General features: G+C 65.0%; 42 protein-coding genes (2 of these 42 running past the window's edge). 14 read left to right on the top strand and 28 right to left on the bottom strand.

Annotated elements, in window-relative coordinates; genetic code table 11:
* Both BZG29_RS14125 and mdcA read right to left on the bottom strand, forming a co-directional pair.
* Nucleotides 1–48: the 5' end (the start) of a triphosphoribosyl-dephospho-CoA synthase gene (locus BZG29_RS14125; protein ID WP_253192899.1), read on the bottom strand. 819 nt of this gene lie to the left of the window's left edge; only the first 48 of its 867 coding nucleotides appear in the window; it begins with the start codon at nt 46–48; its stop codon lies off the left edge, out of view.
* Between the two features lie 23 nt (nt 49–71).
* Entirely contained in the window at nt 72–1,748 is a 1,677-nt protein-coding gene (mdcA, locus tag BZG29_RS14120) for a malonate decarboxylase subunit alpha (protein WP_253192577.1), read from the bottom strand.
* 116 nt (nt 1,749–1,864) lie between these two features.
* On the opposite strand from mdcA, the gene BZG29_RS14115 reads away from it, so the two are divergent.
* Nucleotides 1,865–2,797, top strand: coding sequence for a LysR family transcriptional regulator (locus tag BZG29_RS14115; RefSeq protein ID WP_077403826.1), 933 nt, complete (start codon nt 1,865–1,867; stop codon nt 2,795–2,797).
* A 176-nt stretch (nt 2,798–2,973) separates the two neighbouring features.
* On the opposite strand, the gene BZG29_RS14110 is transcribed toward BZG29_RS14115, so the two are convergent.
* From BZG29_RS14110 to BZG29_RS14100, 3 genes are read right to left on the bottom strand one after another with little or no spacing between them, the layout of a single operon-like run.
* Nucleotides 2,974–4,803 (bottom strand): glycoside hydrolase family 15 protein, encoded by a 1,830-nt coding sequence (locus BZG29_RS14110; RefSeq protein ID WP_077403823.1) that lies wholly within the window; start codon nt 4,801–4,803, stop codon nt 2,974–2,976.
* 3 nt (nt 4,804–4,806) lie between these two features.
* Nucleotides 4,807–5,568 carry a trehalose-phosphatase gene (gene otsB, locus BZG29_RS14105; protein ID WP_077403820.1) on the bottom strand — a complete coding sequence of 254 codons (762 nt, stop codon included), beginning with the start codon at nt 5,566–5,568 and terminating at the stop codon, nt 4,807–4,809.
* A complete protein-coding gene (locus BZG29_RS14100) occupies nt 5,568–7,859 on the bottom strand; it encodes a trehalose-6-phosphate synthase (protein WP_077403817.1) in 2,292 nt (763 codons plus the stop codon). Before BZG29_RS14100 ends, otsB begins: the two co-directional genes overlap by 1 nt.
* 238 nt (nt 7,860–8,097) lie before the next feature.
* Between BZG29_RS14100 and BZG29_RS14095 the strand changes: the two genes are divergently transcribed.
* The 3 genes from BZG29_RS14095 to BZG29_RS14085 all read left to right on the top strand — a co-directional run bounded on the left by BZG29_RS14095 (nt 8,098) and on the right by BZG29_RS14085 (nt 11,873).
* Nucleotides 8,098–9,213, top strand: a complete 1,116-nt coding sequence (locus BZG29_RS14095) for a mechanosensitive ion channel domain-containing protein (protein ID WP_077403814.1) — start codon at nt 8,098–8,100, stop codon at nt 9,211–9,213.
* A gap of 51 nt (nt 9,214–9,264) precedes the next feature.
* A complete protein-coding gene (locus BZG29_RS14090) occupies nt 9,265–10,560 on the top strand; it encodes a cation:proton antiporter (RefSeq protein WP_077403811.1) in 1,296 nt (431 codons plus the stop codon).
* Nucleotides 10,561–10,682: 122 nt separating this feature from the next.
* Nucleotides 10,683–11,873, top strand: coding sequence for a serine hydrolase (locus tag BZG29_RS14085; RefSeq protein ID WP_077403808.1), 1,191 nt, complete (start codon nt 10,683–10,685; stop codon nt 11,871–11,873).
* Here the strand turns inward: BZG29_RS14085 and BZG29_RS14080 are convergent.
* Complete coding sequence (locus BZG29_RS14080) at nt 11,870–12,253, bottom strand: DUF1232 domain-containing protein (protein WP_046685558.1); 384 nt, start codon at nt 12,251–12,253, stop codon at nt 11,870–11,872. The genes BZG29_RS14085 and BZG29_RS14080 overlap by 4 nt on opposite strands.
* A gap of 92 nt (nt 12,254–12,345) precedes the next feature.
* Between BZG29_RS14080 and BZG29_RS14075 the strand changes: the two genes are divergently transcribed.
* The gene (locus BZG29_RS14075; protein WP_077403805.1) at nt 12,346–13,395 is read left to right on the top strand and encodes a DNA topoisomerase IB; all 1,050 of its coding nucleotides are present in this window, start codon (nt 12,346–12,348) and stop codon (nt 13,393–13,395) included.
* A 4-nt stretch (nt 13,396–13,399) separates the two neighbouring features.
* On the opposite strand, the gene BZG29_RS14070 is transcribed toward BZG29_RS14075, so the two are convergent.
* A complete protein-coding gene (locus BZG29_RS14070; protein ID WP_150130906.1) occupies nt 13,400–13,630 on the bottom strand; it encodes a hypothetical protein in 231 nt (76 codons plus the stop codon).
* A 264-nt stretch (nt 13,631–13,894) separates the two neighbouring features.
* Between BZG29_RS14070 and BZG29_RS14065 the strand changes: the two genes are divergently transcribed.
* Nucleotides 13,895–17,320 carry a hypothetical protein gene (locus BZG29_RS14065; RefSeq protein WP_077403799.1) on the top strand — a complete coding sequence of 1,142 codons (3,426 nt, stop codon included), beginning with the start codon at nt 13,895–13,897 and terminating at the stop codon, nt 17,318–17,320.
* Between the two features lie 26 nt (nt 17,321–17,346).
* Here the strand turns inward: BZG29_RS14065 and BZG29_RS14060 are convergent, their stop codons facing one another.
* From BZG29_RS14060 to BZG29_RS14030, 7 genes are all read right to left on the bottom strand, one after another.
* Nucleotides 17,347–18,159, bottom strand: a complete 813-nt coding sequence (locus BZG29_RS14060; RefSeq protein WP_077403796.1) for a ferritin-like domain-containing protein — start codon at nt 18,157–18,159, stop codon at nt 17,347–17,349.
* Between the two features lie 43 nt (nt 18,160–18,202).
* On the bottom strand, nt 18,203–19,138 hold the full coding sequence (gene dsdC, locus BZG29_RS14055; protein ID WP_077403793.1) for a DNA-binding transcriptional regulator DsdC: 936 nt from the start codon (nt 19,136–19,138) through the stop codon (nt 18,203–18,205).
* Nucleotides 19,138–20,469, bottom strand: a complete 1,332-nt coding sequence (locus BZG29_RS14050) for a D-serine ammonia-lyase (RefSeq protein ID WP_077403790.1) — start codon at nt 20,467–20,469, stop codon at nt 19,138–19,140. The genes dsdC and BZG29_RS14050 overlap by 1 nt, the downstream gene beginning before the upstream one ends.
* Before the next feature lie 121 nt (nt 20,470–20,590).
* Nucleotides 20,591–21,022, bottom strand: a complete 432-nt coding sequence (locus tag BZG29_RS14045) for a hypothetical protein (RefSeq protein WP_077403787.1) — start codon at nt 21,020–21,022, stop codon at nt 20,591–20,593.
* Between the two features lie 294 nt (nt 21,023–21,316).
* Entirely contained in the window at nt 21,317–23,404 is a 2,088-nt protein-coding gene (locus BZG29_RS14040) for a TonB-dependent receptor (protein WP_077403784.1), read from the bottom strand.
* Nucleotides 23,405–23,497: 93 nt separating this feature from the next.
* Entirely contained in the window at nt 23,498–23,893 is a 396-nt protein-coding gene (locus tag BZG29_RS14035) for a DUF2946 domain-containing protein (RefSeq protein WP_077403781.1), read from the bottom strand.
* A gap of 55 nt (nt 23,894–23,948) precedes the next feature.
* Entirely contained in the window at nt 23,949–26,072 is a 2,124-nt protein-coding gene (locus BZG29_RS14030) for a TonB-dependent siderophore receptor (protein ID WP_366928654.1), read from the bottom strand.
* A gap of 276 nt (nt 26,073–26,348) precedes the next feature.
* Between BZG29_RS14030 and BZG29_RS14025 the strand changes: the two genes are divergently transcribed.
* Nucleotides 26,349–29,801 carry a DUF748 domain-containing protein gene (locus BZG29_RS14025; RefSeq protein WP_253192576.1) on the top strand — a complete coding sequence of 1,151 codons (3,453 nt, stop codon included), beginning with the start codon at nt 26,349–26,351 and terminating at the stop codon, nt 29,799–29,801.
* A gap of 212 nt (nt 29,802–30,013) precedes the next feature.
* On the opposite strand, the gene BZG29_RS14020 is transcribed toward BZG29_RS14025, so the two are convergent.
* Together BZG29_RS14020 and BZG29_RS14015 are read right to left on the bottom strand one after the other, a co-directional pair.
* A complete protein-coding gene (locus BZG29_RS14020; RefSeq protein WP_150130905.1) occupies nt 30,014–30,625 on the bottom strand; it encodes a hypothetical protein in 612 nt (203 codons plus the stop codon).
* A gap of 110 nt (nt 30,626–30,735) precedes the next feature.
* Nucleotides 30,736–33,186, bottom strand: a complete 2,451-nt coding sequence (locus BZG29_RS14015; RefSeq protein WP_077403771.1) for a membrane-bound PQQ-dependent dehydrogenase, glucose/quinate/shikimate family — start codon at nt 33,184–33,186, stop codon at nt 30,736–30,738.
* A 313-nt stretch (nt 33,187–33,499) separates the two neighbouring features.
* Between BZG29_RS14015 and BZG29_RS28665 the strand changes: the two genes are divergently transcribed.
* From BZG29_RS28665 to BZG29_RS13985, 6 genes are all read left to right on the top strand, one after another.
* On the top strand, nt 33,500–35,179 hold the full coding sequence (locus BZG29_RS28665; protein ID WP_077403768.1) for a methyl-accepting chemotaxis protein: 1,680 nt from the start codon (nt 33,500–33,502) through the stop codon (nt 35,177–35,179).
* A gap of 49 nt (nt 35,180–35,228) precedes the next feature.
* On the top strand, nt 35,229–35,873 hold the full coding sequence (locus BZG29_RS14005) for a hypothetical protein (RefSeq protein WP_077403765.1): 645 nt from the start codon (nt 35,229–35,231) through the stop codon (nt 35,871–35,873).
* A 141-nt stretch (nt 35,874–36,014) separates the two neighbouring features.
* Nucleotides 36,015–36,641: a response regulator gene (locus BZG29_RS14000; RefSeq protein WP_077403761.1), complete on the top strand. Its 627-nt coding sequence runs from the start codon at nt 36,015–36,017 to the stop codon at nt 36,639–36,641.
* 34 nt (nt 36,642–36,675) lie between these two features.
* On the top strand, nt 36,676–37,038 hold the full coding sequence (locus BZG29_RS13995; RefSeq protein WP_171985012.1) for an Hpt domain-containing protein: 363 nt from the start codon (nt 36,676–36,678) through the stop codon (nt 37,036–37,038).
* Nucleotides 37,035–38,534 carry a response regulator gene (locus tag BZG29_RS13990; RefSeq protein WP_077403754.1) on the top strand — a complete coding sequence of 500 codons (1,500 nt, stop codon included), beginning with the start codon at nt 37,035–37,037 and terminating at the stop codon, nt 38,532–38,534. Before BZG29_RS13995 ends, BZG29_RS13990 begins: the two co-directional genes overlap by 4 nt.
* Before the next feature lie 97 nt (nt 38,535–38,631).
* Complete coding sequence (locus tag BZG29_RS13985; RefSeq protein WP_077403751.1) at nt 38,632–42,075, top strand: response regulator; 3,444 nt, start codon at nt 38,632–38,634, stop codon at nt 42,073–42,075.
* 162 nt (nt 42,076–42,237) lie between these two features.
* Here the strand turns inward: BZG29_RS13985 and BZG29_RS13980 are convergent, their stop codons facing one another.
* The 9 genes from BZG29_RS13980 to BZG29_RS13940 form a co-directional block, all read right to left on the bottom strand.
* The gene (locus tag BZG29_RS13980; protein ID WP_077403748.1) at nt 42,238–43,449 is read right to left on the bottom strand and encodes an NnrS family protein; all 1,212 of its coding nucleotides are present in this window, start codon (nt 43,447–43,449) and stop codon (nt 42,238–42,240) included.
* Nucleotides 43,450–43,560: 111 nt separating this feature from the next.
* Nucleotides 43,561–44,223: a response regulator gene (locus BZG29_RS13975; RefSeq protein WP_034781594.1), complete on the bottom strand. Its 663-nt coding sequence runs from the start codon at nt 44,221–44,223 to the stop codon at nt 43,561–43,563.
* 24 nt (nt 44,224–44,247) lie between these two features.
* Nucleotides 44,248–46,149, bottom strand: a complete 1,902-nt coding sequence (locus BZG29_RS13970; protein ID WP_077403745.1) for a type IV pili methyl-accepting chemotaxis transducer N-terminal domain-containing protein — start codon at nt 46,147–46,149, stop codon at nt 44,248–44,250.
* A 30-nt stretch (nt 46,150–46,179) separates the two neighbouring features.
* The gene (gene moaA / locus BZG29_RS13965) at nt 46,180–47,166 is read right to left on the bottom strand and encodes a GTP 3',8-cyclase MoaA (RefSeq protein WP_077403742.1); all 987 of its coding nucleotides are present in this window, start codon (nt 47,164–47,166) and stop codon (nt 46,180–46,182) included.
* Nucleotides 47,167–47,268: 102 nt separating this feature from the next.
* Nucleotides 47,269–48,015, bottom strand: a complete 747-nt coding sequence (locus tag BZG29_RS13960) for a peptidylprolyl isomerase (RefSeq protein ID WP_077403739.1) — start codon at nt 48,013–48,015, stop codon at nt 47,269–47,271.
* Between the two features lie 15 nt (nt 48,016–48,030).
* Nucleotides 48,031–48,717, bottom strand: coding sequence for a respiratory nitrate reductase subunit gamma (narI, locus tag BZG29_RS13955; protein ID WP_077403736.1), 687 nt, complete (start codon nt 48,715–48,717; stop codon nt 48,031–48,033).
* A 34-nt stretch (nt 48,718–48,751) separates the two neighbouring features.
* Nucleotides 48,752–49,420 carry a nitrate reductase molybdenum cofactor assembly chaperone gene (narJ, locus tag BZG29_RS13950; protein WP_077403734.1) on the bottom strand — a complete coding sequence of 223 codons (669 nt, stop codon included), beginning with the start codon at nt 49,418–49,420 and terminating at the stop codon, nt 48,752–48,754.
* A gap of 21 nt (nt 49,421–49,441) precedes the next feature.
* Complete coding sequence (gene narH / locus BZG29_RS13945) at nt 49,442–50,992, bottom strand: nitrate reductase subunit beta (RefSeq protein ID WP_077403731.1); 1,551 nt, start codon at nt 50,990–50,992, stop codon at nt 49,442–49,444.
* 1 nt (nt 50,993) lies between these two features.
* On the bottom strand, nt 50,994–54,692 hold the full coding sequence (locus BZG29_RS13940; protein WP_077403728.1) for a nitrate reductase subunit alpha: 3,699 nt from the start codon (nt 54,690–54,692) through the stop codon (nt 50,994–50,996).
* Between the two features lie 245 nt (nt 54,693–54,937).
* On the opposite strand from BZG29_RS13940, the gene BZG29_RS13935 reads away from it, so the two are divergent.
* Nucleotides 54,938–55,309 carry a hypothetical protein gene (locus BZG29_RS13935; RefSeq protein ID WP_034781616.1) on the top strand — a complete coding sequence of 124 codons (372 nt, stop codon included), beginning with the start codon at nt 54,938–54,940 and terminating at the stop codon, nt 55,307–55,309.
* On the opposite strand, the gene BZG29_RS13930 is transcribed toward BZG29_RS13935, so the two are convergent.
* The 3 genes from BZG29_RS13930 to BZG29_RS13920 all read right to left on the bottom strand — a co-directional run.
* Nucleotides 55,295–55,990: a carbonic anhydrase gene (locus BZG29_RS13930; RefSeq protein ID WP_077403725.1), complete on the bottom strand. Its 696-nt coding sequence runs from the start codon at nt 55,988–55,990 to the stop codon at nt 55,295–55,297. The genes BZG29_RS13935 and BZG29_RS13930 overlap by 15 nt on opposite strands.
* Before the next feature lie 61 nt (nt 55,991–56,051).
* Nucleotides 56,052–57,437, bottom strand: a complete 1,386-nt coding sequence (locus BZG29_RS13925; protein WP_077403722.1) for a NarK family nitrate/nitrite MFS transporter — start codon at nt 57,435–57,437, stop codon at nt 56,052–56,054.
* On the bottom strand, nt 57,434–57,671 hold the 3' end of the coding sequence (locus BZG29_RS13920; protein WP_077403719.1) for a nitrate/nitrite transporter. The gene runs 1,007 nt beyond the window's last position; the window shows 238 of its 1,245 coding nt (coding positions 1,008–1,245); its start codon lies off the right edge, out of view; the stop codon is at nt 57,434–57,436. Before BZG29_RS13920 ends, BZG29_RS13925 begins: the two co-directional genes overlap by 4 nt.

The raw sequence follows: 57,671 nt of genomic DNA, 5'->3' as shown, positions 1-57,671 counted from the left end.
CTGCCGCGCCAGCGCGGCGCAGCGCTGACGCACCGGCACTGTCGTCATCATCGTCGTCGTCATTGCGCTCATTACCAGCTCCTGAATTTGGCGGGGGGTTGATACAGGCCGTCCGACCATTCGACCAGGTCGGCGATGCTTTTCGCGGCCAGCAGCGAGCGGTTCGCCGCGCCGCGCTGCACGCCGATATCCTCGGGCAGCGCGATCAGGCCGTCGGCGCGCAATTTCGCCGTCGTCTTCGGGTCGTGGCGCAGGCCGATGGGCGTCACGCCCGCGACGGCCGCCAGCATGGCCTTGCGCTCCTCAAGCGAACGGGCCTTGTACAGGTAGGCGATACCCTCTTCCGTCAGCACGTGGGTGACGTCGTCGCCATAGATCATCACGGGCGCCAGCGGCATGCCGCTGGCCTGGCCCACGGCCACGGCGTCGAGCGATTCGACGATCGTCGGCTGGCCGCCGTCCTGGAACGTCTCGACCATCTGCACCACCAGCTTCTTGCCGCGCGCGAGAGGGTCGTCCGTCTCGATCAGGTCCAGCCAGGCCGGCGTCGGGTGGCGCCGCCCGTGCGGGTCGTGGCCCATGTTGGGCGCGCCGCCGAAGCCCGCCAGGCGGCCGTTGGTGACGGTCGACGAGTTGCCCAAGCCATCCATCTGCAGGGTGGCGCCGATGAACAGGTCGACCGCGTACTGGCCCGCCAGCTGGCACAGGGCGCGGTTCGAGCGCATCGAGCCGTCGCGGCCCGTGAAGAACACGTCGGGCCGCGCGGCCGCATAGCCTTCCATGCCCAGCTCCGCGCCGAAGCAGTGCACGCTCTCGACCCAGCCCGTCTCGATGGCGGGAATCAGGGTCGGATGCGGGTTGAGCACCCAGTTGCGGCAAATCTTGCCCTTCAAGCCCAGCTGCTCGCCGTAGGTGGGCAAAATCAGTTCGATGGCGGCCGTATTGAAGCCGATGCCGTGGTTGAGCGACTGCACCTGGTGTTTTTCATACACGCCGCGGATCGCCATCATGGCCATCAGCACGTGCACGGGCTTGATGACGCGCGGGTCGCGGGTAAACAAGGGTTCGATGAAGAACGGCTTATCGGACTGCACCACGAAATCGATCCACGAGCCGGGCACGTCGACCCGGGGCAAGTCGCTGACATCGTCGACGATCTGGTTCACCTGGGCGATGACGATGCCGTCGCGGAAGGCGGCCGATTCGACCAGGGTGGGCGTGTCCTCGGTGCTGGGGCCCGTGTACAGATTGCCCTGGCGGTCGGCCATGTAGCCGGCCACCATGACGACGTTGGGCGTCAGGTCGACGAACAGGCGCGCATACAGCTCGATATACGTGTGGATGGCGCCCACTTCCAGCAAGCCATCCTGCAGGAATTGCGCGATGCGCAGGCTTTGCGTGCCGGCGAAGGAAAAGTCGAGCTTGCGGGCGATGCCCCGTTCGAACAAGTCCAGGTGCTCGGGCAGGCTGACGCTGGGCATGATCAAGTGCAGATGGTGGATCTTGTCAGGGTTGACCTGGGTCAACATGCGGGCGAGGAAGTCGGCCTGCTTCTGGTTATTGCCTTCGAGGACGACGCGGTCGCCCGGCGCAAGCAGCGCTTCGAGCACGGCGACCATGTCGCCCTGTTGCAGCACGGGGCCGTTCGCGTATTGGCGCACGGCTTCCAGGCGGCGGCGTTTCTCGGTGCGCCGCGTGTCCCATTGTTTTTGCCGCTGCGCTGGCGCTGCTGTGGCGGTTGACATCATGCCTCCGGAATGAGCTATCGAATCCAGACGATAGAACGAAAGCGCCAGCGCGACAATCAATCTGCTAGCATGTTCATTACTCTGAAGTTAATGAACTGCCGTTAAAAAGGGTAGCCATGGCCATCAACGAAGAAATTACCTTGAAAAAGCTGGAGGTATTTCTCAGCTTCATGGAATTGAACAACCTGGCGCGGGTGGCCGATGCGCTGGGCCAGAGCACGGTCAGCGTGCACCGCGCCCTGCACTCGCTGGAAGACGGCTTGCGCTGCCCCCTGTTCAAGCGCGAGGGCCGCAGCCTGATTCCCCTGCACGCGGCCTACACCTTTGCCGAATCGGCGCGGCGCGCGCTGGCCGAATGCGAGGAAGGCGTGCGCAAGGTGCGCGAAATGTCGGGCATCAATCCCGTGCGCCTGAAGATCGGCTCGCTGTATTCATTGACCCTGCACTGCATCCCGCAACTGGTGATCGCCCTGAAGCTGCGCCGCCCGGGCCTGGACATCGACCTGACGCTGGGCTCGAATCGCGAACTGCTGCAAAGCCTGGCCGACGGCCGCCTGGACGCCATCATCGTCGGCGTGCAGGAAGACGAACAGCATGCGGGCCTGGTGGCCGTGCCCCTGTTCCAGGACGACATCTTCCTGGCCGCGCCGCTGGCCTCACCCTATGCGGGGGCCGCCTCGGTGGATTTGCAGCAGTTGCGCAACGACAAATTCGTCACGCTCAGCGAAGGTTTCGTCACCTCGCAAAGCTTCAACCACGCGTTTGAGCTGGCCGGCTTCGTGCCCGACACGGCGATGCGCGTGGGCGACATCTTCTCGCTGATCAACCTGGTGAGCGGCGGCATCGGCTACAGCCTGCTGCCCGGCAGAGTGCGCGCCTTCAGCTCGCGCATCGAACTGCTGCCCCTGGACGCGCGCTACGGCTCGCACCAGCAAATCACCCTGCTGATGCAGAGCAGCCGCGAGCGCGACCCGAATCTGCTGGCGCTGGCGGCGGAGTGCAGGTTGTATGGGCGTAGCGAACCTGCGTTACCCAAAACTTTGACTTAATATCTAAACAATGGCAAATCAAACCAAGGCCCGAGTCTCCAGCCCGGGTACCTCGGGCCCAGCGGGCCTGAAAAATGGCCAGGGCAAGGCGCGCGGGCGCAGACAGTACGAATGTACGGCAAGCCCAAGCAACGCAGCCATGGACATTTTCTCAGGCCCGCGATCCAGGCCCGCACTTAAATAGCACTATCCCAAGGCGCCGACAACCTGACCGCGCAGTTGATCAACCCCACCATCGAGTAAGTCTGCGGAAAATTCCCCCACATCTCTCCCGTCACGGGATGCGTGTCTTCCGACAGCAGGCCCAGGTGGTTGCGCGCCATTAACATCGTTTCGAAGATCTTGCGCGCTTCGTCCTTCCTGCCGATGCGCGCCAGGGCGTCGATGCGCCAGAAAGTGCAGATGTTGAAGGCCGTCTCGGGTTTCCCGAAGTCGTCGGGCGCTTCGTAGCGGCGCATGTAGGGGCCGTCGCACAGCGAAGCTTCCAGCGCATCGACGGTGGCGATGAAACGGGGGTCCATGGGGTCGATGAAGTTGACTTCCGCCATCAGCAGGACGGAGGCGTCAAGGTCGCGTCCGCCCAGGCTTTCGGCAAACGCCTGGCGCTCTTCGCTCCACGCTTCGCGCAGCAGCCGTTCGCGGATCAGCACGGCGCGGCTGTTCCAGTGGTCGGCCCGGTCGTCCAAGCCCAGCTTGTGCGCGACTTTCGCCAGGCGGTCGCAGGCGGCCCAGCTCATCAGCATGGACGAAGTGTGGACCCTGGCGCGCGTGCGCAGCTCCCACATGCCCGCGTCCGGCTCCGCGTGCAGCCGGAATGCCTGGTCGCCCACGGCTTCCAGCGCGGCAAACTCGGCCTTGCCGGCCCGGTGGAACAGGCGGTGGTCGAGGAAAGCCTGCGCCGCCCCTAATACAATGTTGCCGTAGACGTCGTGCTGGAAGTGTTCCTGCGCCTGGTTGCCCACGCGCACAGGGCCATTGCCCCGGTAGCCGGGCAAGTGATCGAGCATGGATTCGGGCAACTGCTCTTCCAGGCCGATGCCGTACAGGGGCTGGATGTGGCCGCCCTTCGAGCGGGCGACGATATTCGTCAGCCAGCGCAGATACTCTTCCATCGTGCCCACTTCCGACAGGCTGTTCAATGCCCGCACGACAAAGAAGGCGTCGCGCAGCCAGCAGTAACGGTAATCCCAGTTGCGGCTGCTGCCCGGCGCTTCCGGGATACTGGTGGTCATGGCGGCGATGATGGCGCCCGTGTCTTCATATAAAGACAGTTTTAATGTGATGGCGGCGCGGATGACCACGTCCTGCCATTCCAGCGGCACGGCCAGCCGGCGCGTGTAGGTGCGCCAATAGTTGATGGTTTCCTTTTCGAAGATGCGCGCCGTCTCGTCGATGCCGCCGGCCAAGGTTTCATCGGGGCCCAGCAGGAAGTTGGCCGTGCCGCCCAGCACGAAATACGTTTCGCTCAGTACATAGTTGAGCGAAACATCGGTGTTCAGGCGCAAGGTCTGTTCCGGCCCCACGTAGCGGATGTGGTGGCTGCCCTGCGTGATCTGCGGCGCCAGCCGGCCCCAGTCGTAGCGGGGGCGCAGCCGCACGCGGATGCGCACGGCGTGGTCGAGCGGCCGGACCCGGCGGATCAGCATCAGCGGGCGGAACATGCGGTCGCGGCTGAGGAAACGGGGCGCGAAATCCGTGATTTCCACGCCGCGCCCCTGCGTGTCGTACAGGCGCGTGCGCAGCACGGCCGTGTTCGGTTCATAGACTTGCTCGCTGCGCGCAAAGTTCTCGATGTCGATGGCCCACACGCTGCCGTTTTTCGTGTCGTCCAGCAAGCGGTTGAAGACGGGATCGCCATCGAAACGGGGCAGGCAAGACCAGACGACCTGCCCCGCCTGGTCGATCAGGGCGTTGAAGGCGCAATTGCCCACCACGCCGCAGTTGAGGGACGCTTGCGCGGGCGCGCCGCCGGGGGTGTCATCAGCTTGTTCATTGGATATGCTCATCGGCTACTCCTTGAAAGGGGATACGGACGCGGCCAGCAGCGCGGCGCGCAAGGCGCGCGGGCTGGCCAGGTGCAGGGTGGCGGCGCTGGGGCCGTTGCCCACTTTGATGCCCTGCCCGCCTGCTTGTTGAACAAAAGCAAAGCCTGCCTCATCGGTGGTGTCGTCGCCCGCGAACACGGGCCGGCGGCCGGCGAACGGGGTTTCGCGCAGGAAGGCGGCGATGGCGCCGCCCTTGTCCGTGGCGGACGGCTTGGCTTCCAGAACCATTTTGCCATGCAACAGCAATATCCCCGGACACGCTTGCACGGCCGCCGTCATTTCTTGCATGCACAATTGTTCGAGTTCCGGCGCCAGCCGGTAATGCAGGGCCACGGCGCCGCGCTTCTGCTCCACCAGCAAGCCGGGATGCATCGCCGCCAGCGCCAGCGCGCGCGCCAGCACGGGCGACACATCGGGCGTGGCCGCCACGTGCAACTTGCCATCGGCGCCGCGCCGCTCCACGCCATGCACGCCGGCCACCGGCAACACCAGGGGCGCCAGCATGGCGTCGATCTGGGCAATGGGACGGCCGGAAATCAGGGCCAGCGCGCCGCCATGGCGTTCGGCCAGCAGCGCCAGCGCCTCAATGACGCCCGCTTCCAGGCGCACGCCGTCGGGCGTGGGCGCCAGGTCGACCAGGGTGCCGTCGAAGTCGAGGAAAACGGCTGTGCTGGGCGTACCCAGCAATTGCAGCAAGGCCGCGCTATCGTCAGGGGTATCGGCCATCAGATCATCCCCTTGCGCCGCTTGATGCGGCTGTGGGCGTCGATCTTGGTCATGACCTTGTCGCGCTGGCGCAAACGGGCCGCGTCCAGCAGCATGCGCCCGGCCCAGCGGTAGACATTGAAATGTTTCACGCGGGCCCGCATGCTCTTCATGCGCTCGCGCTGTTCCACGGGCGGCATCACCAGGGCACGGTACAGGGCGTCGGCGCCCTGCTCGATGTGGTAAGGATTGATGATCAGCGCCTCATGCAGCTCGCGCGCGGCGCCGGTGAATTGACTTAAAACAAGTACGCCCAGCTCGTCGTCGCGCGCGGCGATGAATTCCTTGGCCACCAGGTTCATGCCGTCATGCAAGCTTGTCACCATGCACACTTCCGAGGCGCGGAAATAGCGCTGCAAGTCGTCCTGGCCATGGTGCTCGGCTTTCAGCAGGATGGGCACGTAGTCGCCGCTGCCGAAACGGCGGTTGATGCGCTCGACCATCTTGCGCACCCGGGCATCAAAACTTTGATATTCGTCAAGCGAAGCGCGGCTGGGGGCGGCGATCTGCACGAAAGTGAAATTTCCGACCATGCCGGGCTGCAATTCGAACATGCGCTCGACGGCCTGGAAGCGCTCGACGATGCCTTTCGTGTAATCGAGGCGGTCCACGCCGATGCCCAGCAAGTGGTCTTGTGCCACGCCCAACTCGCTGCGAATCTGCGCTCGGCAGCTGGCCACGTCGGGCTGCGCCGGGTCGTCCTCGGGCCAGGCGATGGAAATCGGGTAATCCTCGACCTGCGTCATCTCGCCGCCGTAGGAAATGGTCGATGCTTCCGGCTCGATGCGGGTTTCCAGGTAGCGGTCCACCGTTTCGAGGAAATTCTTGCGGTGGAATGGCGTGTGGAAGCCGAGGATGGTGCTGCCCAGCAAGCCGTCGAGGATTTCCTCGCGCCATGGGCAAATGCCGAACGACTCCGAATTCGGCCAGGGGATATGCCAGAAGGTAATAATCGTCGCCTTCGGCAAGGCTTCGCGCACCATGCGCGGCAGCAAGGCGAAGTGATAGTCCTGCACCAGCACGACGGGGTTGTCCGTCTTCGCCTCGGCGATCACGGCGTCGGCGAAGCGGCGGTTGACCTTGACATACTGCTCCCAGTCGGACGAGCGGAATACGGGGCGCACGTGGGCGATATGGCACAGCGGCCACATGCCTTCATTGGCGAAACCATAATAATATCCCTGCTCTTCCTCTTGCGTCAGCCACACGCGGCGCAAGGTATAGCTGGGGTTATCGGGCGGCACGGGCACGTGGTCGAGTTTATCCACCGTCTCGCGGTCGGCGGAACCTGCGCCATGCGCGATCCACGTGCCGGAGCACGCGCGCATCACGGCTTCCACGGCCGTCACCAGGCCGCTGGCGGGGCGCTGCACGACGATCCCGCTCTCTGTTTTGGTGTGGATATATGGTTCGCGGTTCGACACGACGAGCACCTGGTCGCCCTGCAAGTCCGCTTCCAGCAGCGCGCGCAGCTTGTCCGGCGTCCAGTCGGACGACCAGCCGTTATCGCCCTGGCGTTCCAGATGGTATTCCTGCAGCAATTCGCGCAAGTCGCCGATCAGCGGCTGCATTTCCGGCGGCGGCGCGGGCGCGGCGGCGGGCGCCGTGGCGGCGGCCACTGCGCCATTGCTTTTCGGCAGCAACTCGCCCCGCAAGATATCTTTCACGGCCGACAGCCAGCCGCGCCAGCTCAGGTGGGCCACGAACACGGTCATCAGGGAAATGAGCACGGCCAGCACGGCCAGGAAGGCAAAGATGAAGCGCTTGGTATCGGTATTGCGGCGCTCGACAAAGCTCATGTCCTGCACCAGCACCAGCCGTCCCAGTTGGGACGCATCCTGCATGACGGGCGTTTCGCTGAGGTGGACCTGGCCCTGCGGCAATTGCGCGAGGGATTTGTACAGGCCGCCCGTGGGAGGCGTGCTCCAGCAGCCGATGGAAGCCGGGTATTGCGCGGACTGGTACAGCAAGTGGCCCGCATTGTCGCAAAAGCCGATGGCGATCAGCCGTTCGTCGCGCGTGGCGCCCTGGAACAGTTCACCTATGCGCGTGGCATCCTGCGCGGGCAGGTATTCGGTGAGCGAGGGGCGGAGGGTTCCAGCGAGCAATTCGGCCCGGCTGTCGAGGTCGCGCACATACCAGCGCAGGGTGATATTGTCGAGCAGGGGTACAACGATATAGGCAAACAGCCCCAGCATGAGGGCCAGCGGCAGGATGAAGCGCAAGGACATTCGCAGTGATCGTACTATCATCGTTTTCCTTTGCAAAAACAAAAAGCATGGCAAGTATGACTATGTTTCCACTGCGGCGACGCCCGTTTGCTTTCCGTATTGAAACGTCAACGTGGCATGGCGCAGCGCAGCAATTTCTTCCAGTATCCACCTTGATGCAGGTCTTATCCGTACGGCAACGCACGCCCCCGTTACGCCATCTGCCCGTAAAATACCGCTTCCGACATCCATTTCATTTAAAAACAAGGAGTTTTCGCCTATGGATCTCAGCACGTTCCACTCGCTGATGGGAGGCCCGCTGCGCTCGGCGCTGACCGTGCTCGTTTCCGCCCTGCTCGTCACCGTGGTCGCCATCGGCGTGCACCGGGCCGGCATCGGCTTGCTGAAAAGATTGGCCCAGGGCCACGCGCTGGCCAGCAACGTGGCGCGCGTGGCCTTCCGCGCCAGCCAGCTGTGCCTGATCGTCTTCGGCCTGCGCATGGTGCTGGCCAGCGCGCCCGACGACACGCCGGGCCTGGTCGCCATATCGCATGTCACCAGCGTGGCGCTGATCATCGCGCTGACCTGGCTGGCCATGCAATGCATCGAGTCGCTGTCCATCACGATTTCCGAAATCAACCCCGTCGACGCGGCCGACAACCTGCGCGCGCGGCGCCGGATCACCCAGGCCCGCGTGCTCACGCGCAGCGCGCACGCGATCGTCGTCCTGCTGGGCGTGTCCTTCGTGCTGCTGACCTTGCCCGGCGCAAGACAGATCGGCGCCAGCCTGCTGGCCTCGGCCGGCGTGGCGGGCCTGGTGGCCGGTATCGCGGCACGTCCCGTGCTCGGCAATTTCATTGCAGGGCTGCAAATTGCGTTTTCTCAACCCATCCGCATCGATGACGTGCTGATCGTTAATGGCGAATGGGGCACGGTCGAGGAAATCAAGGGCACCTATGTGGTCGTGCGCGTGTGGGACGAGCGCCGCCTGATCGTGCCGCTGCAGTGGTTCATCGAAAATCCGTTCGAGAACTGGACGCATACCTCTTCGGACATCCTGGGCACGGTGTTCCTGTGGCTGGACTTCAGCGTCCCGATCGAGCCCCTGCGCGCGGAACTGACGCGCATCTGCGAAGGCGCCAAGCAATGGGATGGCCGCGTCTGCACCGTGCAGGCGACGGATTCGAACGAGCGGGCCGTGCGCGTGCGCTTTCTGATCAGCGCGGTGGATTCGGGCACGGCGTTCGAGCTGCGCTGCCTCGTGCGCGAGCAGATGCTGGCCTTTATCACCACCAATTATCCGCACAGCCTGCCCCGCTTGCGTTCCACGCACGACCCCATCGAACTGCACGCCATGCAGGCGCAGAACGATACGGTACAGTTGTACAAGGCGTAAAAATAGCCTGCGGCGCGCTGCCCTGGCCCGCGCGCCGCTACAATGGTTCACATGAGCACCACCGCCTGGTTCATCCTGATCGGCTGCCTGATGCTGGCGCGCGGCCTGGGCGCCGACGGCATCGCGCGCCTGCCCTTGACTTCGGCCATGGCGTACCTGGGCGTGGGCCTGCTGCTGGGGCCCATGTTCCTCGGCCTGTTTGCCTTCGACCTGGTGCAGCAGGCGCCCCTGCTGGAAACCCTGACGGAAATCGCCGTCCTCATTTCCCTGTTTTCCGCCGGCGTGAAGATGCCCGTGCCGTTCAGCCTGGCGCGCTGGCTGCCGTCGCTGCGCCTGGCCTGGCTGTCGATGGCCATCTCCGTGGCCCTGGTGGCCGCCTTCGCCTGCCTGGTGCTGGGCCTGCCCCTGGGCGCGGGCGTGCTGCTGGGCGCCATCCTCGCGCCCACCGACCCCGTGCTGGCCACCGACGTGCAGCTGCGCCATGCGGGCGACAGCGAGCAATTGCGTTTCATGCTCACCAGCGAGGCGGGCATGAACGACGGCAGCGGCTTTCCCTTCGTCATGCTGGGCCTGGGATTGCTGGGCTTGCATGAGCTGGGTCCCCATGGCGCCACCTGGCTGTGGCGCGATTTGGTCTGGGCCAGCGCGGGCGCCATCGCCCTGGGCGCGGCCGGCGGCGCACTGCTGGCCTGGCTGGGCTGGCAAGTGCGCGCCAAGGAGCCGAAACACGCCATGCTGGACGACCTGGCGGCCCTGGGCCTGATCGCCTTCGTCTACGGCGTGACTACCTGGCTGCACGCGTGGGGCTTCCTGGCCGTGTTCTTTGCCGGCGTGGCCTTGCGCCAGACGGAACTGCGGCTGGCCGGCGCGCCGAAAGACCGGCAAGGCTTGCTGCAAGCGGGGGAAACCCACGCCGCGTCCGCCGCCAGGCCGCACGACAGCGAGGTGACGCTGACCGTCAGCGGCGAATCGCTCGTCTTCAAGGAACACCTGGAACGCCTGTCCGAACTGACCTTGGTGCTGTTGCTTGGCGGCGCCGTCACGGCTGCCGCCTGGCGCTGGCAGGCGTGGAGCGTGGCGCTGTTCCTGCTGCTCGTGGCGCGTCCGGCCAGCGTGATGCTCGGTTTGCTCGCTTCGGGCACCAGCGTGCGCCTGCGCGGGCTGGCCGCCTGGTTCGGCGTGCGCGGCATCGGCTCGCTGTACTACCTCAGCTATGCCATCGCGCATGGCTTGCCGCAGGGCCTGGCGCGCGAACTGGCCGACATCACCCTGGTCGTCGTCATCCTGTCCATCGTCGCGCACGGCCTGACGGTCAAACCGCTGCTGGAACGCTACTGGCGCAAATAACTGGTGTAAATGAGCGCCGGCAATCCCCTTTTGTCATTGCTACAGAGCAATGATTTGTCAATCGCCCCTATGGCGGGCGGAAATATTGTTAAGATAATTAAAAATGGCTAAAGAAAGAATCAATGAAACGACGAAGCGTGCTGGGACTGGGTGTCTCACTGGCCCTGCTGCAAACGGGCTGCGCCACCGATCCGGCCAGGCTGGCGTGGGAAACGGAATTTGACGGCTTCATGCGCGACGGCCTGGCGCGCACGGAAACGCCGGGCATGAGCGTGGCCGTGGTGCGCGGCGAGCAAACCATTTTCGCGCGCGGCTATGGCTGGGCCGACATCCAGGCCGGCAAGAAGGCCGATGCCAACACGGTGTTCCATGTCGCGTCCGTCAGCAAGCTCGTCACGGCCGCGGCCGTCATGATGCTGCTGGAACAGGGCGCCTTCCAGCTCGACGACAAGGTGGCGGCCTACCTGGACTTCCCGCTCATGCATCCGAAGTTTCCCGACGTGCCCATCACCTTTCGGCACTTGCTCAGCCACACCTCGGGCATTTCCGACGCCGTGTACGAAAAGACGACAGCGTTTGCCGTGCAGGGCGACCCGCGCTTGCCCCTGCGCGACTTCGTCAAGGGCTATCTGTCGCGCGGCGGCGCCTGGTATGACGCGGACGTGTCGTTTGCCGCCCGGCCCGGCACGGAATGGCGCTACAGCAATGTCGGCATCGCCCTGCTCGGCTATCTGGTGGGCCGCGTGAACCCCGATGGCCTCGACGCCTTTACGCACGAGCACCTGTTCGAACCGCTGGGCATGGACAATACGGCGTGGAGCCTGGCCGGCTTGCCCCGGCGCGCCGTCGTCGCCCAGCCTTATGCGCACAAGGAGCCGGGCCTGCAAGTGCTGCCGCCCGTCGGCTACCCGGACTGGCCGGCCGGCCTGCTGCGCAGCTCGGCGCATGACTTCGCCCGTTTCCTGGCCATCTTCAGCAATGGCGGCCGGGTCGATGGCCACCGCTACCTGCAAGATGCCACCCTGCAATTGTTTTTTGCCCCGCAAGCGGCCCCCGTCGTGCCCGCCGATTCATCCGTGCGCCAGGCCCTCGTCTGGCTCTTGCGCGACGTCGACGGCCGGGCGCTGGCCACGCACAGCGGCGGCGACCCGGGCGCCGCGTCCGTCGTCTGCGTCGACCGCGCCAGCAAGACGGCCGTGCTGGCCTTCGCCAACGTCAGCGCGGACAAGGAGTTTCGTTCCTTCCAGAAAGAAGTCGTGCTGCGCCTGCTGGCCCATGGGGGCAGCGGCGCGCCGGCGGCCAAGAAAGCCTAGGCGCCGAACCAGCCGCGCAGTTTCTCGGCGGCGCGTTCCTTGACCTCGGCCGTGATGTAGGTGGCGACCGTGGCGACGGCCGCCGCCAGCACGGCCAGGTCATCCGCATAGCCGACGACGGGCGTGATGTCGGGAATCGCGTCGATCGGCGAAATGAAGTAGCCGAGCGCGCCATAAATGGCCGTCTTGGCCCACAGCGGGGTGTTCGGCTGCTGCGCCGCGTAGTACAGCCACAGGGCTTTCTCGATGACTTCGCGCCCCGCCGTCTTGGCGAACTTGACGACCTTGTCCCAGAAACTGTCATCCGTGTACTTCTTTTCATACTGCTTGTCGGCCTGGGGGGCGTGGTCTTCTTCCAGATTCTTTTTTCTGCCAAACATCTGCTGCTCCTGTCTGCCGCGCACGGCGTTACGAATGCGCACCTTAGCATAACGGCGCGCCCGGTGCGCGGCGTGCAAGGTAAGCTATCGTCATGGAAATATCCGCCACCACCACGGCCCGCGCGGCCGGCCTGCGCTATACGGGCGACCATCAAAGCGGCATCGCCCGCCTGGGCAAGCCCGGCAAGTTCCGCTACCGCGACGGGGACGGCCAGTTCCTGCGCGATGCCGCCGCCTTGACGCGCATCAAGGCACTGGCCATACCGCCCGCCTGGACGGACGTGTGGATCTGCCCGCACGCCAACGGCCACCTGCAGGCGACGGGCCGCGATGCACGGGGCCGCAAGCAGTACCGCTACCATGCGCGCTGGCGCCAGGTGCGCGACGAAGTGAAATACGAGCGCATGCTCAGCTTTGGCCGCGCCCTGCCCGCCATCCGCGCCGCCGTCGCGCGCGGCATGCAGCTGCCGGGCCTGCCCCGTGAAAAAGTACTGGCCACCATCGTGCACTTGCTGGAATTGACGATGATGCGCATCGGCAACGAAGAATATGCGCGCACCAATCGATCGTTCGGCCTGACGACCTTGCGCACGCGCCATGTGCAGCTCGACGGCAGCGCCGTGGCCTTCCACTTCAAGGGCAAGAGCGGCGTGCGCCACGATATCCGCCTGAGCGACCGGCGCCTGGCCAGGGTGCTTGCGCGCATGCGCGAGCTGCCCGGGCAGGAACTGTTTCAATATGTCGATGAGGATGGCGCGCGCCACGGCGTCGATTCGGGCGACGTCAACGATTATCTGCGCGAGGTGACGGGCGAAGACTACACGGCCAAGGATTTCCGCACCTGGTCCGGCACCCTGCTGGCCGCGCTGGCCCTGCAGGCATTCGAGCAGGTCGATTCCGAGGCGCAAGCGAAGAAAAACATCGTGCAGGCGATCGAGTCGGTGGCAAAAAAACTGGGCAACACGCCGACCATCTGCCGCAAGTGCTATGTGCACCCGGCCGTGCTGGAATCGTATCTGGATGGCAGTTTATGGGAAGGCATGCGCGCGCGGGCGCGGCAGCAATTACAGGAAAACTTGCCGGCGCTGGCGCCGGAAGAAGCGGCCGTGCTGGCCTTGCTGCAGCAGCGCCTGCAGGCTTGACCCATCAAGCCTGGCGGGCGGGCTGGGGCTGGCACCGGGCCGACAGTGTGAGGGCGTCGCTGCGGCACACGGGCAAGGCGCCGTGCCCCCCATCGCGCGCCACGGGCGCCGGGACGGCATCGTCCGTCCGCGCTTCGTCCATATTGATCAAGGTGGCCGCCAGGGTCGAGAAAGTAAACAGGCAAATCAGCAGGAACGGCTTGTTCACGTGGATGGACTGGACTGGCTTTTGCATCGCATACTCCGTCGGACTGGTTGGCTGTTGCAGCATGAACAGCATCATCGCGTGTTTCCGCAAGGCATACAATCAGACAGTTTCGACAAGATAAGTAGGACAGCGCTGACAGGCTCAGCCATAAAGACCGGTGTCGGCAGATTTGACACCGGCGCCGGCCTGTTTCAGCCAAACCCTTGTTTTTACAGCACAATTTGTACGGGAACGCTTCCTGCTTGACCTCTTGCCTGGGCACGCTTGGCGCCGGTCAACGGGGGAACAATCATGGGTGTTATCAAACAGGCGCTGCTGGCGCTGCTGCTGTGCGCGATGTCCGCCGCGCACAGCAGCAGCATCGGCTACACGGCAACCACGCTGGGCGGCACGCAGTGGCGCTACGACTATACGGTCAGCAATACCACCCTGAGCGTGCCCATCGGGGAATTCACCTTGTTCTTCAGCGTGGGCCAGTACGCCAGCCTGCGCAACGTCTCCACGGCGCCAGGCTGGGACATGCTGCTGGCGCAGCCCGATCCCGCCATCCCCGCCAGCGGCTACCTCGACGCGCTGGCGCTGGCCGGCGGCATCCATCCCGGCGCCACGGCCACGGGCTTTTCCGTCACCTTCGACTACCTGGGCGCGGGCAGGCCCCGCGCCCAGCCGTTTTCCATCCTCGACCCCGTTTCCTTCATCGAACTCGACTCCGGCAGCACGCAGCCGGCCGCCATCGCCCTGCCCTCCACACCATGGCTGCTGCTGGCCGGCGTGCTGGCCATGCTGTGCCTGCGGCGCCGGCAACTGGCCGCCGCCGCGCTGGTCCCATTGCTGGCTGCGGGCCTGTGCGCCTGCGGCGGTTCGGACGATCCGACGCAGCCGCCCACGCCGAAAGTCATGCTGGCGGCGGATGCGAAGACGCTGCCGGGGCCGGACACGGCCGTGCCCCTGGCGGCCAGCGCGGACGCCGGCCTGGCTGCCGGTCCCTTCACGGTCACGGCACTGCACAAGGTCGACGAGCAGCGCATCAACCGCCGCATCTACGAATACACGTTCCGCATCAGCATCCGCAACAATGGCAGCGAAGCGGCAAGCAACGTGCGCGCCATCCTGACCAGCGTGCCCGCCGGCGCCGGCATCGTGGACGACAGCGTGCTGGCCGGCGGCATGGACGCGGGCGCGACTGTCACTCCCGACGACACCATCACCCTGCGCATCGATCGCACGCGTCCGTTCGAGCTTGGCGGCCTGGCGTGGAACATCACGTCCGGCGCCAGCGTGGCGCTCGACCCCGCGCGCCCGGCGCAGGTGGTCAGCCTGCCGCTGGCCGAACTGGGCTTTCCAGCTGGCGCCGACAAGGTCGCGGTCAGCGGCGCCGTGACGGACGTGCTGCTGAAAGATGGCAGCCTGCGCTTTTCCACCCCGGGCGACACGGGCGAAGACCAGCACGCGCAGTTTTTTGTCACCAAGGGCAACATCGTCACCACCCTCGACCTGCTGATCCAGAGCGAGCTGCCGACCGCCCTGCAAGTGTATGTCGAGCCGCTCGAGAACGGCTCGCTGCCGCCCGCGCCGCCGAAGCTGGCCATCGGCGGCCTGGGGCCGAACAATACGCTGCAGCCTGGCGGCCTCTCCTTCCGCCTCGAGGGCGTGGCGCCGATGAACCTGCGCAACGACAGCAGCGGTTTCCTGGCGGCGCAAGGCGGCGCGACGGTGGCCATTCATCCCTACTGGGTCTTTCATCCGGACACGGGCAGCTTCAGCATCAGCGCCACGGCCATGCAGCAACTGCTGAACGTACTGCCGGCCGGCGCACTGCAGTTGCACCTGAATTTTGTCACGCAGGATGGCGAATTTGCCGCGTCGTACGCACTCACCGTCATCAAGGCCGCTACCGTGCTGCAGGGCCAGATGCGCACGCCGGCAGGCGGCAACGCCAGCGGCCTGGCCGGCAAGAAAATCTTGCTCACAGGCTATAACTTCCACCTGCGCCGCGTGGCCGTGATCGACGCGGCGGGCGCCTTCCATTTCGACGGCGTCATTCCCGACACCTACCAGCTGACCCTGAACGACCTGGACCATCCGAATGTCGTCGGCATCAGCACGGCCATCTTCCCCACCAGCACCATCGTCAACGTCGGCATCACCTACCCGTATGCCGCCGGCCCCGGCTTGCAGGCGCCGACGGCGCCATGGACCGCCGCAGCCGTGACGCAGGATGGCGCCGCACCGCCGGCGCGGCAAGCGGCGCAGACCATGGCCGCGCCGGCACCGGCCACGCCGCAGGATGAGGACGAGGACGGCACCCAGTCCTTCACCGCCACGGCCGGCCCGCAAAACCAGACCGTCGTGCGGCCCTTCAGCTACACGGTACCGAAAGGCACGCAGGACGTGGGCGTGAAAATCACCGTCAGGACGGCGGAATATCCCACCTACACGACCCAGCAAAGCCAGTACAACGATACCTGGGCCTACGTCGTGGTCGGCTTGCCGGGCGTCGACCTGGCAAACATGGGCGCCGTCAACCAGTCGCATTTCACGCAAGGCAGCACCGTCAGGACGGAATGCGTGGATGTCAGCCAGGAAACCAGGACGGGGCCGCTCGTCATCACGGGCGCCGTCAGCGCCACGAATATCGGCGACAGCCTGCTGGCCACGCTCACCACGGTCGAACTGAGCCTGGCCTGCAAGGGCTTGAAGATCACGCGGGCGCGCTTCTTCCCGATCAATGCGGAACTGCATCCCGTGCTGCAGCCGCGCAATCTCACGCACAACCTCCCCGGCCCCTACGTGTCCGTGCCGCAGAACACGCCCGACCGGCACACCATCTCACTGGAAGTGCGCTATTCCCCGGAAAGGGTCAACTTGACCGAGGTCAATATCGGCATGTCGGCCGATGGCGCCAACCCGGCCTTCAGCACGGTCAATCTGCTCGGCCAGGCCAACATCCGCGGCAAGGACAGGATCACCTTCCCGCGCCTGAGGCTGCCCGACTTCCCGGGGCCGAAAATCGACAGGAAAGCCGTGCTCACCGTCCGCCTGAAGGGACGCGTCGGCAATGCCAACGCCGCGTCCGACCCCGCGGAAGGGGGGCAAGTGGAACTCAAGGGAAGCACGGCGTTTATCCCGCTGTATCTTGCCAACAACGAGGCGGCGCTGGCGAAGCGGCGCTACGGGCCGCGCGATGACGGCGGCGACTCGTGGGCCACGCGCCTGAGCATCGCCTGGCTGGCGGAAAAACCCTACCGTTTCAACGATATCAGCGGCCAGCACGTGACACAGGAGGCGTCAGGCCGCTCCATCCTCGACCACGACGGCCACAGCGATGGCCAGCAGATCGACATGCGCTACGCGGATGGCGCGGGCGGCTACTCGGACGAGCTGGGCGGCCTGGGCAATGGCGCCGCCATTCTGCAGCTGATCAACGATGCGCAGGCGGAAGTGGCGGCCGGCTTGCCGAAAAAGCCGAAACTGGCCAGGCTGGGCGCGTGGATCACGGCCAACCGGGCCATGCTGACCCTGGAAGCGGGCGCCGCCAGCACGCGCGTCGTCTACATCGGCCACCGCTTCATCAAGCTGGCCCTGATCGACGGCTGTTTCGCCAGCCCGCCGCACGCGCGGATACCGGGCGTGCCGGTGTGGACCAAACCCCTCAAGGTGAGCATCGACCCGTCCCACTTGCACCACTGGCATCTGAGCATGACGGCCCATCCTTGAACAGCCGGGCGGCGCCCCGGACGTGTTCAGGCAGGCAGGTCGGACAGTTCCAGCTCCGAAAACCCGGCCCGGCGCCGCGCTTCCAGGTTGAACGGGCCGCGCAGCGTGGGCGCTTCGTAGCGCAGCGCCAGCTCGGCATAGGTGGCGCGCAGTTCCAGCCCCCGCTGACCGCACAGGTAACCGTACCAGCGGTTGCCGATTTCCACGTGCCCCACTTCATCGCGCAGGATGATGTCGAGAATGGCGGCGGCGGCCAGGTCTCCCGCCTGCGCCAGCTTGGCGCGCAGCGGCGGAATCGCGTCCAGCCCCCGCGCTTCCAGGGTGCGCGGCACCAGCGCCATGCGCGCCAGCACGTCGCCGCGCGTCTTGTCGACCATTTCCCACAGGCTGTCGTGGCCGGGAAAGTCGCCATACGTGTGGCCCAGCACCTGCAGATGCGCCTGCAGCATGGCGAAATGCGTGGCTTCCTCTTTCGCCACGCGCAGCCAGTCCGTGTAGTACTCGACGGGCAGGTCCGGGAAGCGCCACAGGGCGTCGAGCGCCAGGTTCATCGCATTGAATTCGATGTGCGCCAGCGCGTGGACCAGCATGGCGCGCCCTTCCGGCGTGATCATCGAGCGCCGTCCCACCAGGCGCGGCGGCACCAGTTCCGGACGCGCGGGCCGGCCCGGCACGGCACCGGTGGGCGCCAGCGGCGCCTTGACGTCCAGCGCCAGCTCGGCTGCGGCCATGGCCGCCACCATCGCCACCTTCGTCGCCGGGTCGGGTTCGAGCAGGCAAGCGAGCGCAAACGTGCGCAATTCCGCTGGCGCGGTGGAGGTCGATGAGGGCAGTGGCATGGCGGTTCTTCCGGACAGGTTCTTCAACAAGGGCCGCAGTGTATCAAATTGCCTGCCCCGCCAGCCAGTCGGACAGCGCCTGCACTCTGGCCGGCAGCGGTGTGCGCGCGGCGTGCACGAGGTAATACGCCTGCGGGCTGGCCAAGTTGAAACCGCCGAACGGCAGGACCAGCTGGCCGCTGGCCAGCCACGGCTGCACCAGCTGGCGCCGGCCCATGGCCACGCCTGCGTGGTGGATGGCCGCCTGCGCGCACAGGTCGGCGCGGTCGAAGCGCAGGCTGCGCGCGGGCAAGGTCACCTCCGGCGCCTGCCCGTCCAGCCACAGCCGCCACTCGGCATCGGGCGCGCAGGCGGGCCAGGCCAGGGTGTCGTGCAGCACCGTCGCGCCAGGCAAGTTGTGCGGCGCATCGAGCAAGCCGTGGTCGCGCGCATACTGCGGGCTGCAGACGGGCGCCAGCCATTCATCCATCAGCTTGCGCGATACGAGGCCGGGAAAGTGGCCGTCGCCATAGTGCAAGGCCAGATCGACCTGGCCGGCGCGAAAATCCACGCTTTCATTGCCCACACGCAAGTCAATCGACACGTCCGGATAGTGCGCAGCGAAGCCCGCCAGGCGCGGCACCAGCCAGCATTGCGCGACAGACGGGCGCGCATGCACGGTGACGCTGCCCGCCAGCGCATCGCCGCCGGCAAGGGCCGCCTGCAGGCTGTCCCAGCCGATTTGCAGGGCCGCGAAGATGCGCTCGCCGTCTTGCGTCAGTCTGACCTGGCGCGTCAGGCGCTCGAACAAGCGCAGACCCAGCCCCGCTTCCAGCCGCGCGATGCGGTGGCTGACGGCGCTGGGCGTGAGCGCCAGTTCCTGCGCCGCCAGCGCGAAACTGGCATGGCGCGCCGCCACGAGAAAGGTGTGCAGGTTGGCGAACTGGCTGGCCGTGAGCGTGGCCCCAAGCGTGGCCCTGCGCGGCGCGCCGGCCGGCATCAAGCGGCTCCGGCCGCCAGCAGGGCGCGGCCGCGCGCCACGTAGGCCGCCATCTCCTGCTCCGGCACCATGCTGCCGCCCGTGCCCCACACCAAATGCGTGGCGCCTTCCAGCGTTGCCTGGTACTGCGGTGCGGCCAGCACGTGCGGAATGCCGGCGAAACCGGCCACGGCGGACGGTTCCAGGCGCCAGCCTTGCGTTTGCTCAAGCGTCGCCAGCAAGCGGTACAGTTCTTCATCCGTGACGGTGGCGTAGCCGTCGATCAGCCGCTGCATGGCGCGTCCGACGAAACCGGACGGGCGCCCCACGGCCAGGCCATCGGCGGCCGTGACGTTGTCGATGCCGATTTCCTGCACGCTGATTCCCTCGTGCAAGCCCGTGTGCACGCCCAGCAGCATGCACGGCGAATGGGTCGGCTCGACGAAGACGCAGTGAACAGCATCGCCAAAGGCCAGCTTCAAGCCGAAGGCCACGCCGCCGGGGCCGCCGCCCACGCCGCACGGCAGGTACACGAACAGCGGGTGCTCCTCGTCCACCGCGACGCCGGCAGCGTCAAACTGCGCTTTCAGGCGCTGGCCCGCCACCGCGTAGCCGAGAAATAAATCGTGCGAGTTTTCATCGTCGACGAAGTGGCAGGTCGGGTCGTTCTCCGCCTGCCTGCGCCCCGCTTCCACGGCCACGCTGTAGTCGGTCGCGTATTCGACGACGGTGACGCCGTGGCTGCGCAATTTGTCCTTCTTCCACTGGCGCGCGTCGGCGGACATGTGCACGGTGGCGCGAAAGCCCAGGCGCGCGCTCATGATGCCGATCGACAAGCCCAGATTGCCCGTGGAGCCGACGGCGATCGCATACTGGCCAAAGAAGGCGCGCACGGCGTCGCTGGCCAGCAGGCTGTAATCGTCGCCCTCCTTCAGCAAGCCGGCGTCCAGCGCCAGCGTTTCCGCGTGCTTCAGCACTTCATAGATGCCGCCGCGCGCCTTGATGGAACCGGAAATGGGCAGATGGCTATCCTGCTTGAGCCATAGCTGACCGCTCGTCATGCCTGACGCCCAACCCAGCGCCGCCTGCATGGCGGGCAGCGGCACGACGGGCGACTCGATGACGCCGCCGCTGGCCGCCGTTTCCGGAAACGCCTTCGCCAGATACGGCGCAAAACGCGCCAGGCGCGCGCTGGCGTCGGCCACGTCGGCCGCCGTCAAGCCCACGTCGTGCAAGGCCTCGGCCGCCGGTGCAATGCGGGGATTGAACCAGCTCAAGGGCTGCAAGGCCATCAGTTCTGTAATCAGGGGAAATTTTTCGCACAGTGCGGCGATGGCGGAAGTGGGCAGCATGGCAAGCTCGTGTAGGGACAGGCCATGATTAGACCGCATCCGGGCGCGCCTGGCAAACGATGGTTGATCAGGCAATGGGTGACGGGAGATCACCTGTCATGCCGCAACAGAAAAAACAAGGCTATTTGCCAAGAGCAAGCGCCCTGGATTTTCTGCTGCTTAAGAACGATGCGATAAACACGGCTGGAAAACAGGCCAGCCAAAGATAGCATCCGGCGCCGAATCCCAGCACCGCATAAGAACCATTATCACTAGGAATTGCTTCAATGCCAAAGGTGGTCAGTGCCAGCGCAAAGCCAAAAAAGACAGCCAGCATCGCGGCACTGGGCTTCTCTTTCGAAAAGTACATGGCAAAAATAAGCAGCGGATTGGCAAACCAGGCAAAACTGCCGGCCAACGGCCCTAGCCAGCCGAGCAACAACACGCCCCCGCCCAGCAAGACTTCGTGGGAGTCCACGATTGCCGTTAAAAACAGGGATGCCACATATGCAACAACGCCAAGGGACAGCACGATGGCGGCGGCATCTTCGCCGAGTATTTTTTGATATTTCACAGGTTTCCGATGGCACGAACGGGTTTAGCAGGACGACGATGAATTAACCAGGAGAAATAGTCCCCTTACGGCTTTAGCGGCACGGCGCCCACTTCAGACCACACCCGCATGCCTCGCCATCGCCCGCCTGTGCGGCAAACGCCGAAAACAGGACGCCATGCAGCATAACAAATTACCAAGAAGAAACATGCACACATTGTCACAAGCACCTGGCCAGCGCCGATGCGGTGCATTCGGCAGGCGCCTTCCCCTCCCGCGTCGGCAACTGGAAGGCGCCACGTCTGACTGCCGGGCTTAGAACTTCAGCTGCAGCCCCACATCAATCGACCGGCCCTCGGCCGGCAAGGCTTGCAGCGCGCCGCCGTTCGCCTTCAGGCCGGACAAGTACACGCCGCCCAGCGGGTCCGCATAGGCGCGGTTGAACAGGTTGCTGACACCGGCGCTCAGGCTGGCCATCTTGTTCAATGCCACGCTGCTGCGCAGGTTGACGAGCGCATAGCCGCCCGTTTCCGGTTCGAAGCGCCGGGCATCGACCTTGTCCTTGCGGGCCACGATCTTCGTTTCGATGCGGCTGCTCCAGGCGCCCAGCTTGTGCTCGACGGCCAGCAAGGCGTTGAACGGCATCATGCGGTACAAATCGCCGCCATCGCTGCGCTTGCCCCGCGTGTAAGCGGCATTGCCCGTCGCCATGAAACGGCCCCAGCGCGCGCTGCTGGCCAGCGGCAACTGCCAGGCCACATTCGCGCCGTACAATTTGGCGTCGTGGTTGGCAAAGCGCAACAAGTTGCCGTTCGCGCCCATTTTCATATACTGGTGGAAAGACGCCAGCACGTCGACGTCGATGTAATTGTCGACCTTGCTGTAATACGGGTTGACGCGCAGGAACCAGCCCTCCTCGCCGCCGCCATGCCAGTCGGCCGTGAACGCCGCCGTGTAAGCCGTCTCGGGTTTCAGGTCGATACTGCCCACATAGCCGTTGCCGTCGCCAAACCAGTTGGTCATGGTCATGGCCATCGAGCCGCGGCCCCACGAGTAACGCTCGTACAGGTTGGGCGAGCGCACCTTGCGCGCCAGCGCGAATTCATAGCTGCTGGCGGCGTCCGGCGCAAACGTCGCTTGCGCCGTGGCATCGATATTCGTGTCGCGCTGGCTGCGGCTGCGCGCATTGAAGGCTTTGGCGGCCATCAGGTCCGGCATGTTCATCATGTTGGTGCCGTACGATTGCACGTCGCCCGTGTCCATGCGCACGGATTCGCCGCGCAAGCCCAGCACGCTGGTCCAGCGCGCATCGTGGCGCGTTTCCAGCTCGCCAAACAGCACGGTGCGGTCGCGCTTGCCGTCGTTGATGTTCAGGTAGGTGCGCGGCCCCATCATCATGGAACCGGGCACGGCCGGCCAGTAGTCGTCGAGGCGGAAGCCGTGCCATTCCTGGCCCAGGCGCAACTCGCCCGCCGCCGTCGGCAGGCTGGCCATCAAGGCATAACCGGTGTTGCGCCCGTGCGTAATCATCGGCATCGAACCCTTGCGCTCGCTGCTGAAGAAGCCCATCTCATGGTCCGTCTGCTGCCAGTAGGCGCGCGCATCGAACATGCCCCAGGCAAACGTGCCCTGGTAAGCCAGGTTGGCGAACTGGCCGTGGTTGTCCGTCATGTCCATGTACTGATTGGGAAAACCCTGGTACGGGATGTGCTGCACGCCGGCGCGCAGGGTCAGCTGCTGGCCATCGCCTTTCGCCGCCAGCACGATGGACTGGTTGATGCTTTCATACATGCTGGCCAGCACGGAGTTGCCATGCCCATCTTCATAGCTGTGGCCGCGCGTGTAAGCGCCGCTGTAGCCGACGCTCAAGGTGTCGCTGGCGGCCGACGCATGCACGCTGGTCGCCACGCTGTTGTTGACGCTGCGTCCCGACACGGCAAAGCTGCCTTGCGTGAGCAAGCCCGCGCCGGGCTGGGCGAACACGGGCGCGTTCGATTGCACCTCGATGGTGCCGCCGATGCTGTCGCCGCCTGCGCTGACGGGTGTCACGCCGGCGATCAGGCGGATGCGCTGCACTTGTTGCGGATCAATGTAGGACAGCGGCGCATTCATATGATTGGCGCAGGCCGACGTCAATTCCATGCCGTCGATGCGAATCTTGAGGCGGTCATCGGCAAAACCGTTGACCACTGGCAAGCCGGACACGCCGCCTCCGGCCGCCACGCTGTAGCCGGGGGTGCTCGACAGCATTAATGCCGTGTCGGCAGCAGGACGGTAGCCGTCGACTATGGCCGTGACGATGACTTTCATTTCGGGCAAGACGGTGGTGCCGGCTTCAGTACGCGTTTGCGCCACGGCAGGCATGGCGAGGGCGAGGGAAATCAATAACGGTAAATGTTTCATGGTGCTGCTTTCAGTTTCTGTATGGGTAAGACGAACAGGCGCAAGCGCAGCACAGTGCCGCGCGGCGCAAGGCAGTTCAGGGAAAGGGACAGATCAGAAAGCGGCGGGCGGGCCACGGGGCTGGACGGGCGTCCAGGCGAACAGCGGCGTGGCGGATTGGTAGAACAGCTCGGGCAGCAAGCCCGTGATGAGCTCGCCTGACGCGAGCACGAGCGAGGTAGGCGGTATCGACAAGGTGTCGGCATGCATGCTGCAGCACGGGCAATCGCCCATGCGCATGCCGCCCTTGGAAGTATCGGGCGCGTCCGTGGAAAACGTTGCCGGCAGCATGTTCATGCCGCCCGCCACCGAGCAGATTTCCAGGCTGGGCACGGCCAGGCCGCTGGCGACCGTCAGCGCGCGCGACACCGTAGGGGCGAGCGTGGCCAGGAAGATGGCGATACACGCGATCCACAGGACGATGCTGGCCTTGCCTTTGCTGATGAACATGGCAACATTGTATCAGGGCAAGCCCCCTGCGCACAGGGTGCAGGTCAAGCCTGGCTTACAAATCCACCTTCAAGCTCAGCTTGATAGCGCGCGGGGCGCCCGATGCCAGACGCGTGCCGGCGCCAGCCCAGTAGCGCTTGTCCGCCGCGTTTTCCACGTTCAGCTGCCACACGACGGCTTTGTTCATGACCGTGCTCGCATAGCGGGCGCCCGCGCTGAACAGGCTCACGCCGCCGAGGAAAGCCTGGTTCAGGTCGTTGACGGGACGGGCGCTGTAATAATACGCGCCGCCGTTGACGGACAGGCCAGGCACCGCATCAAACGCGTAGGCGAGAAAGGCGCTGGCCGTGCGTTTCGACGCGTTTTCCGGCGCCTTGCCGTTGTAGTCGGCGTTGATGTGCGCAAAGCGCGGGTCGAGCAGCTGGGCCGACGTCTGCCACGACAGCTGGCGCGTCAGCTTGCCTTGCGTCGAGATTTCCAGGCCGCGATAGCGCTGTTCGCCATCCGACGTGAAGACATTGCTGCTATTCGTGTAATAGCCGGGGCGCGTGATGTCGAACAGCGCGGCCGACAGCAAGGTGCCGCCCGGCGTCAGCCAGCGCGCGCCCAGTTCCTTTTGTTTGCTCACGCCCGGCGCCATCTTGACGCCCTGGTTGACGGTGCCCGTCGGGCCCGTCTCGCCCTCTTCCAGCCCCCGCGCCGTCGAGGCGTAGAACGACAGTTCGGGCGTGGCCTTGTAGATCAATGAGGCCATCGGCGTCGTTTTGCTGACGTCGTAGTGGCTGGCGCCCTGGTCGCTTTGATAACTGCTGCGGCGCACGCCGATGACGCTTTGCCATTGCGGGCTGAAGACCATGCGGTCGAGCGCGTACAAGCCCGTGTCGCGCGTGTCGAGCGCGGCCGTCGTGGGCGCCGTCGGCTTGGGACCGAACACGACATTCGTCACGGGCACGGGCTGGTACAGGTTTTGCGCCGCGATCGTGTAGTTGCTCTGGTAGATAGGATCCTGGGATTTGTCCGTGCGCGAGGCGCCCAGGGTCAGTTCGTGGGCAATCAAACCCGTATTGAAATTGCCGGCGAGTTCCGCGCGCAGCAGATCCGACGCCGTCACGCTGTGCTGGATATTGCCCGTGATGCGGCCCGCGCCCGTGGCCAGGGCCGCCGCGTTATTCAGGCGAAAGATCGCCAGGCGGCGGTCGCGCGCCGTTTCCGAGTGGCCCGCTTCCACCGTCAAGGCCCAGCCGTCCGTAATGGCGTAGTCGGCGCGCAATTGCGCGTTTTTCGTCTGCGCCTCGAAATTCGACCAGTCGGGGCCGATCAGCTGGCGCGGGTCGACGGCGCGCGGCAGGCTGATCATGCCTTTGACGGCGGCCGGCAAGGCCACGCCCGCCTGTTCCGTCACCTTGCGGCGGTCGTATTCCAGGTCCGCCTTCAACAGCAGTTTATTTGTCACCCGCCAGTCCAGCGCGGTGGAGAGAAAGCTGCGGTTGCCATTGCCGACATGATCGAGGTAGGAACCCAGGGTGCCGCCGGCCGCGTTGATGCGCACGCCGAATTCCTGCTGCGCGCCGAAACGGCGGCCCACGTCGACATGCGCCACGGCACTGCCCCGGTCATCGAGACTCAAGCCCATGCTCGTGACGGGCTGGCTGCCGGCCCGCTTGGTGACGAAGTTGACGACGCCGGCCGGCGACGTAAAACCGTAGTACAGGGCCGAGGCGCCCTTCAGCACTTCCACCCTTTCCTTGTTTTCCATGGGCACTTGCGAGAAGTTCATGATGGGCATGGAACCGTTGAGGCGGTAATTCGTGCGGTTTTCCACGGCGATGCCGCGGATGACCAACTGATCCCACGTTTCGCCGCCGTTTTGCTGGCGCGTCACGCCCGCCGTATTGCGCACGGCGTCGTACAGGCCGGACACGGCTTGCTGTTCCAGCAATGCGCGCGTGATCACGTTGACGGTCGACGGCACATCCATGATGTTGGCGCCGCGAAAACTGCCCGCCTCCGTGGTCACGGGCACCAGGCCTTGCGCGCGGGCACCCGTCACCTGCACCGCCTGCATGACTTTCTCATCGCCAGCCGTCAAGTCATCCTGGCCGCTGGCGCCATTGGCGGCGCAGGCCGTGTGGGAAGCGAAAGCCAGCGACAAGGCGGCAGCCACTGGAAGTAGTTGCAAGGAAGGGAAAGCTGCGCGCATATAAACGGGTCTTTCGACAAAGAAAAGTGATAGAAGGAAACTTCAAGTTACCGCGCATAATATCCGTAACGAGAATCATTCGCAATAAATAAGTGACAATTCGTGAGAATCTGAGAATTTCATAAGATAAACAGTCCGCCAGGCCGCCTGTTATCACTTGAACACGTTTGGATTTTGCAGACGAGGCCGCAAAGAGGCATACTGACAGTCACGGCGCGCAGGACGCGCCGCCCAACAAGATCAAAAGGTAAGTTCGTGAATACAATCGACAACAAAAGCGTGCAGACGAAAACATTTCGCTGGAAACGCTGGCAGCGCTGGGCCGTCGGCACCGGCTGCGCCCTGGCCGCCTACAGCGCGGCCGGCTTCTGGCTGGTGCCCTACGTCATCAAACACCAACTGCCCAAATTTGCAGAGAAAGAACTCGCGCGCCAGGCCAGCATCGCCGACGTGCGCTTCAACCCGTTTACCCTGCGCCTGGAAGCGGATCAGATCGCTTTCAAGGAAGCGGCCAGCGCAAACAATGCGCCGCTGCTGTCCATCGGCGCCCTGGCCGTGCAACTGGAGTGGAAATCCATCGTGCGCCGCGCCTGGAGCCTGGCGGAAATCCGCATCACGGCGCCGCAAGCCCAGCTGACGATCACGCCGGACGGCAAATTCAACCTGGCCGAAGTGCTGGCCACCTGGCAACGCAACCATCCGGAAAAAAGCGAAGGCGGCATGCCGCGCCTCGTCATCGCCCACTTTGCGCTGGAACAAGGCAAAGTGGATTGGCACGACCAGAAGGCGGGCTATGCGGACAACTTCACGCCCATCAACTTTACGCTCGACAATATTTCCACCCTGCCCGACGCCAACGGCAGCTACAGCCTCAGCGCCGACGCGGCGCGCGGCGGCAAGCTGCACTGGCGCGGCACGGCCTCGCTCAGCCCGATCCGGGGGGAAGGTGAACTGATACTGAACGACGCTTCCCTGCCCGGCCTGGCCGCCTATCTGAAAGCCTATACGCGCGCCACGGTCGCGAGCGGCAAGCTGTCGGCGCGCCTGCCCTACGCCTTTTCCTATGCCGACGGCACGCTGCAAGCGACGGTCAAAGGCGCGGGCCTGGCCTTGCGCGACCTGGCGCTGGTGCAAGACGGCAAGGGCGCGCCATTTACATCGCTGGACACCCTGGGCATCGCCGGCGTGAACGCCGACCTGGCGCGCCAGAACGTCACGGTGGATAAAATCAACTTGTACGGCGGCAAGGTGGCCGTGCGCCGCGACAGCAAGGGCGAGATCGACGTGGCGAACCTGATGCTGCCGGGCAATCCCGCACCCGCAGCATCGGCCGCCGCACCAGCCAAGCCTGGCAAGTGGAAGGTAGATCTAAAACAGCTGGCGCTGGCCAACGTGGACGTGTCCGCCATCGATGAAACCGTCACGCCCGCCCTGCAATTGAGCGCAAGACAGTTGCAGCTGCAACTGCAGCTGGGCTTGCAACAGGGGCCAGCGGGCATGGCCACCGTGATCGACGGCGCCAATTTCAGCCTGGCCGATCTGGCCATGCAACGCGGCGCGCAAACGCCGTTCAAGCTGGCCCAGCTGGGCTTTACGGAAGGCAAGATCGACCTGGCGGCGCATGCCGTGCACCTGGGTGCCGTGACGGCCAGCGGCGCGCAGATCGACCTGGCGCGCAACCGCCAGGGAGACTTTGCGATTGCGCAAAAGCTGCCCGTGTTTGCCTCCAGCAAGGCCGACGCAGGCAAGGAAACCGCTTCCGCGCCGTGGTCCACCAAGGTAGACAAGGTAGAGCTGAGCAGGTTCGGCGCCCGTTTCGATGATGCAAGCACCGGCATCAAGGGCACGCTGCAGGACGCGCGCCTGTCCCTGCACAACGTCAGCAACGATATGCAGCAGGCGCTGCCGTTCGAACTGGGCGTGGGCCTGCGCGAAGGCGGCTTGCTCACTGCCAACGGCAAGTTCGTGCCGGGCACGGGCGCCGTCGATGCCCAATTGAACTTGAAACAGCTGACCCTGGCCCCCGTGCAACCCTTGCTGGCGCAACATCTGAAACTGAAGCTGGCGGGCGGCTCGCTCTCCGGCAGCGGCCGCCTGACGACGGGCGGCGGCGCGCCGAAAGCGCCGAAAGTACGCTATGTGGGCGGCGTGGATATCGCCGGCCTCGTGCTCAATGAAACGGATGGCAAGCGCTTTGCCTCATGGAAAAGCGTGCGCGCCGACAAGCTGACGGCCAGCGTCGGCCCCGATTTCGTCGACATCCCCGAATTGCGCGTGGTCGAACCGAACGCCCAGCTAATCATCGAAAACGACCGCAGCCTGAACGCCCAGCGCTTGCTGGTGAAAGCGCCGGAACCGGCCGCGCCCGCGCCGTCGGCCACCGCCACGCCGGCCGCCGACGCCGCCTTCCCCGTGCGCGTGCGCCGCGTGCGCCTGCAGAATGCCAAGCTGGACTTTGCCGACCTGAGCTTGCGGCCCCAGTTCGCCGCCAAGATTTATGAACTCAACGGCGTCGTCACGGGCCTGTCGACGAAACGCGATGCGCGCAGCCAGATCGAACTCGACGGCCGCATCGACGAATTCGGCCTGGCCCGCGTGCGTGGCCAATTGAACCCCTTCGCCCCGACCGACAACACGGACTTGAACGTGGTGTTCAAGAACGTCGACATGGTGTCCGCTTCGCCGTACACGATGAAGTTCGCCGGCTATAAAGTGGCTGAAGGCAAGATTTCGCTGGACTTGCAATACAAGGTGCGCAACCGCCAGCTCGACGGCACCAACCAGATCGTGCTCGACAAGCTGACCCTGGGCGAGCGCATCGACAGCCCGGACGCCCTGAAACTGCCTTTGGAACTGGCGCTGGCCATCCTCAAGGATAGCGACGGGCGCATCGACCTGGGCTTGCCTGTCTCGGGCGACATGAACGACCCGCAATTCAGCTATGGCGCCCTGATCTGGAAAGCCGTGGGCAATGTGCTGACGAAAATCGTCACGGCGCCGTTCCGCGCGCTGGGCAACTTGCTGGGCATCAGCGCCGACAAGCTCGAAGCCATCGATTTTGACGCGGGCAGCGCCGTGCTGCTGCCGCCGGAGCGGGAAAAGCTCAAGCAGGTGGCGCAAATCCTCGCCAAGCGCGAACAGCTGAAGCTGGCCGTGCCGGGCCAGTACAGCGACACGGATGCGGCCGCCCTGCGCGCCCAGGCCGTGCGCCGCGCCGTCGCCGCCAAGGCCGGCATCAAGCTGGAAGCGGGCGAGGAACCGGGACCGTTGAACCTGGGCGAACGCAAGATACGGGGCGCCCTGCGCGACCTGTACGGCGAACGCTTCGGCAAGGCCGAGCTGGACAAGCAAAAGAAAGCGGCGGAGTCGGCCGTACCAGCCGCAGCGGCGGCAGCCTCCGCCAGCGCCTCCGCTCCGGCGACGGCCAAAATCCCCGTCCTGCAACGCCTGGGCAAGCTGATCGAGGGCGAGCCGCAAGTGGCCGACACGGGCGCTTTCTATACCGGCTTGCGCGAGCAGCTGGAAGCCAAGCAGCCGCTGCCTGCCGACGCCTTGAATAAACTGGGCGCCCAGCGCAGCGCGGCGATTCTGGCCGCTTTGCAGCAGGACGGCACGCCGGCGGCCAGGATCAGCGCGGGTGCGCCGGAAAAAACGGAGGCTGCGCCGGGCAAGCTGGTGGGGCTGAAACTGGGATTGGCCGCGAAATAAAATCTGGGGTCAGACCCGTCGGGTCTGACCCCGGCTCTTTGCCTGTGGGTTCCATTCATCCCATAGCGTTCACGGTACAAGCCTTTAAAGTTCCGGGGTCGGACCCTCAGGGTCCGACCCCGGCATTTTCGCGGTATGGGTTAAGTGCCCAATGCTTTTGCTCGCTTATTCTTGCTCGCTTACCTTAACGGCATTACCTCCTATCCAGTGTTTTATTGAAAGCCACGCCAAACCCAGCGAAAAGCAACATACAAACCTCGCAACATTAGCAAGACAAGTATCACACCTATGGTCGGTGGTAAAAATGTAAGGGCCAGTGCCGTCCAACTAGGCTCGGAAAGCTTAAACTCACGAATACATTGCTTGACCCGTAATTTCTCAAGCTCGACAGCAATCTGCTTTTTCTCTAAATTCTTTTTTTCATCTGCCGCTGCAGCTTCTTTCGCCCTTGCCTCGATGCGTTTGAGAAGACACTGATGGATTTCATCAGTAGATCTCTCTTGACCGCCATAACCAGCCAAGATAGGCGGATTGCAAACGATATTATCACTAGCTGTCTGGGTTGCCATCTCGCGTTCCCACATCAGAATGTCCGCTAACTGACTGCGCCCGGGCATGACTTCAGGTTCTTCCTCCTGTGGACGTAAAGTTATATGAATAGGGCAGAACGAATTAGCCTCATCAATTGCAAAATCTTTACGATCAAAATAATAACTTACCGCATATGTGAACTCATATATGGCGTTCCAGCGAACCAATGCAAATATTATCCAAAAAAATGCGCATATCACCCACAAACGATACCAGCCTCGTTTAACCGTCATACTGTCAACTTGCTCGGCACTACTATAGTTACAATCATCGCGTACCCAAAAAATCGTATTCTATTTGGCTGCGGCGTCACCGAGCAATGCCGCAGCACCACATGTATTAACTACTTCCCTTTCCCCGCCTCCTTCACCGCCTCATCCGGCAAGGCAAACGCCACCAGGCTATCGCCCATCTTCGTGCCCAGCGAACCGTGGCCGCCGGCCATCACCACCACATATTGCTTGCCCGTCTTGTCGGAGACATAACTCATCGGTGTGGCCTGGCCGCCGGCCGGCAGGCGGGCTTTCCATACGGTCTTGCCGTTGCGCACGTCGTAGCCGCGGATGTAGTAGTCGAGCGTGCTGCTCAAAAACGCCACGCCGCCGCCCGTGGTACTGATGCCGCCCAGGCTGGGTACGCCCAGCGGCAAGGCGATGGGCACGGGAGCGCTGTCGCGCGTGGTGCCGTTCTTGTGCATCCACACTTTTTTCATGGTGCGCAAGTCGACGGCGGCGATATAGCCCCACGGTGGCGCCTGGCAAGGGAAGCCCAGCGGCGACAGGAAGGGCTTGATTTCCACGGCAAACGGCACGCCAGTCTGCGGCTGCAAGCCCATTTCCGTGCCCGTGCCGCCCGGCGCATTGGCTTGCGCGCGCGGCACCAGGCGTTCCAGGAAGCCCATGTAGTCGGGGTTGACCAGCAGCAACTGGCGCACGGGATCGACGGCCGCCCCGCCCCACTCGAAGATGCCGAGCGGACCGGGCGAAATGATGGCGCCCTTGATCTTGCCTTCGGCCACCGTTTGCGGCGTGAACGGCCCTTCATAGCGGTGCTGGCGGAAAATGATGCGGCACGCCAGCTGGTCGAACGGCGTCGTGCCCCACATATCCGTTTCGCTGATGTTTTTCTCGGGCAAGAAAGTGAGGGCCGAGAACGGCTGCGTGGGCGACAAGCGATCGCCGGGGGCGGCGTTGGCCGTCGGCACGGGTTTTTCCGGCGCCGGCACGACCAGGCTGCCGTCGCGCCGGTCGATCACGTAGATGTCGCCCCGCTTGGTGGTCGCCACCACGGACGGGACCTTGCCTTTCGGCGTGTCGATGTCGACCAGCGTGGGCTGGCCGCCGATATCCATGTCCCAGATGTCGTGGTGCACGGTCTGGTACACCCAGCGCACCTTGCCCGTCGCCAGGTCCAGCGCGACGATGGCACTATTGAATTTCTCGCCATGGGGGTTGCGGTTGCCGCCCCACGTATCGGGCGTTTCGTTGCCCATCGGAATATAGACCATGCCCAGCTTTTCATCCACGCTGGACACGCCCCAGGAATTCGGCGAATTGTTCGTGTAGGTTTTCCCCTCGGCAATCGGCGCCGTGTCGTCGGGGTTCGAGGCATCCCAGTTCCACATCAGCTTGCCGGTGACGGGGTCGTAGCCGCGGATCACGCCAGACGGCTCTTCCGTGGAAAAATTGTCGGTCACGCTGGCGGCCATCACCACCACGTTTTGCGCCACGGCCGGCGGCGACGTCGGCATCAAAAAGCCCCGTTTCTTCATGCCCATGCCGTGGTACAGGCCGATGACGCCATTTTCGCCAAAGCTCTTGCACGCTTCGCCCGTATCGGCATTGACGGCGATCAAGGTGGCGTCCATGGTGGGCGCGAAGATACGGCGCGGGCATTCCATGCCGGCCGCTTCCGGCGCCGGACTGTCCTTGGCGCGGCCCGCGTTGACGTCCCAGTAAGCGACGCCGCGGCAGATCATGTGCTGGTAGCTCGACGCGTCGCGGTTGATCTTCGGATCGTGGCGCCATATCTCCTTGCCCGTGTCCGGGTCCAGCGCGATGACGATGTTATGCGGCGTGCACAGGTACAGCATGCCGTTGACCTTCAGCGGCGTGACTTCGTTGGCGATCTCGCCCGGGTCGTTCGGCCCCTTGAAGTCGCCCGTGTTGTAGACCCACGCCTGTTTCAGCTGCGCCGCGTTGGCCGGCGTGATCTGCGCGGCCGGCGCATAGCGGTCGCCATAGCCGGAGCGGCCATACGCGGCCCAGTCGTTGGGCGCCACGCCGGGCGCGAAATCGCCTTGCGGCGTGGCCGCCATGTTCTCGGCCGGCACTTCGCCGTGCAAGGTGTAATAGTCCTGGAACAGCGAGAACACGCCCACGGCGGCCGTCACCACCACGGCCGCCGTCAGGGCGCTCTTGCCGGCGTCGCGCGGTTTCGTCCCGGCCGTCAAGGGCGGATCGAGGCGGCGGTCGATGAACGGCAGCAGCAGCCAGACGGCGGCGGCGAACCAGATATCGAGGCGCGGCAGCAATTGCCACCAGTCGAACTTCACTTCGATCACGGACCAGATCAGGGTGCCGAACAGCAGCAGCGCCAGGAAAGGCTGGGCGCTGCGCCGCCCCTTCCACACGAGGGCGCCCGCGATGAGCATGCCGATGCCGGCCACGACGTAATACCAGGAACCGCCGAGGCTGACGAGCCAGGCGCCGCCGCCAACGAGCGCCAGGCCCAGCAAGATGAAGATGACTGCGGTGATGACAAGCAAGGGTCCAGGCCGGGCAGAGGCAGTCATGATGCTCCTTTACAAGAGTCAGTCGGCGGCACGCGCCTGCGCACCGTATTTGATGGCAATCAAGGACATTGCATTTTTTCACTAAATGGCAAAGCGTGCCACACGCCAGAACGCCCGCTGCCTGCCGTGTGGCTTTTTATACACGGCATGCCAGTTTACTCAGCTTCCGCGATGCGATTTTGATGAAAAACATCAATTAAAATAAATAAACAACAAATTTCTCGAATAAAACAAATTTATGTCGTAAAATAAAAAAACCAACCCGAACAAGCATTCTTCATGAATTTCAACTTTCCTTGGAGCGGCGCCCATCATGACCATCGCTAAACGGCTGTATGCCCTGATCCTCTCCGTCGTCCTGGGGCTGGCCGCCCTGGCGGGCTTTGGCATCTACCAGATGGACCGCGTGTACACGGCGGCCAGCTATGCCACCGTCAACACCGTTCCCAGCCTGCTGACCCTGAACCAGGCGTTCGTGCCGTTCGCGCAGATGCGCACGGCCGTCTGGCAGCACATGGCCAGCAAGGACGCCGCCAGGCGCGACAAGCTGGAAGCGGGCATCAACGAGGCGCGCGCGGCGGTCGGCAAGGCGCTCGACCAGTATGAAAAGGAAAACATTTCGGACGAGCAAGACAAGGCGCTGCTGGCCGCGGACCGTGCCATGCTGCTGCGCTACGACGCCGTGCGCGACAAGGTGCTGGCGCTGTCGAAGGCGGGCGAACCCGACGCCGCACGCGACTTGCTGATGGAAAGCCAGCCCCTGATCAAGGAACTGGTCGACGCCCTCGCCGCCCATCACCGCTACAACGAAACCCTGGCCGCCAAGGGGGCTGCCGACGGCGCCGCGGCCGCGGTCAGCGCGCGCTGGATTTCCAGCGGCCTGGCCCTGGCCGTGACGGCCCTGGTGGCCGGCATGGGCCTGCTGCTGGCGCGGCGCATCGCCGCCTCGCTGGCCGATGCCATCGGCGTGGCCCGCACCATCGCAAGCGGCGACCTCAGCGTGCAGGTCCCCGCCGCCTCGCACGACGAGGTGGGCCAGCTGATGACAGCCCTGGCGGAGATGAGCGACAGCCTGGTGCGCATCGTGGCCGAAGTGCGTGCCGGCACGGACACCATCAGCACGGCGTCAAGCGAGATTGCGGCGGGCAACCTGGACCTGTCGGCGCGCACGGAGCAGCAGGCCGGCTCGCTGGAAGAAACCGCCTCGGCCATGGAAGAACTGACGGCCACCGTGCGGCAGAATGCGGACAACGCCCGCCAGGCCCGGCAAATGGCCGTCGCCGCCTCGGACCAGGCGCAGCGGGGCGGGCAAGTGATGGGCGACGTGATACGCACGATGCAAGCGATCGACAGCTCGTCCGCCAAGATCGCCGACATCATCGGCGTCATCGACGGCATCGCCTTCCAGACCAATATCCTGGCCCTGAATGCGGCAGTGGAAGCGGCGCGCGCCGGCGAACAGGGACGCGGCTTCGCCGTCGTGGCGACCGAAGTGCGCAACCTGGCGCACCGTTCGGCGGCCGCTGCCAAGGAAATCAAGACACTCATCGGCGACTCCGTGCAACAGGTGCAACAAGGCGGCAAGCTGGTCCAGCAGGCCGGCGCGACCATGACGGAAGTGGTCGACACGGTACGCGGCGTCACCGACATCGTCAGCGAAATCTCGGCCGCCAGCGTGGAGCAAAGCACGGGCATCGAGGAAATCAACCGCGCCATCACGCAGATGGATGAAGTCACGCAGCAGAATGCGGCCCTGGTCGAAGAAGCGGCGGCGGCATCGCAATCGCTGCAGGAGCAGGCGGCCAACCTGGCCGGCGTGGTGGGCACCTTCAAACTGGCGCAAGGGCAAGCCGCCGCCGCGCCCCGCGCGCCTGCCGCCCGGCGGCCGGCACAGCACAAGGCCACGCTCAGGCTGGTCGCCACGCGCCCAGCAGGCCAGGCCAGGAACACGGCGCCGGCCGCCGCCGATGCCGGCGACTGGGAAGTATTCTAGGTCCGCCCTCACGCAGGATCACGCGCATAGTCAGCACTGGAGCACCGCCATGAACGCCTTCCTCTCCATCCATCCCTTCCTGCGCTGCGAAGACCTGTCGCTGATGCGCCCGGCGCTGGCGCTGGCAGGCCTGCTGTTGCTGCTGGCCGCCCTGCTCTGGCGCCGCACCCGCTGGCGCCAGGCCGGCCGCGCGCCAGCCGCCGGCGGCAGCACGCCGTCCGACCTGCATCAACTGCTGCAGATGCGCAAAGCGGCCCCGCCGGCCCGGGGGACTGACAGCGCACCGCCGCCGCAAGCGCCCAGGGCGCCGGGCGCGCCGCCATTCGAACTGGCCCGCCTGGACGCCATGTTCGGCTACGACCGGCGCCTGCAGGGCGAGATTCTGGCCCTGTTCGTGGCCGAGACGCGCGACCGCCTCGCCGGCATCGCCCATGCGCTGCGCTGCGAGCGGGCCGCGCCGGCACGCGTGCTGGCGCAGGAAATTCTCGACGGCAGCCAGGCCATGGGCCTGCTCCCCTTGCAGGCGCTGGCGCGCCAGGCCGTGCATGCGGGCTTTTCCAACGATATCGGCGCGCTGCGCCGCCTGCATGCGGAACTGCTGATGGCGCTCGACGCGCTGTCGCAAGCCGTCACGGCGCTGCAAACGGGCGCGGTGCTGGCCGAGGAGCGCAGCGGCGCAGGCAGCCGGCCATGAGTGCGCGCATCGACCTGGCGCGCCAGCCCGGCCCTGAACCAGCCAGGTTTTTAGTGAATTTATCTAATTCGTTGAAATTGATTTTTTGAGCGCGATTGCGTATCATCCTCTTCAACTTCATCCGTAACCATACAGCCCATCATGCACACTGCAGACGTTTGCACTACCCAAAAGGCCGCCGAAATCCTCGGCATCTCGGTCACATCGGTGCAGCAACTGGTCGAGGCCGGCGTGATCGAAGCCTGGAAAACCAAGGGCGGCCACCGGCGCATTCCCCTCGCGGCCGTCGAAGCCTACAAGGGCAATCCCGGCCAGCCGGGCCAGGACCAGCGCGCCGCACGCGCCAACCGCCCCGCCCCGTCGGGCCGCCCGCCGTCCATCCTCGTCATCGAAGACAACCCGATCGAACGCGCGCTGTATGAAAAGCAGATCGGTTCCTGGGGCTTGCAGGCGGACTTGCGCTTTTGCGAAAACGGCTACCAGGCGCTGATGGAAATCGCCCGCGACCAGCCCGACATCCTGCTGGCCGACATCATCATGGAAGGCATCGACGGCTACGAGGTGATCCGCACCATCCTGGCCGACCCGCTGCTGGCGGACATGCACATCGCCATGCTGTCGAGCCTGACGCCGGAGGAACTGGAAGAACGGGGCGGCGTGCCGCCCGGCGTGGTATTTTTTGCCAAGCCCGTCAATTACGACGAGCTGCGCGGCTATCTGCGCGCCTGCTGCGCCGGCCATGCGCGGCGCAACAGCCTGGCCGCCTAGCCGGCCACCGCCTTTCCCCCGCCACGGAGCCGCCATGCCAGCCTATCGCCACATCGATCCTGCCGTGCTGTTCCAGGCCACCGGCCGCGACCTGGAGATGTTCCGCGCGCTGTCGCAGACTTACCTCGATACGGCGCCGGCCATGTTTGCCCGCGTCGAGCAGGCCGTGCGCGGCGGTGCGGCGCAAGCCATCGTGCACAGCTGCCATACCTTGCGCGGCACCGTCGCCCTGCTGGGCGCCAGCGCCCTGGTGGCGCGCCTGGCGGAACTCGAGCAGCTGGTGCGCCGCCAGGGCGTGGCGGCAGCGGGCTGGCTCGATGAGACGGCGGCGCTGGTCGGCGCAGTGGAGCAGGAGGTACGCCGCAGCATGCTCGACTACACGGGCGCGCAGGCATGAACGCGCGCCAGGCCGCCCTGCGCCTGGTGCACCGCTATCGGCCGCGCACCACGGCGGCCGTCGTGGGCCTGGTGCTGGTGGGCCTGCTGGCGCTGCGCATCGTCGTCTCCGGCGTGCTGCTGCACCGCGAAGCCGTCGATGACTGGAAACAGGACCTGTCCAACCTGTCGCTGCTGCTGGCGGAAAACACGGCGCAGAGCATGACGGCGGCCAGGCTGGTGCTCGACGGCGTCAGCGGCGAAATCGATGCCGCCGCCCCCGCGGACGCGCAAGCGCTGGCCGCCGCCGTCGGCACCCGGGCCACGCACCAGATGCTGCTGCACAAGATCGGCGGCGTGCCGCAAGTGGACGTGGTGTCCATCGTCGGCGGCGATGCCAGCGTGCTGGCCTTCAGCCGCGCCTTTCCCGCGCCGCCCATCCGCCTCGACGAGCGCGATTACTTCGAGTATCACCGGCGCCACCCGGACGGCGGCATGCATGTCAGCGCGCCCGTGCAAAACAAGGGCAATGGCGCCTGGACCTTCTATATCAGCCGGCGCATCAGCGGCACGGACGGCCGCTTCCTGGGCGTAGTGCTGGTGGGCCTGTCGTGCGACTTCTTCAGCAAATTCTTCCAGAACACCAGCATCGGCGAACACACGGCCTTTTCCCTGTACCGCAGCGACTACACGCTGCTGGCCCGCTGGCCGGCCGTACCCGCCATGATGGGCAAGCGCAACCTGACGGGCAGCACCTACCGTCTGCTGGAACAGGGCAAGAGCGATGGCGTGCTGCAGGTGGACTCGCCGCGCGCGGCCGACCAGGGGCGCGCGGTCGACCGCCTGGCCGCCATACGGCTGGTGCGCGACTATCCGCTGGCCATCAACGTGACCGTGACGGACGACGTCTACCTGGCGGGCTGGCGGCGCATGCTGCTCACCATGGGCGGCGCGGCCGTCGTCAGCCTGCTCGTGCTGGCCGCGGCCGTCGCGCTGATCCTGGCCCTGCTGCGGCGCCAGGAGCGCGACGCGGCCACGCTGCTGGCGCTGCAGGAGTGCGCGGCAACGGCGCATGCCGCCGAGCCGCCGCAGCCGCAGATAGCGCCGCCATCCGCCGATGCGCCTGCATCCGCATCGGCGCAGGGCGCGCGCATCCTGCTGGTCGAAGATACGGCGCTGAACCGCCAGCTGGTGTGCCTGCAGCTGGGCACCTGCGGCTACGCCATCGACACGGCGGAGAACGGCGCGCTGGGCCTGCAGGCGCTGGCCGAACAGCAGTACGACCTGGTCCTGATGGATTGCATGATGCCCGTCATGGACGGCTACCAGGCGTGCCAGGCCCTGCGCGCCCGCGAAGCGGCCGGCGGCGCGCCGCGCCTGCCCGTCATCGCCCTGACGGCCGGCGTCACGGACGACGACCGGCAGCGCTGCGCGGCGGCCGGCATGGACGATTACCTGTCCAAGCCCTTCACGGCCGCCCAGCTGCGCGCCATGGTGGAACACTGGCTGGCGCACTAGCCTCCGCCTGCCGCCTGGCGGCAAATTGGCCACACTATCAGATGCATAGTTGTGCGCAAAAGTTGTTCTCCGTGCATATCGGGTATAGCATCGCCACATGACCTACCACACAGACGCGGCGGCAGTGCACAGACGATTGATCGAATGGCTGTTTTTGCTCCTCGGGCTGCTGATCGTTGCTGCCGCCCTCGCCTACGCGCACCTGGCCGAAGCGTCGCGGCACGATGCGGCCGAGCGCGAAAGGCTCAGCGTGCTGACGGCGCTGCTGGCAAAAAATATCGAGGTCGACCTGGCGTCGACCAACCTGGTGCTCGCCGGCGTGATCCGCGACTATCTTGCCGCCGGCACCGCGCCCGACGCCGGGCAAGCGCTGCCCCGGCGCCTGGCCGCGCTGGTCGACGCCATGCCGGGCGTGCGCACCATGCTGGTCATCGATGCCGGCGGCAAGCCGGTCGCCACCAACATCCCGGAACTGGCCGGCCAGGATTTTTCGCGCCGCGGCTACTTCCAGACGGCGCGCGACGCCCCCGATGCGCGCATGCTGTACATCTCGGCGCCTTTCCTGTCCTTCAAGCGTGACCTTGTCATCACGGCGGCGCGCATGGTGCAGGACCGGCAAGGCCGCTTTGCCGGCGTCGTCGTGGCCACCTTCGACCCCGACTATTTCACGGCCAAGTTCCGCACCGCCATGTATGCGGCCGACGTCTGGGCCGTGGTCGTGCATGGCGACGGCCGGCAATTCCTGAACTATCCGCCCAGGAGCGCCAATGGCGGCAATCTGGACGTGCCCGGCAGCTTCCTGCGGCGCTTTCGCGACAGCGGCTATCAGGCGGGTGTACTGAGCGGTGTCGAGATCGCCGGCGTCGGCGGGTCCGCCGCCCCCCGCGTCATGGCCATGGCGACCATCGCCCCCGCCGCGCTGCACATGGACCGCGCCCTGATCATTGGCCTGAGCCGCGAAGAAGCGGCCATCGCCGCCCCTCTGCGGCGCCAGGCGCTGGGCTACCTGCTGGGCTTTGCCATGCTGGCGCTGGCTGCGGCCAGCCTGCTGTTCTGGAGCCAGCGGCGGCGCCGGCAGCAGGCGGCCTGGCAAGTGGAACAGGAAAGGGAGCGCCAGGCCATGCAGGCCGTGTCCGACAGCGAAACGCGCTTTCGCACCCTGATCGAAGATGCGCCCGTGGCCATCGCCATCCTGCGCCATGGACGCTTCGTGTATTCCAATCCGCGCTACCGCCACCTGCATGGCTATGCGCCCGAGGATGACCTGAGCGGCCTGGCCTGGCGCACCATGCTCACGGCCGACTCGCAAGTGGCGCTGGCAAGCAACGAGGCGCTGATCGAGGCCGATTCGGCCAGCGAACAGGTGTTTGAAGCCGTCGGCCTGGACAAGCAGGGCCGGCCCGTGCCCATCCTCAAGACCAGCACGCGCGTGATGCTCAAGGATGGGCCGGCCACCTTGATCTTTGCCCAGGATATTTCCGCGCAAAAGCAGGCCGAGGCGGCCATGCAGCTGGCGCGCGACGGGGCCGAAGCGGCCAACCGCAGCAAGGCGGAATTCCTCGCCAACATGAGCCATGAAATCCGCTCGCCGCTGAACGCCATCCTCGGCATGGCCTGGCTGCTGGAAAGGGGCCGCCTGGATGAAGACGGACTGTTGATGACGCGCAAGATCCGTGCCGCCGGCCAGTCCCTGCTGGGCATCATCAACGACGTGCTGGACGTGTCGAAAATCGAGGCGGGCCACATGACCATCGAGCAGGCGCCGTTCCGCTTGGCCGAGGTGATCGAAAAGATTGCCGCCAGCATGGGCGTTGCCGCGCACGACAAGCCGATTGAGGTGCGGATAGGGCCGTTGCCCGACGATATCGACCACATGCTGGGCGACGCGCTGCGGCTGGAGCAAGTGCTGGTCAACCTGGGCAGCAATGCCATCAAGTTCACGCCGCAGGGCACGGTCGAGCTGCTGACCACGCTGGACAGCCGCGACGGCGACGCCGCGGTGCTGCGCTTTTGCGTGCGCGACACGGGCATCGGCATCGCCCCCGAGGTGCAGGAAGCGATTTTTTCCGCCTTCGCCCAGGCCGACAGCTCCACCACGCGCCGCTTCGGCGGCACGGGACTGGGTCTGACCATCTGCCGCCAGCTGGTCCGCCTGATGGGCGGCACCCTGCAGCTGAAAAGCGGCCTGGGCCAGGGCAGCGAATTCAGTTTCACGGTGCCGGTGCAACTGATGCCCGCCAAGGCTCCGCCCTCGCCCGACATGCAGGGCCTGCATGTCTTGCTGGCCGATAGCAACGCCGGCACGCGCGAGGCGGTGGGCGCCGTGGCGCGCGGCCTGGGCTGGAGCGTGCATGCCGTGTCCGGCGGCCAGGCGGCACTCGATTATGCGCTGGCCTGCGCCGAGGGCGAGCGGCCCGGCGTCGTGGTGCTGGCCGCGCACCTGCCGGACCTGGACGGCGAAGCCACGGCGCGCGCGCTGCGCGAATACTTGCCGCCGCAGGACTGCCCCGTCGTCATCCTGGCCGCCAGCGGCGTGCCGGCGACAGCGCCGGCACGGCGGCACACCGACCCGGCCAATGCCGCCGATGCCATCCTTAACGAACCGGTGACCGCCTCCAGCCTGTATAACGCGACGATGGATGCGCGCCAGCAGCGCGCCACGGCCGCCGGCCTGGACGTCAGTCTTGTTCCGCTGGAAGAGCGCCTGCTGGCCGGCGTGCGCGTGCTGGTGGTCGACGATAGCGAGATCAACCGCGACGTGGTCAGGCATATCCTATGCGACCAGGGCGCCGTGCCCTCGTTCGCCTGCGACGGCCAGCAGGCGCTGGACTGGCTGCTGGCCCACCCCGCCGACGTCGACATCGTGCTGATGGATGTGCAGATGCCCGTCATGGATGGCTTGCAGGCGACGCGCGCGCTGCGCCAGTTGCCGCAGTTCCAGGACTTGCCCGTGGTGGCGCTGACGGCCGGCGCCTTCCAGACGCAGCGCACGGCGGCACTGGAAGCGGGCGTGAACTATTTCATCAGCAAACCGTTCGACGTGCCGCAGACCATCGCCCTGGTCGCGCGCGCGCATCGGCGTCATGCGCAAGGGCTGCCCGCCCTGCCGCCGGTCATGGCCGAAATGGCGATGACCGTGCCGCCGGACGGCGCGGCGCCCGCGATCGACCTGGCGCAAGGGATGGCGCAGTGGCTCGATGAATCGCCCTACCGCCAGCACCTGTTGCGCTTTGGCAACACTTACAGCAACACGGTCGGCGCCATGCGGGCGCTGCTGGCGGCCAATGCGCGCGGCGATGCGGCCGCGCTGGCACACACGCTGGCCGGCGTGGCGGGCAGCCTGGCCCTGCCAGCCACCCTGCATGCGGCCCGGCATGCCGAACAGCTGCTGCACGCCGGCGACGATGCGGCCGCCGCGCTCGACACACTGGAGCTGGCGCTGGCGCACGCCATCGAGGCCGTCGCCGCCTTCACGGCACGGACGCCGCCGTCCGACCAGGCGGCCGTACCAGAAACGCAACATGGCCGGGCATGCCAATGATAAACTTGCCAATATGAAAATTTGGGAGACGCCATGATCTGGTGCAGGGATTTACTGCTGAGAGCCTTGATGCTGGGCCTGCTGCTATTCGTCGTGGGCGAATCGCTGTCCTACTGGACGCCGGAAATCAGGAAACTGCTGGCCTGGCGCCCTTCCTGACGGTTAGCCTTCGCGGCCATCCGCCCTGGCGCGCCACAGGTACGGCGCATACACGCACGCATACAGGCCAAAGGCCAGCGACCAGCAGGCGCCCGCTGCCAGCAGCAGCGGCATGGCCAGCGTGGCGGGACCGACGGCGGCCAGCAGGCGCGCCAGCGCGCCCAGCTGGATCAGCCAGTACATCGCCGCTTCCGCCCTGCCGCCTTTCAACGGCCGCCCCGTGTGGCCCAGGGTGGTGCGCGTCATCATGCCGATGATCAGGCCCGCCATCGAGCCCACCGTCAGCGCATGAAACGCGGCGCTGGCCGGCAGCAGGCCCAGGCTGGCGGCCGCCAGCAGCGCGAAGCCGATGCCTATCCACGCATACGACAGGTGCAGTATCCACAGCAGCGGCACGCGCAGGGTGCGCTGCGGCTGCCAGGCCAGCAGGTTGGCCAGCGAAACGCCGGCAGCGCAGAAAGCCAGCGGCGCCGTCAGCCAGGCTGGCGCGCCGGCCAGCCACGCGATGGCCGCCACCGCCATGCAGGCCACGGCGATCAAGGCCCGCTGCGGACTGGCCAACGGCGTGCTGCCAGGCGCGCCATTGCGGGTAAACATGGGGATCACGCGCGCGCCGATCACCGATTCAATCAGCACGATGATGAAGATGGCCGCCTGCACGGGCACGAACAGCGACAGCGGCAGAGCGCCCAGCACGGCCGCGTGGAACAGGCCATTGGCCAGCGCCAGCAAGGCCAGCAGACCGACGAGGAACAGGTTGCGCGTATTGCCAGAGCGGCGCAGCACCTGGTACAGGGGCCAGGCGGCCAGCGGCAGGAACAACCAGTCGACCAGGGCCGCCACGAGGCTGGGGCCGCACAGCATGGCCACGCGCCCCGCCAGCCACAGCGCCGCCAGCGCCATCAGCGGCGCGCCGTGCGGCGTGGGCAAGCCCGTCCAGTTGCGCCCCGCCGTGTACAGGAAGCCCACGACGACGGCAAGCGCGAAGCCGAACACCATTTCATGCATATGCCAGCCCAGCCCCACGCGCAAGCCGCCCGCAAACACGCCGAAGTAGCTGGCCAGCCACAGCGGAATGCTGATGGCCGCAAACACGGCCGCCAACAGGTAAAACGGGCGAAAACCCAGTTGCCAGACGGCGTGGCCGGCATGCCAGGGCGCCGCGCCGGGGGCGGCGGGAGAAGGAGATGGTTCGCTGATCGGGGTGATGGCCATGATGGGCTCGCATTTAAAGATATATTCAATATACTACTTTAAAAGCGCAGCTACCGCCATCGGCAAAAGGATTAGGCGGCTAGCCCGCAAGGACTAGCCGCCGGCGCAGGGCTACTTGCCCTGGCGGTGCTCGACCGCGTACACGGCCGCCTGCACGCGGCTGGTGAGGTTAAGTTTTTTCAGCACGTTCTGCACGTGGATCTTGACCGTGCTTTCGGCCAGGTCCAGCGTGCGGGCGATGCCCTTGTTGCTCTCGCCGCGCGACAGGCAGTCGATGATTTCCTTTTCGCGCGGCGTGAGCTTGTCGAGTTCCGACACGGGTTCCTCGCGCCGCGTGCCCGCCTGCAGCTGCGCCACCAGCTTGCCCGTCATGGCTTCGGCGATGACGACTTCGCCGGCGGCCGCGCGGCGAATGGCGCGCACCAGGTAATCGGCGTCGATATTCTTGATCAAATAGCCGCAGGCGCCCGCGCGCAGGGCCGTCGCCAGGTCCTCCGCATCTTCGGACACGGTCAGCATGACGATGGCCGTGTCGGGACAGTCGTGCTGCATCAGCTGCAGCGCTTCCACGCCGGACATGCCGGCCATGTTCAGGTCCAGCAGCACCACGTCGGGCTGCAGCTGGATGGCGCGCTTGATGCCTTCCACGCCATCGGCCGCCTCGCCCACGACGGAAAAGTCCGTATGCCGCTGCAGCAGCGAGCGTATGCCGCTGCGGAACAGCGCGTGGTCGTCCACCAGCATGACGGTGATCGGTTTATCGGGAGTCTCCATTTTTTTGTACTTTCAGGTGGTTACTTAGGCGGCGCGGCGCTGCTCGCGCGACAGATGCAGTTCGACCGTGGTGCCGCCGCCAAGGCAGGCGTGCACGTCGAACGTGGCCTCGATGCGCTGCGCGCGCTCGCGCATGATATGGATGCCGACATGGCTGTCGCCTTTTTCCAGCACGACGGCAGCGTCGAAGCCGACGCCGTTGTCGCTGATCGTCAAGGTAAAATCCTGGTGATCGGCGAGGCGCACTTCGACGTGGCTGGCCTGGGCGTGCTTGCGGATGTTCGACAGCGCTTCCTGCACGATGAATAATAACTGCAATTGCTGCTCGCGGGGGAATGGCGCGCCGTCGACGTCGGCCAGCAGATCGGCCTCGATGCCCGTCTGGCGGCGGAATTTATCCACCGCCGCGCGCAGGGAGCCGATCAAATCGTCTTCCATCAGGCGGCTGCGGAAATTGGCCAGCAGTTCGCGCACGTCTTCATAGCTTTCCTTCACGCCCGCATGCAGGGCCGGCACGATGCCCGCCACCTCGTCGAAACGCGCGTTGCGCACGGAGTCGTCGAGCATCTGCACTTGCAGGTTGAGGAAATTGAGACTTTGCGCGATGCTGTCGTGCAGGCCCTGCGCCACCAGGTTGCGCTCTTCGGAAATGGCCATTTCGCGTTCGCGCGCGGCCAGGCGCAGGTTTTCCAGCGCGATGCCCAGCAACTGGCCCAGGGTTTCCAGCAAGGCCAGCTCGCGCGCGGAAAACACGCGCGCATGGCGGAAATGCAGGTTGAAGAAGCCCAGGTGCTGTTCATGCGCGTGGATGTGGAAGACGGAAACGGTGGCAAAGCCCTCGCGGTGGCAGCGCAGCTCGTGCGCCTTGTCGATGCGGCGCATGTCGTGCACCTTCGCCACCTTCATCTCGACGGCCGTGCCGCACAGGCAGTCGCCCACCTTCAGGCAATGCTCGGACGCCACCAGTTCCTCGGACAGGCCCGTATGCACCACCATGTGCAGGTTGCCCCGCTCGGCGTCGAGCACGCGCACGGTGGAGCCGTCGGCTTCGAAATAGTCGACGATGCGCTGCATGAAGCCGCCGCAAATGTCTTCCAGGGGCTGCGGGCGCTGCAAAAAGGCGGCGCTTTCGTACAGCAGCGCCAGTTCGCGGTTGCGGTATTCGAGGGTGGCCGTCTTGCTGCGCACGCCCTCTTCCAGGTTGCCGTACAGCGCCTGCAGGCGGTCGGCCATCTGGTTGAAACCGCTGGCCAGCTGGCCGAATTCGTCATTACTTTCCACGGCCAGGCGCACGCTGAAATCGCGTTCCTTCATGCGCTGCATGCCCAGGCGCAGGCGCGTCACCGGTTCGATGATCAGCATGAACATCAGGTAAATCATGCTGACCGTGCCGATGACGGCCATGCCGACGAGGATCAGCTGCGAGGCGCGCAGCCAGAAGGTGCGCTGTTCGCTATCGTGCTCGATCAGGCGCACCAATTGATCGACCTGGCCGACGAAGGTGTCGGCATCATGCTCGAACTGGCGCGCGCGCGCGCTGGAATCGGCGGCCAGGGCGGCCGGGCGCAAGGCGCCGCGCCAGGCGGTGCCGATGCGTTCGAATTCGGATTTAATGGCGCTGCTGGGAGGCAGGAACAAGGGGCGCTGCGGGTCGCCGTGGCCAATCTTGGCCAGGGTCTCGTCGATCAGCAGCACTTGCTGGCGCGCCTGCTCGCCCGCGTCGCTGGCAAGCAAAAGGGTCAGGCGGTAAGTCTGCATGCGCAGACGGCCCGTTTCATTGATGGCGGCCGAGCTGCCTTCGAGCTGCCACGACAGGAACAGGGTGCAGCCGATAGCGCTCAGGGCCAGCACCAGCATGAGCAGCAGCGCGCCGACGATCTTGGTCGACAGCTTCTGCCACGAGGAAAACATCGCCTTGAATTTCATACCGCCCTTGAATGTAAATACAAAACTGCCTCAGCCGCCCGTCTGCGCCATGAAGCGCACTATCTTGTCCGGCTGCGTATTGAAATCATGCTGCTGCGGCTTGAGTTCGATGGCGGCGCGGATCGCCGCCTCGATCTGCGCATCCGTGGCCCCGCCGCGCAGCATGGGACCAAAGGCGAATTTCTCTTCCTGCCCCAGGCACAGGTACAGGGTACCATCGACGGACAGGCGCACGCGGTTGCAGGTGGCGCAAAAATGCTGCGACATGGGCGTAATGAAGCCGATGCTCGAGCGTCCATCTTGCGTCGCCAGATAGCGCGCCGGCCCGCCACCGAGCTCCATCGCCTGCGGCACCAGGCCAAAACGGCCCGCCAGGCGCTCGCGCACGGGGCCCAGCGGCATGTAACTGGCATTGCGGCCCGTGCTGCCCATCGGCATGGCTTCTATCAGCCGCAGGATGAACTGCTGCTCGATGCAGAAGGCCGCCATGGCCTCGATCTGGCCGTCGTTGATGCCGCGCATGGCCACCATATTGATCTTGATCGGGTCGAAACCGGCCGCCTTGCCCGCCATCAGGCCATCGAGAATCGGCTGCAGGCTGTCGCGTCCCGTGATCTGCTGCATGCAGGCGCGGTCGAGCGAATCGAGGCTGACGTTGATGCGGTCCACGCCCGCCGCGCGCAAGGCCACGGCGTGCTTGCCCAATTGGGTGGCGTTGGTCGACAGCGACAGGTCGTCCAGACCGGGCAACGCGGACAGCTTCTGCGCCAGCTCGGGCAGGTTGCGCCGCAACAGGGGCTCGCCGCCCGTCAGACGCACGCGGCGCGTGCCGAGGCGCACGAAAATACCCAGCAGGCGCTCGATCTCGTCGAACGTCAGCCAATCCTTCGGCTCTTCGAAACCGCGAAAGCCCTTGGGCATGCAATAACTGCAGCGCAAATCGCAGCGGTCGGTAACGGACAGCCGCACATAATCGATCGAACGGCCAAAACGGTCCTGCAACTTGACGCTACCCATGACGCTACTCCTGTTTCTTCCTTGATTGTAAAGGCTGGGGCACGATCTGGCTGTGCCCCAGAAGGCCTAGCGGCCTACGCCTTTTTAGCTACGCATTTCTACTTACTGAACCAGCGGACTGGCCGTGCCTTCGAGCTCGATGCCGGCGATGTCGGCGCGCCCCACCAGCAAATGCAAATACTGGTGCACGGCGCGCTGCCACGCGGCCCGCGACAGGCGGTCGGCGATCTGCGCCTGCACCGCCTCATAGGCGATGGCCTGGCCTTCGACCCGGCGCAGCACCTGCACGATGTGGTAGCCGAAGCGCGTTTCCAGCAAATGGCCGGCCAGCGTGCCCTCTTCCAGGCGGAACAGCAGCGCGTCGAACTCCGGCACGCTCTGGCCCGGCGACAGCTGGCCCAGGTTGCCGCCCAGGGCGCCCGAGGGGCAGTTCGAATACTGCGCAGCCAGTTCGGCGAAGCGTTCCGGCGCCAGTTTCAGGGCGTCGAGCACGGCTTGCGCCGTCGTGCGCAGCAGCTCCAGTGGCGCCTCGGGCGTCACCTGGAACAGGATGTGGCGCGCCTCGACCAGCGCCCCGCTGCAAAACAGCTGCGGGCGCTGCGCATAAAAGGTGCGGCAAGCCGCATCATCGGCGGGCGGCACGCGCACTTCCTGCGCGAACAGCGCTTCGATGCGGTCGTCATCGTTGCCGCCATGCACGCCGAGGCGCTTCGCTTCGTCCAGCAGCAGCCGGCGCAGCACCAGTTCATGCACGGCCTGTTTCAGCGGATTGCCGGCGCCGTCGTGATGCGGCAGCTCCTGCGCGATGTCGGCATCGTCGATATCGATGCCATTGACGGAGATTCCCATAATATTGCTCCTTTCTTAACGGCGGCGAACCAACTGGTAAGCGCGACCAAGATATGCGACGGCGCCAAAGCCGCTCCACACGTGCACCAGGCGGGTGAACGGGAAGATGACGAACAGCGACATGCCCATGAACAGGTGCAGCTTGAACACCAGCGGCGCGTCGACGATGAAGCTGGCCGCGTCGCCGCGGAAGGTCACGATGTGCTGCGCCCAGTTCATCAGCAAGACCATCATGTGGCCATCCATGTGCGACGCCGACACAAAAATCGACGACAGTCCCAGCAGCAAGGTCAGCAGGATCCACAGCATCACCAGCTTGTCGCCGGCCGTGGTGACGGCGCGCAACCGCTCATTGGAAAAGCGACGCACCAGCAGGATCAGGATGCCGGCCAGGCACAGGCCGCCCATCACACCGCCGGCCGCCATGGCCACGCCCTGCTTCAGGCTATGCGACACGCCCAGCGTATCCCATACCCAGACAGGGGTCAGCAAGCCGGCCGCATGGCCGAACAGCAGGCCGATGATGCCGATGTGGAACAGGATATTGCCCAGGCGCAGGCTGCCGCGGTGCAGCAGCTGGCTGGAATCGGACTTCCACGTGTATTGCTCGCGGTCGAAACGGATCAGGCTACCCAGGAAAAAGATGGCCAGCGCGATGTATGGATAAATGCCATACACAAATTGATGCAAGTAATTACTCATGATGTACTCTCCTCATGCGGGCGCAGTGGACCATTTAGGCTGCGCGCCGCGGCTGCGGGTGAAAATGCACGGGATGGACGCCGCCTGGGACTTGGCCCAGACCTTGGCCCGGGCCTTGGCGCAGCAAGGGCTCGACGCCGTCCGCACCGGGACCGAAGGTTTCCAGCGCTTCATCCATGTCGCGCACCGGCGGTTCGGCCAGCATTTCTGCCGCCACGGGGCTCAGGCGTTCGAGCAAGGTGAAAACGGGCGCGTACGGGCTGCCATTGGCCGTCAGCTTGCGGCCGATGTGCGCCAGCACGTGGACGGCGTCGCCCAGCAGCGGCGCCGAGACTGCCTCGTCGAGCTGCGCCAAAAACTCCAGGAACAAGGGCACGAAGTCGGGCAAGTCGTCGCCCACCATTTGCAGGCCGTGGCGCTTGTATTCCTCCATCAGGTCGACCATGGCCTGGCCCCGGTCGCGCGATTCGCCGTGGATATGCTCGAACAGGTGAAGCGAGTGCGACGGATTGCGGTCGAACGTGGCCACGTACTGCTGCTGCAGGTCGATCAGGCTGCTGCTTTCCAGGTGCGCCAGCAAGGGCTGCAGCAGCGCGTGCTGCTCCGGCACGGCCGCCAGCGCGGCCTCCAGTTGCGGCAGGTGGGCGATGAGCTCGGGTTCCGGGTACAGCAGCAGGCGCGAGAGGACTTGGTAGTGATGCATAGCGTGTTCCATATGAGCTCCTTAAGCGCCTGGCGCCGTTTTGCGCGACTTCGGCATCTGCATGAAGATGGCCGAACCGTGCTTTTTCTTGCCGAACAAGGTCGGCTCGCTGCTGCCGTCCGAGCAGCCGTTGCCGAAGCTGAAGCCGCACGAACCCTTCTCGTTGAAGCTGTCCTCGGCCATTTCCTTGTGGCTGCTGGGGATGACGAAACGGTCCTCGTAGTTGGCGATGGCCATGATGTGGTACATGTCCTCCACCTGCGCCTGGGTCAATCCCACCTGCTTCAGCACCGTGAGGTTTTCCACCTTCTCGACGGTCTTGCTGCGCATGTAGGCACGCATGGCCAGCATGCGGTCCAGCGCCGTGACGATGGGCGGCTGGTCGCCGGCCGTCAGCAGATTGGCCAGGTACTGCACGGGAATGCGCAGGCTTTGGGTGTCCGGCAGCATGCCGTTCACGCCCAGCTTGCCCGATTCGGCGGCCGCCTGGATCGGCGACAGGGGCGGCACGTACCACACCATCGGCAAGGTGCGGTATTCGGGATGCAGCGGGAACGCCACTTTCCACTCGACGGCCATCTTGTAGACGGGCGACTTGACGGCCGCTTCCAGCCAAAGGTCAGGGATGCCCTGGCGGCGCGCCTCGGCGATGATGGCCGGGTCGTGCGGATCGAGGAACAGGTCGAGCTGCGCTTGGTACAGGTCCTGCTCTTGCGGCACGGAGGCGGCAGCCTCGATCTTGTCGGCGTCGTACAGCAGCACGCCCAGGTAGCGGATGCGGCCCACGCACGTTTCCGAGCACACGGTAGGCTGGCCCGCTTCGATGCGGGGGAAGCAGAAGGTGCACTTCTCCGCCTTGCCGGAAGACCAATTGTAGTAAATCTTCTTGTACGGGCAACCGGAGATGCACATGCGCCAGCCGCGGCACTTGTCCTGGTCGATCAGCACGATGCCGTCGTCTTCGCGCTTGTACACGGAGCCGGACGGGCAAGACGCCACGCACGTCGGGTTCAGGCAATGCTCGCACAGGCGCGGCAAGTACATCATGAAGGTGTTTTCGAAGGTGCCGTACATTTCCTTCTGCATGTTGTCGAACAGTTTATCTTTGCTGCGCTGGGCAAACTCGCCGCCCAGGTCATCTTCCCAATTCGGACCCCACTCGATTTTTTCCATCTTTTTCCCCGTCAGCACGGAGATCGGACGGGCCGTCGGCGGCGTCTGCGACAGCGGCGCGCTTTGCAGGTGCTCGTAGTCGTAGGTGAACGGCTCGTAATACTCGTCGATGGCCGGCAGGTTCGGGTTGGCGAAGATATTCGCCAGGATTTTCAGACGGCTGCCCTGGCGCGGCTCGATCTTGCCAGAGTCCGTGCGGCGCCAGCCGCCATTCCACTTGTCCTGGTTTTCCCACTGCTTCGGATAGCCGATGCCGGGCTTGGTTTCCACGTTGTTGAACCATGCGTACTCGACGCCGTCGCGGCTGGTCCACACGTTCTTGCAGGTGACGGAACAGGTGTGGCAGCCGATGCACTTGTCCAGGTTCAGCACCATGCCGATTTGCGCTCTGATTTTCATACTATGCTCCTTCTTCCTGCAACGGGCCTTCGAGCCAGTCGACCTTGTTCATCTTGCGCACCAATACGAATTCATCGCGGTTGGAGCCCACCGTGCCGTAGTAATTGAAGCCGTACGCCAGCTGGGCGTAGCCGCCTATCATGTGCGTCGGCTTGGGCACGGCACGCGTCACCGAGTTATGGATGCCGCCCCGCTTGCCCGTCATCTCCGCGCCAGGCACGTTGATGATCTTTTCCTGGGCGTGGTACATCATCGTCATGCCGGCCGGGATGCGCTGGCTGACGATGGCGCGCGCCGTCAGGCTGCCATTCACGTTGAAGACTTCGATCCAGTCGTTGTCGACGATACCGGCAGCTTGCGCGTCGGTTTCCGACAGCCACACGTGGGGTCCACCGCGCGACAGGGTCAGCATGCGCAGATTGTCCGAATACGTGGAGTGGATGCCCCACTTCTGGTGCGGCGTCAAAAAGTTCAGCGCCAGTTCCTTGTTGCCGTTCGGCTTGGTGCCCAGCAGCGCTTCCGTCGTCTTCGTGTTGATGGCCGGCTTGTACACGCACAGCCCCTCGCCGAAGTCGCGCATCCACAGGTGATCCTGGTAGAACTGCTGGCGGCCCGTCAGGGTGCGCCATGGGATCAGTTCATGCACGTTGGTATAGCCGGCCGTGTAGCTGACTTCCTCGCTTTCCAGGCCCGACCAGGTGGGCGAGGAAATGATCTTGCGCGGCTGCGCCTGCACATCGCGGAAGCGGATGCTGTCATGCTCGCGCGGCAGCGCCAGGTGGGTATGCTCGCGTCCCGTGATGGCGGACAGCGCGGCCCAGGCTTTCACGGCCACGTGGCCATTCGTTTCCGGCGCCAGCGACAGGATCATCTCGGCCGCATCGATGGCCGTATCGAGGCGCGGCTGGCCCTTCGACACGCCCTCGTCGAGCACCGTGCGGTTGATGCCGCGCAGCACGTCCACTTCATGGCCCGTTTTCCAGGAAATGCCCTTGCCGCCGTTGCCGATGGTTTCCAGCAGCGGGCCGATCGAGGTGAATTTCTTGTAGACGTCGCGGTAATTGCGCTCGACCACCGTCATGTTCGGCATGGTCTTGCCCGGGATGGCGTCGCATTCGCCGGCGCGCCAGTCCTTGGGATCGAAAGGCTGACCCAGTTCGCCGGGAGTATCGTGCATCAGCGGGGTGAGGATGATGTCTTGCTGGGTGCCCAGCAGTTCGCCGCCGATTTCCGAGAATTTCTCGGCCAGCCCCTTGTAGATTTCCCAGTCCGACTTCGATTGCCACAGCGGCTGTACGGCTTCGGACAGCGGATGGATGAACGGATGCATGTCCGACGTATTCAGATCATCCTTTTCGTACCAGGTGGCCGTCGGCAGCACCACGTCGCCATACAGGCAGGTGGTCGACATGCGGAAGTCCAGCACCACCAGCAGATCGAGCTTGCCTTCGGCGGCAGGACGCACTTTCACCTGCTTCGGCGTGATGCAGTCGTCTTCGTCGCTGAGCAAGCCGTTCTGCGTGCCGAGCAGGTATTTCAGGAAGTACTCGTGGCCCTTGCCGGAGCTGCCCAGGATGTTCGAACGCCAGACGAACATATTGCGCGGGAAGTTGGCCGGGTTGTCCGGGTCGTCGCACGAGAACTGCAGCTGGCCCGCCTTGATCTGGTCGAGCGCATATGCGGCCGGCGCCTGCCCTGCCGCCTTGGCGGCCTTGGCTACTTCCAGCGGATTGGTCTGCAACTGCGGAGCCGATGGCAGCCAGCCCATGCGCTCGGCCTTGGCGTTGTAGTCGAGCAGGGTCAGGTCGCCCGTGCCGCCGGCCGCCGATGGCGAGGCGATGTCGCCCGTTTCCAGCTTTTCATGGCGCCACTGGCTCGTGTGGGCATAGAAGAACGAGGTGCCGTTCATCTGGCGCATCGGACGCACCCAGTCCTGGGCAAAGGCCAACGGCGTCCAGCCCGTTTGCGGACGCAGTTTTTCCTGGCCCACGTAATGGGCCCAGCCGCCGCCCGACTGGCCGATACAGCCGCACATCATCAGCATGTTGATGATGCCGCGGTACGTCATGTCCATGTGGTACCAGTGATTCAGGCCGGCGCCCACGATGACCATGCTCTTGCCGCGCGTCTGGTCCGCGTTTTCCGCGAACTGGCGCGCCACGGTGATGACGTCGGCGCGTTTCACGCCCGTGTGCTTCTCCTGCCATGCGGGGGTGTACGGCACGTCGTCGTCATAGCTTTCCGCCACGTTTTCGCCGCCGAGGCCACGGTCGATGCCGTAGTTGGCCAGGGTCAGGTCGAACACGGTGGTGACCAGGCCCGTCGTGCCGTCGGCCAGGCGGATGGTTTTCACCGGCACCTTGCGCAGCAGCATGTCGGACGCATCCTTGCCGCCGAAGTAGGCAAAGCCCACTTCCGTGACGGCATCGCTGTCGTTGATCATGGAGAGCATCGGCACGATAGGTTCGCCGCTGCCGCCCGCTTTTTGCTCCAGGTTCCACTTGCCCGATTCGCCCCAGCGGAAGCCGATGGAGCCTGCCGGCGCCGTGATGGCGCCCGTGGTTTCATCGATGACGAGGGTTTTCCATTCCGGATTGTTGGTTTCGTCGAGGTTGTTGTCCAGGTGCGAAGCGCGCAGGAAGTAGTCGGGCACCAGCGTGCCGTTATGCTCCTTGAGCAGCACCAGCATGGGGAAGTCCGTGTACTGGCGCGCATAGTCGCGGAAGTAGGCGCTCTGCCCTTCCGAGTGGAATTCCTTGAGGATGACGTGGCCCATGGCCAGCGCCAGCGCGGCGTCCGTGCCCTGTTTCGGTGCCAGCCAGATGTCGCCGAACTTCACCATTTCGCCGTAATCGGGCGAGATGGCCACGGTTTTCGTGCCCTTGTAGCGCACTTCCGTGTAGAAGTGCGCATCCGGCGTGCGCGTCATCGGCACGTTCGAGCCCCACACCATCAGGTAGGTCGAGTTGTACCAGTCGGCCGATTCCGGCACGTCCGTCTGCTCGCCCCACACTTGCGGGCTGGCCGGCGGCAAGTCGCAGTACCAGTCATAGAAACTCAGGGCCACGCCGCCGATCAGCGACAGGTAGCGCGTGCCGGAGGCATAGCTGACCATGGACATGGCGGGAATCGGCGAAAAGCCGACAACGCGGTCCGGGCCGTATTTCTTGATCGTCAACGCGTTCGCGGCGGCGATGATTTCATTCGATTCGTCCCACGTGGCGCGCACGAAGCCGCCCAGGCCGCGGATGGATTTGTACTGCTGCGAGCGCACAGGATCCTGGCTAATCCAGTCCCAGGCCGTGACGGGGTCCATGGTCTTGCGCGCTTCGCGCCACATTTCCATCAGGCGGCCGCGCACCATCGGGTATTTCACGCGCTGGGCCGAATACACGTACCAGGAATAGCTGGCGCCGCGCGGGCAGCCGCGCGGTTCGTGGTTCGGCAGGTCGGGCCGCGTGCGCGGGTAATCGGTTTGCTGGGTTTCCCAGGTGATCAGGCCATTCTTGACATACACCTTCCAGCTGCACGAGCCGGTACAGTTCACGCCATGCGTGGAGCGCACGATCTTGTCGTGCTGCCAGCGCTGGCGGTAGGCGTTTTCCCAGGTACGGTCTTCATCGACCACGGTGCCATGGCCGTTTGAAAACGGCTCGGCGGGCTTGCTAAAAAATTTCAGGCGGTCCAGAAAGTGACTCATGCTACCTCCACATTGCGCCGCAGGCAGCGGCGCCAGGTCTTAAAAAACGCTGCAAGCAGGATGGCTCAAGCGTCGATACAAACAGTCTATCGATGCGCCGTGCCCGGCGGTATTGGCAAGAAGTCGGTTTCCGGCACCAGGAATGCATAGGCGCGTAGTCACCCGGATAGTCACTATTGCCTATGGGCGCCGCGACCGTGCTGCGGTATACCTGTCGTCATCGTTCAACACAGAGAAAGAGCATCATGCCAATTACCGATTACGCCAGCCTGCTGCGCAGCGCCCGCAACCAGGAGCAGCCGCAACGTCTGCTGTTCACCTTTACCCAGGCGCAGGCCCAGCCTGGCGGCCAGGGCAAGTCCCTCACGCCCGTGATGTGCGCCGACAAGCTGCCCGAGGAACTGGACAGCTTCGAAACATTGAAGGAGGAGTCGAAACAGATGCAGACGCACTGGGACGTGGTCTTCGTGGCGGGACTGGCGGGCCAGGACGGCCAGCCGCCGGCAGCGCAGGAATGCGAGGCGCCCCTGCGCGCCATGGTGACGGCCATCGAGCAAGGCCGCATCGACAGCCTGCTGGCGTTTGACCGCAGCGGGGATTTGCTACGTTTTAGCTGAATCCGGCCAAGGGCGCTCGTGCAGATGCCGCGCGCGCTCTATCGGACACACGAGGGGCAAAAACTGCTGCTGGCGCGCCGAATACGCCATCAGCGCGCCGCTGTCGATATCGAAATACCATCCATGCAATTTCAATAACCCCTGCTCCACCCGCCGTTTCAGCCATGGGTAGGTGAGCAGGTTGTCCAGCGACTGCAGGATGCTGGCCAGTTCGCACGCGTGATGCTGTTCTGCCGACGAACGGTGCGCCAGCTCGCGCCGCACGCGTTGCGCCACCGGTTCGGCAATGCGCATCCACTGTCCCACGAAGTCCGTTTCCTGGCCTTCCGCACGCGGCTGCGGTTCCAGCAGCGCGCGGATGCCGCCGCAGCGCGCGTGGCCCAGCACGATGACCCTGGCCACTTCGAGCTTGCAGACGGCGAACTCGATGGCCGAGCTGACGCCCGGCGGCGCGTCGGGCGTGCACGGCGGCACCAGGTTGGCGATATTGCGCACGACGAACATGTCGCCCGGATCGCTGCCCGTCAGCAGCATGGGATCGACGCGCGAATCGCAGCAGCCGATCAACAGGGTCGAGGGCCGCTGCCCGTCGCGCAGGCTGTCGTACAAGGTTTGCGGCTCGCTGAAATACTGCTGCTGAAACAGGCTGAAGCCGTTGACGAATTTTTCCAGTTCTTCCATGACTACCTCTTACTGAATACAACGCCCGGCAAACAGGACTTGCCGGGCGTTCTGACGCTAACTAGCAAGGCATCGGTGCGTTTTTACGGGCGTAGCACCACCAGGTGATGGCGATGCAGCTGACATAAAAGCCGATGAAGCACCACAGGGCCGCGTCGGGGCTGCCCGTCAGCGCAATCGAGGTGCCATAGCTTTTCGGGATGAAGAAGGCGCCATACGCGGCCACGGCCGACGTGAAGCCCAGGACGGCGGCGCCTTCCTTGTTGGCGTCGACGATGGCTTGCTCCTGCTCCGCCTTGCCCTTGCCGGCGGCCGCGCGCTGGTGTTCCGTCAAAAAGATCACGGGGATCATGCGGAAGGTCGACGCATTGCCGATACCGGTGCCGGCGAACAGCAGCATGAACATCCAGAAGAAGCCACTAAAACTACCACCCACGCCGGCTTGCGGCATGAAGTACAGCACGCCCAGCACGGCGCCTATCATCAGCAGGAACGACCACAGGGTGACGCGTGCGCCGCCCAGTTTATCGGAAATCACGCCGCCGGCGACACGTGCCAGGGCACCGACGAGGGGACCGAGGAAGGCGTAATCGAGCGGATTAACGTCGGGGAACTGGATCTTGATCAGCAGCGGGAACGCGGCCGAATAGCCGATGAAGGAGCCGAAGGTGCCCGTGTACAGCCAGCACATGAGCCAGTTGTGCTTGCGCTTGAAGATCACGGCCTGCTCGGAAAACGAGGCCTTGGCCGAGGCCAGGTCATTCATGCCGAACCAGGCCAGTAAAGTCGACAGCGCGATGAACGGCACCCAGATGAAGCCCGCGTTTTGCAGCCACATGTCCTTGCTCACGCCATTCTTGACCCAGGTGAGCGAATCGCCGCCCCAGGCGCCGAAGACGGCGAAGGTGATCACCAGCGGCACGACGAACTGCACCACCGACACGCCCAGGTTGCCCAGGCCCGCATTCATTCCCAGCGCGAAGCCCTTGCTCGCCTTCGGGTAGAAAAAGCTGATGTTGGCCATCGACGAGGCGAAATTGCCGCCGCCGAAGCCGCACAGCAGCGCCAGGATCAGCATGGTCGGATAGCCCGTGTTCACGTCCTGCACGGCCAGGCCGATGCCGATGGCGGGAATCAGGAGCGAGCCGGTGGAAATGGCCGTCCAGCGGCGACCGCCGAAGATCGGCACCATGAACGAATAAAAAATGCGCAAGGTGGCGCCGGACAGGCCCGGCAAAGCCGTCAGCCAGAACAGCTGGTTGTTACTGTAGGTAAAACCGATGTTGGGCAGGTTGACCACCACCACGCTCCACACCATCCATACGGCGAACGCCAGCAGCAGCGCGGGAATCGAGATCCACAGATTGCGCGCGGCCGTGGCCTTGCCCGTGTTTTGCCAGAAGCTCGGGGTTTCCGGCTCCCAGGTATTGATCATATAGCGGCTCATGCTTTCGCTCCTGCAGGTTGATTGATGGGTGCCGCGCGCAGCGGCTTGAACGAGAAATACATCCAGACGAGGGAAACGCAGACGGTGCCGTACAAGAGCATGAAGGAGCTCGAACGCACGCCCGTGAAGTCCACCAGGGCGCCGAACATCACGGGCAGGATGAAGCCGCCCAAGCCGCCGGCCAGGCCTACCACGCCCGAGACGGCGCCGATGTTGTCGGAAAAATCATCGCCG

It is taken from the genome of Janthinobacterium sp. LM6 (assembly GCF_002002885.1).
Taxonomy (GTDB): Bacteria; Pseudomonadota; Gammaproteobacteria; order Burkholderiales; family Burkholderiaceae_D; genus Janthinobacterium; species Janthinobacterium kumbetense.
This window is presented reverse-complemented; position numbering and strand designations above follow the sequence as displayed.

Bases quoted from the DNA above. Each gene is read 5' to 3' on its own strand.
- BZG29_RS13975 (WP_034781594.1), bottom strand. From the start codon at position 44,223: ATGGAGACTCCCGATAAACCGATCACCGTCATGCTGGTGGACGACCAC.
- BZG29_RS14115 (WP_077403826.1), top strand. From the start codon at position 1,865: ATGGCCATCAACGAAGAAATTACCTTGAAAAAGCTGGAGGTATTTCTC.
- otsB (WP_077403820.1), bottom strand. From the start codon at position 5,568: ATGGCCGATACCCCTGACGATAGCGCGGCCTTGCTGCAATTGCTGGGT.
- BZG29_RS14005 (WP_077403765.1), top strand. From the start codon at position 35,229: ATGAACGCCTTCCTCTCCATCCATCCCTTCCTGCGCTGCGAAGACCTG.
- BZG29_RS13930 (WP_077403725.1), bottom strand. From the start codon at position 55,990: ATGGAAGAACTGGAAAAATTCGTCAACGGCTTCAGCCTGTTTCAGCAG.
- BZG29_RS13970 (WP_077403745.1), bottom strand. From the start codon at position 46,149: ATGAAATTCAAGGCGATGTTTTCCTCGTGGCAGAAGCTGTCGACCAAG.
- narJ (WP_077403734.1), bottom strand. From the start codon at position 49,420: ATGCATCACTACCAAGTCCTCTCGCGCCTGCTGCTGTACCCGGAACCC.
- BZG29_RS14065 (WP_077403799.1), top strand. From the start codon at position 13,895: ATGGGTGTTATCAAACAGGCGCTGCTGGCGCTGCTGCTGTGCGCGATG.
- BZG29_RS14100 (WP_077403817.1), bottom strand. From the start codon at position 7,859: ATGATAGTACGATCACTGCGAATGTCCTTGCGCTTCATCCTGCCGCTG.
- narH (WP_077403731.1), bottom strand. From the start codon at position 50,992: ATGAAAATCAGAGCGCAAATCGGCATGGTGCTGAACCTGGACAAGTGC.
- BZG29_RS28665 (WP_077403768.1), top strand. From the start codon at position 33,500: ATGACCATCGCTAAACGGCTGTATGCCCTGATCCTCTCCGTCGTCCTG.
- BZG29_RS14095 (WP_077403814.1), top strand. From the start codon at position 8,098: ATGGATCTCAGCACGTTCCACTCGCTGATGGGAGGCCCGCTGCGCTCG.
- BZG29_RS14070 (WP_150130906.1), bottom strand. From the start codon at position 13,630: ATGCAAAAGCCAGTCCAGTCCATCCACGTGAACAAGCCGTTCCTGCTG.
- dsdC (WP_077403793.1), bottom strand. From the start codon at position 19,138: ATGCCGGCCGGCGCGCCGCGCAGGGCCACGCTTGGGGCCACGCTCACG.
- BZG29_RS14085 (WP_077403808.1), top strand. From the start codon at position 10,683: ATGAAACGACGAAGCGTGCTGGGACTGGGTGTCTCACTGGCCCTGCTG.
- BZG29_RS13940 (WP_077403728.1), bottom strand. From the start codon at position 54,692: ATGAGTCACTTTCTGGACCGCCTGAAATTTTTTAGCAAGCCCGCCGAG.
- narI (WP_077403736.1), bottom strand. From the start codon at position 48,717: ATGAGTAATTACTTGCATCAATTTGTGTATGGCATTTATCCATACATC.
- BZG29_RS14075 (WP_077403805.1), top strand. From the start codon at position 12,346: ATGGAAATATCCGCCACCACCACGGCCCGCGCGGCCGGCCTGCGCTAT.
- mdcA (WP_253192577.1), bottom strand. From the start codon at position 1,748: ATGATGTCAACCGCCACAGCAGCGCCAGCGCAGCGGCAAAAACAATGG.
- BZG29_RS13995 (WP_171985012.1), top strand. From the start codon at position 36,676: ATGCCAGCCTATCGCCACATCGATCCTGCCGTGCTGTTCCAGGCCACC.
- BZG29_RS13980 (WP_077403748.1), bottom strand. From the start codon at position 43,449: ATGGCCATCACCCCGATCAGCGAACCATCTCCTTCTCCCGCCGCCCCC.
- BZG29_RS14110 (WP_077403823.1), bottom strand. From the start codon at position 4,803: ATGAGCATATCCAATGAACAAGCTGATGACACCCCCGGCGGCGCGCCC.
- BZG29_RS14000 (WP_077403761.1), top strand. From the start codon at position 36,015: ATGCACACTGCAGACGTTTGCACTACCCAAAAGGCCGCCGAAATCCTC.
- BZG29_RS13925 (WP_077403722.1), bottom strand. From the start codon at position 57,437: ATGAGCCGCTATATGATCAATACCTGGGAGCCGGAAACCCCGAGCTTC.
- BZG29_RS14090 (WP_077403811.1), top strand. From the start codon at position 9,265: ATGAGCACCACCGCCTGGTTCATCCTGATCGGCTGCCTGATGCTGGCG.
- BZG29_RS14080 (WP_046685558.1), bottom strand. From the start codon at position 12,253: ATGTTTGGCAGAAAAAAGAATCTGGAAGAAGACCACGCCCCCCAGGCC.
- BZG29_RS13985 (WP_077403751.1), top strand. From the start codon at position 38,632: ATGACCTACCACACAGACGCGGCGGCAGTGCACAGACGATTGATCGAA.
- moaA (WP_077403742.1), bottom strand. From the start codon at position 47,166: ATGGGTAGCGTCAAGTTGCAGGACCGTTTTGGCCGTTCGATCGATTAT.
- BZG29_RS14050 (WP_077403790.1), bottom strand. From the start codon at position 20,469: ATGCTGCCCACTTCCGCCATCGCCGCACTGTGCGAAAAATTTCCCCTG.
- BZG29_RS14060 (WP_077403796.1), bottom strand. From the start codon at position 18,159: ATGCCACTGCCCTCATCGACCTCCACCGCGCCAGCGGAATTGCGCACG.
- BZG29_RS14040 (WP_077403784.1), bottom strand. From the start codon at position 23,404: ATGAAACATTTACCGTTATTGATTTCCCTCGCCCTCGCCATGCCTGCC.
- BZG29_RS14020 (WP_150130905.1), bottom strand. From the start codon at position 30,625: ATGACGGTTAAACGAGGCTGGTATCGTTTGTGGGTGATATGCGCATTT.
- BZG29_RS13990 (WP_077403754.1), top strand. From the start codon at position 37,035: ATGAACGCGCGCCAGGCCGCCCTGCGCCTGGTGCACCGCTATCGGCCG.
- BZG29_RS14015 (WP_077403771.1), bottom strand. From the start codon at position 33,186: ATGACTGCCTCTGCCCGGCCTGGACCCTTGCTTGTCATCACCGCAGTC.
- BZG29_RS14035 (WP_077403781.1), bottom strand. From the start codon at position 23,893: ATGTTCATCAGCAAAGGCAAGGCCAGCATCGTCCTGTGGATCGCGTGT.
- BZG29_RS13960 (WP_077403739.1), bottom strand. From the start codon at position 48,015: ATGGGAATCTCCGTCAATGGCATCGATATCGACGATGCCGACATCGCG.
- BZG29_RS13935 (WP_034781616.1), top strand. From the start codon at position 54,938: ATGCCAATTACCGATTACGCCAGCCTGCTGCGCAGCGCCCGCAACCAG.